The organism is Falsirhodobacter xinxiangensis (assembly GCF_004959935.1).
GTDB lineage: Bacteria > Pseudomonadota > Alphaproteobacteria > Rhodobacterales > Rhodobacteraceae > Falsirhodobacter > Falsirhodobacter xinxiangensis.
In genome coordinates this window covers 1-56,076 of the sequence record NZ_SMYN01000016.1, presented here as the reverse complement: position 1 = coordinate 56,076, position 56,076 = coordinate 1, and the positions used below count along the sequence as shown (strand labels likewise).

Here is a 56,076-nt window from a genome sequence, read left to right as displayed (position 1 = left end):
AGGACCAGCCAAATCGCTCGGTCCAGACCTCGATAGAGGCCCTGCGCGTCTTGGACGGGTGGTGGCAAAAAGTTGACGGACCTGCGTTCCAGAATGCCATAAATGTCTGCATCGCGGCCATCCGGAATGAAACCAGCGACGAGAATGCGCGTGCGGCCTTCGTGTCCGCGCTTTCCGAAGGCGGCGTAGTCCTGCTTCCGGTCGAATAGCCGGCGACATCCCTTGGCGGGCAAAACACGGCAAGCCTTCGTCCCAGCGTCATAAAACCGCGCTACAAGGGGACAAGGAAACAAGAGCAGCCGTCGGACATGATCAGCATCGCGTTCCCTCAGGGATCCGTCGCCGCCCGCCTGCCACAGGGCTTTCGAACCGAACTGCCGCCCCGCCCCCGGGCCGCGCCCCGCCTCGCCCCCGCGCGACATTATCGCGCGCTGTTCCTGTCGGATCTGCACCTGGGCGCAAGAGCCTGCCAAGTCGACATGTTGCTCGACTTCCTGCGTTCGGTGACGGCGGAACGGGTCTATCTGGTGGGGGATGCCTTCGACTTCTGCCGCTATCGTCAGCCGCACTGGACGCCGACACATGACGCGGTGGTCGATGCTCTGTTGCAGCTTGGCACGCGGCTGACCCGGCTGCCGGGCAATCACGACCGTCAAAGCGCCGAAACCGGCCCGGCAAGGCAGATCGCCATCGGCCCGGATATGCTGGTCCACCGGACCGCGACGGGGCATCGCTATCTTGTCCTGCATGGCGATTGCGCGGAATCGCGGATCGGGCGTTCCACCGTCGTCGCACGGATGGGCAGCTACATCGATTATCGCGCGCAGACGTTGGACGAAGCATTGCTGCGGCGCGGCCTGTCGGGCCGCGCGCATCGGGCGATCCGCTGGGGCGACACATTGATCAGCCGCAACGTGACCATGCGCGGGCGGCTGGCCCGGATGGCCCGCGCGGGTGGCTTCGACGGCATCATTTGCGGCCACCTGCACGAACCTTTGCTGCAACGCGACCACGGGCTGACCTATGCCAACTGTGGAGACTGGATGCAAAGCATGACCGCCGTGGCCGAAGAAAGCGACGGCGCGCTGGCGCTGATCGACTGGCGGGGGCGCAGCGTCTCGCGTTTGACGGTCTCGCCGATGGCAGAGCTGCTGCCCGCATGACCATTCTGGTGCTGATCCTGTTCGCGGTGCATCTGCTGTCGCTTGGTCTGGCGGGATGGCGGCTGACGCGCCGCCCCGCCCCATTGACAGAGGTGCAGCCCGTCTGCCTTCTGGTGCCCGTTCGGGGGCTGGACGCCACCGCCGACGAAACCCTCCCCGCCTTTCTGCGTCAGGATCACCCGCATCACCGCGTCCTGTTCTGCGTCGAGGATGCGGATGATCCGGTGATCCCGCTGATCCACGCGCTGCTGGACGCCCATCCGGGCCGGGGCGCGTTGCTTGTCGGTCGCGATCCGATCTCACACAACCCCAAGCTCAACAATCTGGTCAAAGGCTGGGGGGCGGATGACAGCGACTGGGTTGCGATGGTGGACAGCAACGCCTTGGTGCCGGACGATTACCTGTCGCAGCTTCTTGCGGTCTGGGATGGCCGCACGGGGCTGGTGACCTCTCCGGCGGTGGGGATCATGCCGGCCGGGGTCTGGGGCCGGGTGGAGGCTGCGTTTCTGAACACGCATCAGGCGCGCTGGCAATTCGCGGCCGATCTGTTCGGTGCGGGTTTTGCCCAAGGCAAGACGCTGTTCTGGAACCGCAGCCTGCTGGACCGCGCCGGGGGCCTTCCTGCGCTGGGCCGCGAACTGGCCGAGGATGTGGCTTCGACGAAGCTGGTGCGGGCGCGGGGGCTATCGGTGCGGCTGGTCGCGCGGCCGGTGTTCCAGCCGATGGGGCGCCGCGACTTCGCCGCCGTCTGGGACAGGCAACTGCGCTGGGCGCGCATCCGCAGGCTGGGCTTTCCGCTGCTGTTCGTGCCGGAACTGATCTTGGGCGGGCTGTTGCCGCTTGGCCTGCTAGGCGTCGTCGCGCCCGCGCTTTTGCCGCTGGGCGTCGCGCTATGGTATGGTGCGGAATGGGCATTGGCGCGGGCAAACGGCTGGCCGGCGGGTGGACGCGATGTGGGCGCGTTGATGCTGCGCGATGCGCTGATGCCCGCGCTCTGGCTCTGGTCCTGGAAAAGCCGGATCATCGCATGGCGCGGCAACGTTCTGGTGCAGGCCCCCGGCTGATGTTCGGCAGCGAAGAGGTTCTGGCACTGCTTCAGGCGCACGGCCTTGCGATCGTGGCGTTTCTGTCGCTGCTTGAAGGCCCCATCGTCAGCGTGATCGCGGGGTATCTGGGCAAGCTGGGCTATTTCACCTTCGGCACTCTGGTTCCGGTTCTGGTCGCGGGCGATCTGCTTGGGGATATCGGCTTCTATGCCATGGGCCGATACGGGTATCATCGGATTCCCGACTGGCTGCTGCGGCGTCTTGGGCTGCGCAAAGGGTCGATGCGCGCCCTGCGCGGGCAGTTCGCGCGCCGTGGCGGGCGCATTCTGACGTTGGGCAAGCTGACCCATGCCGCAGGCGCCGCCGTGCTGGTGTCCGCCGGGGCGGCGCGGATGCCGGTCCTGCCCTTCCTGTTCTACAATACCCTCGCCACCGTGCCCAAGGTCGCGGTCTTCGTTGCCATCGGCGCTTTCTTCGGTCAGGCGCACGAGGCGATTTCGGTCTGGATCGGACGCACGACGCTGGGCCTTCTGGCGATCCTTGTCATAGCAGTGGGAGCATGGGTTTGGCTGGCACGCAGGTCACGGTAAGCTGCATCATCCCGGCATTCAACGAGGCGGCGCGCATCGGGGGCGTCCTGTCGATCGCGCTCGGCCACCCCGCATTGGCCGAGGTGATCGTGGTCGACGATGGATCGCAGGACGGCACTGCGGACATTGCCGCGCAGGCCGGGGCGCGCGTCATCCGCATGACCGCGAACGGCGGCAAGGCGGCCGCCGTCTTCCGCGCGGCCGAGGAAGCGCGCGGAACCCATGTGCTGATGCTGGATGCGGACCTCTTGGGGCTTGCGGCGGACGACATATCCCGGCTGGTAGCTCCGGTCATGCGCGGCGAATGCGACGTCACGATCAGCCTGCGCGGCAACAGCCCCGCGATCTGGCGGGCGATGGGCGTCGACTACATCTCGGGCGAGCGTGTCATGCCGGTCGAGGACCTGCGCCGCCCCGCCCCCATCGCCGGTTTCGGGCTGGAGGTCTGGCTGAACCGGGGCTGGCGGCTGGCGCGGCGCAAGGTCCGCATCGTGTCCTGTCCGAACCTGTCCAGTCCGGCGAAGGCGGCGAAGAAGGGGCTGCTTCCGGGTCTTCTGGCCGATGTCGGGATGCTGCGCGACATCTTCCGCACCGCCAGCCTGCCAGAGGTGCTTCGCCAGCTTGCCTTCTTCATGCGGGCCAGCCGCGATTGACAGCGGGAAGGTCCGTTCGGATACTCGGGCGTCAGGGAGGATATCGCATGGACCTCGATCCGAAGACCGACCTCAAGCTTTCAAGAACCTTGGACGTGCCACGGACGATTGTCTGGGACTGCTGGACCAGGCCCGAACATATCCCGCATTTCTTCGTCCCCCGCCCACACTCCGTCACGGAATGCGAGATCGACCTGCGGGTTGGCGGCAGGTTCAACACGACCTTTCTGGTCGAAGGGGCCGAGATGCGGAACGAAGGCGTCTTCCTCGACATCGATGAGGGGCGCAGGCTGGTCTTCACCGACACCTATACCGAAGGGTGGAAGCCGAAGCCCGACCCGTTCATGACCGCGATCCTGCTGCTGGGCGATACGCCAGACGGGGGCACGGAATATACCGCCATCGCCCGCCACCGATCTGCCGAAGCGCGGAAAACGCACGAGGATATGGGCTTCCACGAGGGTTGGGGCACCGTGGTCAATCAGTTGGAGGCCTATGCCAAGCGCCTGGTTGCACCCAAGCGCGGGGCCGGATAGGAAGCGCCATACCGGTCGCAGCCTACCCGGTCATCAAAACAAGGGTTCCAGAATGAAGACTACACTCGTCTGCTCCGGCGGACTCGATTCCGTTTCGCTTGCCCATATCCTTGCGCAAGACGGCAAGCTGGCACGGCTCGTCACCTTCGATTACGGCCAGCGCCACCGCAAGGAAGTGGATTTCGCCGCCCGCACGGCAACGCGGCTTGGCGTTCCGCATCACATGGTCGATCTGATCCCCCTGGGCGCGGCCTTGCACGGATCGGCCCTGACCGATGCCGTGGACGTGCCCGACGGCCATTACGCAGAAGAAACGATGCGCGTCACCGTCGTGCCCAACCGCAACGCGATCATGCTGACCATCGCCTTCGGCATCGCGGCGGCCAATGGCGATGATACGGTTGCGGCAGCGGTGCATGGCGGCGATCACTTCATCTATCCCGATTGCCGCCCCGCCTTCACTGATGCCTTCCAGATGATGCAGAACGCCGCGCTGGACGGATACGCCGATATCGCGCTGCATGTTCCCTTCGTGCACCTGACCAAGGCGGATATCGTGCGTCAGGGCGCGCGCGCGGGCACGCCGTTCGCGGAAACGTGGTCCTGCTACAAAGGCGATGCGGCGCATTGCGGTCGCTGCGGCACCTGCGTCGAACGGCAGGAGGCTTTCGATCTTGCAGGCGTCGCCGACCCCACCCCCTATGCCGATCCGACCTTCTGGCGCGAGGCCGTGGCAAATGTATAGGATCACCAAGGAATTCCATTTCTCCGCCTCGCATCGGCTGGATCACCTGCCATCCGACCACCAATGCGCGCGTCTGCATGGGCATAACTACATCGTCATCGTGGAACTGGCGGCAGCGGATCTCAACGCCGACGGCTTCGTGCGCGACTATCACGAGCTTGCGGAGTTGAAACATTACATCGACACCGAATTCGACCACCGCCACCTGAACGACCATATCGCCCTGCCGACTGCCGAAAGCCTGGCACGGCATTTCCACGACTGGCGCCGCGCGCGCTGGCCGGAAACCTCGGCGGTTCGGGTGTCGGAGACGCCGAAGACATGGGCGGAGTATCGGCCATGACCCTGCGCATCGCGGAAATCTTCGGCCCCACCATTCAGGGCGAAGGCGCGCTGATCGGCCAGCCCACCGTTTTCATCCGCGCGGGCGGCTGCGATTACAGGTGCAGCTGGTGCGACAGCCTGCATGCGGTGGACAGCGCCCACCGTCATGAATGGGCCGTCATGACGCCAGACGCGATCATGGCCGAGGTGTCGCGCCTGTCGGGCGGCGAGCCACTGACGGTTTCGATCTCGGGCGGAAATCCGGCGATTCAGGATTTCGCACCGATCATCGCGCTGGGCCATGCTGCGGGCTTCACCTTCGCCTGCGAGACCCAAGGGTCGATCCCGCGCGACTGGTTCGCGGATCTGTCGCTGCTGGTCCTGTCGCCGAAGCCCCCCTCCAGCGGGCAGAGGGTGGACTGGGACGCCTTCGATGCCTGCGTCGCAGCGGCCCGGAACGCCGTGATGAAGATCGTGATCTTCGACGAGGTCGATCTTGCCTGGGCGCGCGAGGCCGCGGCCCGTCATCCGCAGCTCCCGCTCTACCTTCAGCCGGGGAACCCGGAGACCGATCCGTCCCTGCCGGTCGATCCGCAACGTCTGGCCGACAGGATGCTGTGGCTGGTGGACCGGACCGTCGGCGCGGGCTGGCTCGTCCCGCGCATTCTGCCCCAGCTTCACGTGCTGATCTGGGGCAACAGGCGCGGGGTCTAGGGCATCACCTTGTCCGGGGTCGCGGGCAGATCGCGCACCCGCACCCCGCAGGCGTTGTAGATCGCGTTCAGAACCGCCCCGCCCGCGCCGCAGATGCCAAGCTCGCCGATGCCCTTGGCCTGCATGGGTCCGGCGAAGCCGTCGCGGTCGGGCAGGAACACCACGTCCTGCTCCGGCACGTCGGCATGGCTGGGAAGGTGATAGCCGGCAAGGTCGCGGTTCACGATATGCCCGGTGCGAGGGTCATGCTCCACTCCCTCGGTCAGGGCCATACCGATGCCGAAGGTCATGCCGCCAAGGCATTGCGACCGCGCGGTCTTTTCGTTCAGGATGCGCCCGCAGGCGAAAACGCCCAGCATCCGCCGCACCCGCACCTCGCCGGTATGGCGGCTGACGGCGACCTCGGCGAAATGCGCGCCCCAGGTGGCCTGCCGCGCCTGTTTCTCGGCATCGCCCGGCTCCACATGACCTTCGGCCACCAGCACCTCGCCCGCCAGCAGTTCGCGCAGTTCGCGCGTGTCGTTGCGGAAACTGGCGCGCCCGTCCTGCAGCCGCAATTCCGCGTCGGTGCAGCCCATGCGTTCGGCGATCCGGGCGCGAATATCCTCGCAGGCCAGATAGACCGAGGTGCCCGAGGATGCCGCGCCGAACGATCCGCCCGACCCCGCAGCGGGGGGGAAGTCGGTATCGCCCAGATGCACCTCGACCAAATCGACGGGCAGGCCCAGCATCTCGGCGGCAATCTGGCGAAGGATGGTATAGGTGCCAGTGCCAATGTCCGTCATGTCGGTTTCGACCTTGGCGCCATCTTCGGTCAGCGTGACGCGGGCGCGGCTTTCGATCAGCATGTTGACGCGAACCGCGGCGGCCATGCCCATGCCGATGAACCATTCGCCCTCGAGCCGTTCCTTCGGCGCCCGGCGCTGGTTCCATCCGAACCGATGCGCCCCTTCGCGAAGGCAATCGCCAAGGCGGTTCACCGAATAGGGGCGGCCCGTTCCCGGTTCGCGGTCGGGGATGTTCCGCAGGCGCAACTCCACCGGGTCGATCCCGGCGGCTTCGGCCAGCTCGTCCAGCGCCGCCTCGAATACCGTGACGCCGATCGCCTCGCCCGGTGCGCGGACCGATCCGGCACAGGACCGATGCACCCGCGCGATCCGATGCGCGATCCGCCGATGCGCTGCCTGATAGGTGAAGGGCGTTGCCTGCGTGACGGGTTCCGAAAACGGGCTGTCCGGCAGGTTCGACACCAGCGCCTCATGCCCGATCCCGGTCAGAACCCCATCGGCGCCCGCCGCCAGAAGCACGCGCTGGCGGCTTTCGGACCGGCGATGGGTGATGTCGAATTCCTGCATCCGGGTCAGCGCGACGGATACCGGCACTCCCAACTCCTTGGCCGCGATTGCCGCTGCCACGGCCTCGGGCGCGATGCCAAGCTTCGATCCGAACCCGCCGCCGACATAGGGCGCCAGAAGCCGCACCTGCTCCGGCCCGACCCCAAGCGCGTCGGCCAACTGCTTGCGGTCGCTGGCCAGCATCTGAAGCGCGGCGCGGACCGTCACGCGGTCCCCGTCCCATTCGGCAATCGCGGCGTGGGGTTCCATCGCCACCGCCATCAGCGTCGGCGTGGTATAGGTGCAGTCGACGCTGAACGCGGCATCGCGGATCGCCGCATCCAGATCGCCCTGCGCCTTCTGTTTCGCATCAGGCACCTCGGGGGTGACCGTATCGGGATCGGTGGGGGCAGGTTCTTCCTCATAGGTGATCCGCAGCGCCTTTGCGGCGTGGCGCGCCTGCTCGAACCCTTCGGCGACCACCAGCGCGATGGGCTGGCCGTGGTAATCCACGACATCCGGCCCCGCCTTCGGCCCCTTTCCCGCCATGCCCTGCGCCGGGTATCGCACCATGCGCGGATCGGTGATGACGGTCATCACCCCCGGCAGAGCCAGCGCTGCCTGACGGTCGATACCCACAACGCGCCCCTTGGTGATCGTCGCGCGCACGAGGACGCCATGCGCCATCCCAGAAGGCCGCGCCTCGGACGCATAGGTCGCAAGGCCCGAAACCTTCAGCGGCCCCTCCAGCCGATCCACCGGCTTGCCCAGAACGCCCTGCGCCATGCTGTCGAGGCGGTTGTCATTGTCCGGGTGGTCGATCTTGCGGTGACGGGTCATTGCGGGTCCTCCATCCGGCAGGCATCGGCAAGTGTGGCGGCCAGCACGCGCCGTGCCATCGGCAGCTTGAAGGCGTTGTCCTCTTGCGGCTGTGCGCCCGAGAGGACCAGATCGGCCGCGCGGTCGAAAAGCGCAGGCGATGGGGGCTGACCTTGCAGCGCGTCTTCGGCGGCTGAAACGCGCCATGGCATCGGGGCAAGACCGCCGAAGGCCAGCGCGGCATCGGCGATCACCCCGCCCTCCATACGCACCACCGCCGCGACCGAGACCAGCGCGAAGGCATATGAGGCACGGTCGCGCACCTTGCGATACCGATGCTCGCCCCCTTTGGGCGCGGGCAGCAGGACCGCGGTGATCAGATCGCCTCGGTCCAGCGCCGTCTCCATATGCGGCGTGTCGCCCGGCAGGCGATAGAATTCGGTGATCGGAATACGGCGGGTGCCGCTCGCGCCCTCGACTTCGACCACCGCGTCCAGCGCCATCATTGCCACCGCCATGTCGCTCGGATGCGCGGCGATGCACTGGTCGCTGACCCCAAGAACGGCGTTCATCCTGTTCACCCCGCCGATGGCAGAGCAGCCCGCCCCCGGCTCGCGTTTGTTGCAGGGCATCGCGGTGTCATAGAAATACGGGCAGCGCGTGCGTTGCAGCAGGTTGCCGCCCGTGGTCGCCATGTTGCGAAGCTGCCCGCTGGCCCCTGCCAGAAGCGCTCGCGACAATACGGGATAGCTTTGGCGCACGCGGTGATCGGCAGCCAGATCGCTGTTGCGCACCAGCGCCCCGATCCGCAGCCCCTCGCCCTCCGGCTCGATCCGGTCCAGATCGAGGCGCGAGATATCGACCACACGCCCCGGCACCGCGATCTCGTGCTTCATCAGGTCCAGAAGGTTCGTGCCGCCCGCGATGAAGGTCGCGCCGCTGGCCACCGCATCGGCGACCGAGGTGGCGCGGGAATACTGGAACTCCCTCATCCCTGAACCTCCATGATCGCATCGACGATGTTGGGATAGCAGGCGCAGCGGCACAGGTTGCCGGACATGCGCTCGCGGATCTCCTCGGGGCTGGGGCGCACGGGGGCGTTCAGGTCCTCGGTCGCGTGCGAGGGCCAGCCCGCCGCGATCTCGTCCATCATGGCGGTGGCGGAACAGATCTGGCCAGGGGTGCAATATCCGCATTGGAACCCGTCATGCGCGATGAAGGCCGATTGCAGCGGCGACAATGCGCCCGGCTCGCCCAGCCCTTCGATCGTGGTGATCTCGGCCCCGTCGCACATGCAGGCCAGCGTCAGGCAAGCGTTCACCCGCCGCCCGTCCACCAGCACGGTGCAGGCGCCGCATTGGCCGTGATCGCACCCCTTCTTGGTGCCTGTCAGCCCCAGATGATGCCGCAACGCGTCCAGAAGCGTCACGCGCGCATCGGCGTCCAGCCGGTGGACACGCCCGTTGATGAAAAGCTCGGTTTGCATGGGAACTCCGCGATGGCTTGCGTTGGGCTTGCTGCGGGGTGAACGTGCAAGATGGCTGAGGCGTTCCAGCGAAAGGCGGACAAGCGATGCTGACGGCGGGGATACTTCTGGCGGCGGGGCACGGGAAACGGTTCGGCGCGGACAAGCTGTCGGCGCCGCTTTTCGGACATCCGCTGGCGGAATACGCGGCATCGGCCTTGCGCATGGCGCAGGTAGGGCGGCGGTTCTGCGTCGGGCGCGCGATGGACGGGTTCGATCATGTCCATGCGCAGGGCGCGCAATCCGAAAGCCTTCGCGCCGGTATCCGCGCCGCACGTCAGGCGAGCGCGGCACGGGCGGTGATCGTGCTGGCGGACATGCCGCTCGTGACGGCGGGGCTGATCGACAGCATCGTCGTAGCCTGCCCGGCAGGCGGCGCGGCGGCGGCAATCGACGGCCGCCCGATGCCCCCGGCCTGTTTCGACGCCGCGCTTTTTTCGCAGCTGGAGGCGGCGCGGGGCGACGAGGGCGCACGCGGGCTGCTTGCCGGATTGCCCCCCGAATGCCGCATCCCCGCCCCCGGCCTTTTGCTGGACATCGACACCCGCGAAGACCTGCTGCGTCTGGCGCAGACGCACCGACTTGCGGGCGATGGATCGGTCAGGCTGGAACGAGTGCCCTGAACCGCGCGGTTGCCGGGTCGGCGTCATATTGCGCCGCAAGCGCCGGAGCCCGCGCCGCCAGATCGGTCACAGCGGCGATGATCGCATCCGCCTGCGCGTCGCTGTGAAGATAGCTGAAGTTCAGCCGCACCCAGCCGGGTTTCGCCAACTCCTCGCCCGCCGCGATCCGCGCTGCCAGCGTCGCGGATTGCGCGGCATCGATCCCCATCAGCCGGTGCGCATAGGGGCCGGCACAAGCGCAACCGCCCCGCGCCTGCACGCCGTGAACATCGCTGAGCATCCGGGTGAACAACTGCTGATGGACCAGCCCGCCTTTCCCATCCTGCACCTGGAACGAAAAGATCGGCAGCGCCTCCATCTGCGGCTTCTGCCCCAGAAGCCGCAAGCCCGGCACGCCGGACCAAGCTGCCAGCGCGCGATCCCGCAGCGCAGCCTCGCGCGCCATGATCGCCGGCGCGCCGACGGCATCCTTGACCAGCATCACCAGCGCCGCGCGGATGTCGCCGACGACATTGGGCGTTCCGGCCTCCTCGCGCGCCGTGATGCGGCTGCTATATCGGTGACCCTGCGGCGACACGAACGCGACCGACCCGCCCCCCGGCAGGGTCGGCGTGTCACGCCGCACGATGCTGTCGCGCACGATCATGACGCCCGACGCGCCCGGCCCGCCCGGAAACTTGTGCGCCGAAAAGACCACTGCATCCTTGGCCGCATCGCCCCGGCCCATATCGATCTCGATATAGGGTGCGCCGCCCGCATAGTCCCAGACCGCAAGCGCCCCCGCTGCCTTCAGCCGCCGCGTGACGGTATCCGCGTCGCTCAGGATGCCGGTGACGTTGGACGCGGCAGAGAACGTGCCGACAATCGTATCTGCCCCCTTCGCGCATGCCAGCGAGCGGTCCAGATCTTCCAGATCGACCCCGCCCGAGGGCGCTTCGGCAATCTCCACCACCTCGGCCCCCGTCTCGCGCCAGGGCAGGATGTTCGAGTGATGCTCGTATGGGCCGCAGAGCACGACGACCTTGCGCCCCTCCCGCACATTCTCGGCCAGCCGCAGAAGGCCGACGATGCGGTTGATCCCTGCGGTCGCGCCCGACCCGGTAAAGACGGTATGGCAATCGGTTCCCGCACCCGCAAGCCGCGCGATGGTGGCGCGTGCCTCCTCGCGCATCCGGGTCATGGTCATGCCGCAAAAGGACGCTTCGGTGTGGCTGTTGGCATAGAAGGGCAGCACCTGCTCGGCCACGAACCCCTCCACCTGCCGCAACGCACGGCCGGACGCGACGTAGTCGGCATAAAGCAACTGGCGCGGCCCGAAAGGCGTCTCGAACCGGAGACCTTCGCCGATCAGCCCGGCACGCAGATGATCTAGGATGTCGCGGCGTTCCAGCCCCGTTCTGAAATCCGAAATCGCGCTCATCATTGCCTCCTGCTGGTTCAGGCGATCATAGCCTGCGCCGAGTGGCAAATTTTCCCATCTTTGACCCGTGGGCGGGCAATTTACGTGTCTTTGATAGGGGAATGGTGAGATTTTGCGATCAAAACTCTATCGGGCGGTTCTCGGCGATCGTTTCCATCGAAAAGTAGGAGGTCACGGCATCCAGCTCCAGCTTCTCGATCAGCCTTTGATAGATGCGGTCATAGCTTTTCATGTCGGTCGTCACGATCTTCAGCATGTAATCGTAATCGCCGCCGATCCGGTGGAACTCGGTTATGTCCGGGATCGAAAGCACATGCGCGCGGAACAGCTTCAGCCAGTCGGCGGAGTGCTTGCGCGTGCGGATCATCGCGAACACGACAAGGCCGTGGTTCAATGCCTCTCGGTCGATCCGCACGGTCTGACCAATCAGGATGCCACGTTCCTGAAGATTGCGGATGCGCCGCCAGCAGGCGTTCTGCGACAGGCCGACCTTTTCGGCCAGGTCGCGCTGCGTCTGGGCCGCGTCGCGCTGCAATTCCATCAGGATGCGGGCGTCGATCCGGTCCAGCATGGTCAGAACAGGTTCGCAGGCAATTTGAAATAGCTTTTGCCGTCCGCATCGGGTTCCAGCCGACCGCCACGCAGATTGAACTGCAACGCATGCAGCATGCGCGCGGGCAGTTTCAGCGTGGCATCGCGCGCCTCGCGCCGGGCGATGAAATCCTCGCGCGGGGTGCCGCCGCCAAGGTGCAGGTTCCCGGCCCGCTGCTGTGCGACGGTGCTTTCCCATGCCGGTTCCGCGCGGTCCTTGGTGCCGTAATCATGGCCGATGAACAGCCGCGTTTCGTCGGGCAGCGCAAGGATCGCCGTCAGGCTGTCGTAAAGATCCGAAGCCGAACCGCCCGGAAAATCGGCGCGCGACGTGCCCGCATCCGGCTGCATGAACGTGTCGTGCACGAAGGCGGCGTCCCCCATGACGAAGCTGATCGACCCCAGCGTATGGCCCGGCGACAGCATGACCCGCACCTCCAGATCGCCCAGCGCGAAGGTCTCGCCATCCTCCAGCAGCCGGTCGAAATCGGCGGCCGGATCGAAGGCGCCGGGCAGGTTGTAGAACCCTTCCCACAGATCGGCGATTTGTCGCAGCTTGGCGCCCGACCACAGTGGCGCGCCCGTCCGTTCGCGCAGCCATGACCCCGCCGAAAGATGGTCTGCATGGGGATGCGTGTCGAGGATCAGCTTGAGGTCCACATCATGCTCTTGCACCAGCCGCAGCGCCCATTCCGCCGATGCGGTCGTCGTGCGGCAGGAGGCGGTGTCGAAATCCAGCACGATGTCGATCAGCGCCGCCGCCCTCGTGGCCGGATCGATGGCCAGATACTGGCACGACCCCGTCGCGGGGTCGTGGAAGCCCACCACTTCGGGCGATCCCGCCCCCCGCGACGCGCTCAGCTTCGTCAACATCCCGCTTCTCCTGTCGATCCATCGGCAAAAGCGGCGTAGCATGGCACGGGCAGCCGGTTCAACCGACGTCATATGTCCGGAGAAACCTTCCATTCCCGCAGCTTGTAGACGGTGCCGGGACGCGGGCGCGGCTTGTCGGCCCCTTCGCGCATCCGGCGTTTGAAGGAATGGATCGGGGTCGCGCGGTCGTCGATCCGCACCTCGACCACGGATGGGCCGTCATGGGCGAAGGCGGCATCCAGCGCGGGGCCGATCTGGTCGGGCGTATCGACGGTGAAGCCCTTCAGGCCAAGCGCCTCGGCGGCGGCAGCGAAACCGGGGCGGGTCGTGTCGGTTTCCAGCATGGCCGATTGCACGTTCTTGAAGAAAATCTCTTGCCACAGCTGAATCCAGCCAAGCCGCCCGTTGTTCAGCACCACGTTCACGACGCGCTGACGGAACTGCGCCTGAGTGGCCAATTCCCCCACGGTGTAGGAGAATGCGCCGTCCCCCGCCACGGTCACGATCCGCGTGCCGGGCCGCGTTTCTGCCGCGCCGATGGCACCGGGCACGGAATATCCCAATCCCCCTTGCCCGCGCGCGAACAAAAACTGCCGCCCCGGCACCTTCGCAGGGATATATCCCGCGATCCATCCGGCCGAGAAGGAAGCGTCGGACACCACGATATCATCCTCGCCCAAGCGGCGTGCCAGTTCCGCCATGACGCGCGGAGGCTGGATCGGCACGCTTTCGGACGCGACCTCCTCGGCCTTCTGCCGCTCGCCCGTCGCCTTCACCTCGGCGATGCGGGCGGCCCAGTCCGGGCGTTCCGGCTGGGGCCCAAGCGCCTTGTGCAACGCCAGGACGATCTCGCGCACATCGCCCAGAAGCGGGACGGTCGGGCGGAAGGTGCGGCCATGTTCCAGCGGGTCGCAGTCGATGGTGATGCTCGCCTGATCCGGTTTCGGCAAGGTCCAGTTCATGCCGGTGTTCTGGCTGACCTTGGACCCGCACCAGATGATCAGGTCCGCCTCCTGCACCAGCTCGATCGCGGCCCATGACCCCAGCGGATTCAGCACCCCGGCGGCATAGTCGCGGGTTTCCGGCACTGACCCCTTGCCCGACAGCGAGGTGACGACCAGCCCGCCAAGCCGGTCCGCGAAATCCGTGACCACCTGCGCCGCGTCCGATCCGTGAACGCCGCCGCCGCAGACCAGAGCGGGCCGCTTCGCCCGCCGGATCAACGCCGCCGCCTGTGCAATGCCGTCCGCAGGCGCGGTCGAACGCAGATAGGGCATCCGCACCGTGCGGTCATCGACCAAAGGCGGGGGACTGATCCCGTCCCAATCCGCGTCGAAGATGTCATGCGGGATGATGACCGCGACAGGGCCGGGGCGGGGCGAGGTCGCCACCCGGAACGCCGTCCGCAGGATATCCGGCAGGGCAGTCACCGACGGCACCAGCCACGACTCCTTGGTGCAGGTCTTGAAGAAGGAAAGCTGGTCGAACCCCTGGCTGGCGATGCCCTTGTCGCGCAGTTGCAGCCAGTCCAGCGGCACCTCGCCCACGATGCCGATCATCGGGATCGACGCGTTCATCGCCTCCAGAAATCCGGCGGGCAGCAGGTTCGCCCCCGGCCCCACGGTCACGTCGCAGACGCCTGGCTTGCCCGTCAGCCGCGCATAGGCGTCGGCAGCATAGGCGGCGTTCCTTTCATCCCGCATCAGCACATGCCGGATGCGGTTCGACCGGCGCGAGATACCGTCATGCAGGGCCGTCGTCTGCCCCCCCGGCATACCGAACACCGCGTCCACTCCCGATTGCGCCAGCATCTCGGCCACCAGATCGCCCATGTGAGGCATCGTCATCTCCTTGGAAATCGGGCCGGGCGCGTCCCCGGCCCTTCTTGGTCAGGGTTTCACTTTGCCCGCCGCCCATGCGGCCAGCAGATCCTCGTAAACGACCGTCTCGCCCTGCGGCTTCTCGTTCTCCAGCTTGCGTTGGGGGGCGAGGTTGCCGTCGGCTTCGGCGCGGGCATACCATTCCTCGGCCGAGGTCTTGGGGTTCATCTTCGGCCCGCAGACCTTCTGCACATCGGCCCGCTCCAGCCGCTCCATCACGCGGTCCTGCGCTTCGGCAAGGTTGTCCAGCGCCTGCTGCACCGTGGTTTCCCCCGAAATCGCGGTCGAAATGTTGGACCACCACAGTTGCGACAGTTTCGGATAATCCGGCACGTTCACCCCCGTCGGCGTCCATGCCACGCGGGCGGGCGAGCGGTAGAACTCGATCAGCCCGCCCAACTGCGGCGCGCGTTCGGTGAAGCTTTCATGCCGCACGGTGCTGTCGCGGATGAAGGTCAGCCCGACATGGGATTTCTTCACGTCCACGGTCTTGGAGGTGACGAACTGCGCATAGAGCCACGCCGCCTTGCGCCGATCCTCGGGAGTGTTCTGAAGCAGCAGCCACGAACCGGCATCCTGATAGCCCAGCTTCATCCCGTCATGCCAATAGGCACCGTGGGGGGACGGAGCGACGCGCCATTTGGGCGACCCGTCCTCGTTCACGACCGGCACACCTTCCTTGGCGAAGTCGGCCACGAATGCGGTATACCAGAAGGCCTGCTGCGCGATCACGCCGCTGGCCGTCACGGGGCTGTATTCATAGAAGGTCATGCCCTGCGCCTCGGGCGGGGCGTAATCCTTCAGCCAGCGGATCGAGGTGTCCAAGGCATAGACCGCCGCCGGCCCGTTGATATCGCCGCCCCGGTCCACAGACGATCCGGTCGGATGGCAGTTTTCGACCCGGATGCCCCATTCATCGACCGGCAACCCGTTCGGCAGCCCCCGGTCGCCCGACCCGGCCATCGAAAACCACGCATCCGTGTATCGCCAGCCCAGCGAGGCATCCTTCTTGCCGTAATCCATGTGGCCCCAGACCTTCTGGCCGTCGATCTCGCCCGCATGGTTGGTGAAGAAGTCCGAGATATCCTCATAGGCCGACCAGTTCACCGGCACGCCAAGGTCATAGCCATAGCGTTCCTTGAACGCCGCCTTCAGGTCCTCGCGGCTGAACAGATCGTGCCGGAACCAATACAGGTTCGCGAATTGCTGATCGGGCAGCATATAAAGCTTGCCGTCCGGTGCGGTGGTGAAGGACTTGCCCATGAAATCGTCGATATCCAGCGTGGGCGAAGTCACATCCGCCCCCTCGCCCGCCATGTATCCGGTCAGATCCACCGTCCAGCCATAGCGGTAATGCGTGCCGATCAGGTCGCTGTCGTTGACATAGGCGTCATAGACGTTCTGCCCGGATTGAAGCTGGGTCTGCAGCTTCTCGATCACGTCGCCTTCCTGCAGCAGATCATGGGTGACGGTGATGCCGGTGATTTCCTGAAACGCCTTGGTCAAGGTCTGGGATTCATAGCTGTGGGTCGGGATCGCCTCGGACACCACGTTGATGGTCATGCCCGCGAAAGGCTTCGCGGCGTTCTGGAACCACGTCATCTCCTCGACCTGCTGATCGCGGGTCAGGGTGGATGGCTGGAATTCGCTGTCCACCCATTTGTCGATGGCGGCAGCGTCCTGCGCATGGGCCATGAAGGCGAACAGGCTGGCGCTTGCCGCAAGAAGGGCGAGCTTGGTCGGTCTCATCTTCTTCTCCTCCCGTTGATGGCCAGCCCCTCCCAAGGCATGACCTTTCCTTGCCCGGTCCCTTGGGGGGGCCGGGAAAATCCACCGCGATGGGTCGCGTCAGCCGAACCGCAGGATCAGCGCACCAAGGGCCACCGACAAAGCCAGCGGCAGCCAGAACGTCTCGATATCCGTGGCCCAGACGAAGCCCAGATGCAGGAACGCGGCCATCAGCAGCGACAGGAACAGCCGGTCCCCCCGCGTCGTCGGCATCGGCAGCAGCCCTTTGCGTTCCACCGTCGGCCAAAGGATCTGCAACGCGGTCATCACCACCAGCATCGCCGCGATCACGGCAAAGAAGATCGCGGTCGGCGTCGTCCAGGCCATCCATTCCAGATCGATCATCACACCCGTCCCAGGGCAAAGCCCTTTGCGATATAGTTGCGCACGAACCAGATTACCGCGACGCCCGGCAGGATCGTCAGCACCCCCGCCGCCGCCAGCAGCCCCCAATCCATCCCGGACGAGGATGCCGTCCGCGTCATCGTCGCCACCAGCGGCCGCGCATCGACCGAGGTGAGCGTGCGCGCCAGCAGCAGCTCGATCCACGAGAACATGAAGCAGAAGAACGCCGTCACCCCGATCCCCGATGCGATCAGCGGCATGAAGATCGTCACGAAGAACCGCGGCAAGGAATAGCCGTCGATCAGCGCCGTCTCGTCGATCTCGCGCGGGATGCCGGACATGAAGCCCTCCAAGATCCACACCGCCAGCGGCACGACGAACAGCGTATGCGCCAGCGCCACGGCCCAGGGCGTGTCGAACAGCCCGACCGCCGAATACAGCTGAAAGAACGGCAGCAGGAACACCGCGGGCGGGGCCATGCGGTTGCTGAACAGCCAGAAGAACACGTGCTTGTCGCCCAGAAAGCGATAACGCGAGAAGGCATAGGCCGCAGGCAGCGCCACCGCGAGCGAGATCGCGGTGTTCAGGCAGACATAGGCAAGCTGGTTCAGAAAGCTCATATACCACGTCGGATCGGTGAAGATCGTGCGATAGTTGTCGAAGGTCGGCTCCACCGGCAGGAAGTCGGACCGGCCCATGACGTTGCCCGGCGTCATCAGCGACATCCGCACGATCCAGTAAACCGGCAGCGCCTGAAAGATCAGATAAGCGCCCAGTACGCAGGCGGCGACGAGGCGGCGCGTCGGAAAGGCGGCGCGGGCCGGAGCGTCCGTGGCCAGACGGGTCTCGATCACGGTCATGGCTCCCCCTCGTTCATCTTGAGGATCGTGTAGAAGACATAGGAAAACAGCAGGATCGCAAGGAAGTAGATCAGCGAGAACGCCGCCGCCGGGCCAAGGTCGAACTGCCCCACCGCCATGTTCACCAGCCGCACGGAAAGGAATGTCGTGCTGGACCCCGGCCCACCGCCGGTGACGACGAACGGCTCGGTATAGATCATGAAGCTGTCCATGAACCGCAGCAGGATCGCGATGGTCAGAACGCCGCGCAGCTTTGGCAGTTCGATATGCCGGAACACGGCCCAGCGCGACGCGCCGTCGATGCGAGCGGCCTGATAATAGGGTTCGGGGATCGAGCACAGGCCCGCAAAGGCCAGCAGGATCACCAGCGGCGTCCAGTGCCACGTGTCCATCAAAAGCAGCGTGATCCACGCCGAAACCGCACTGGAGGTATAGTTGTAGTCGATCCCGATCGCGTTGATGCCACGTCCCAGAAGCCCGATGTCGGGGCGGGCATAGACCTGCCAAATCGTGCCGACGACGTTGAACGGCACCAGAAGCGGAATCGCGATCAGGATGATCGCCAGCGACGATTTCCAGCCCACCCGAGGCAGCAGAAGCGCGATGGCGATGCCCAGCGGGATCTGGATCGCCAGCACCAGCGCCGAAAACGCGACCTGCCGCAGGAACGAGGCCTGGATCGTCGGATCGCGCAGCACCTCGCGGAACCATTCGACGCCGATGAACACCCGCTGCCCCGGCCCGAAGATGTCCTGAAGCGAATAATTCACCACCGTCATCAGCGGGATCACCGCGTTGAAGGCGACCAGTGCAAAGACCGGCACCACCAGAAGCCATGCGCGGTTGTCGTCAAGCTTGTGCATCGGCCAGATCCCCCACAAGGCGGTCGCCCGCGAAAACCAGCGTCGAGCCGGGGCGGAACGCCACCGGAAAACGCCCCTGCGGCGCGGGCACCCCTTCGGCCAGCCGCATCTTCAGCCGCGCACCGCCCAAGGCCACATCGGCGATGCGGTAATGGCCGCGATCCTCCAACCCGACCATCTCGCCCTCCACCCCGGTTGCGGCATCGGCGGGCTGCAATGCCTGCGGACGCAGGCCAAGGCTCAGGCCCTCCTGCCCTGCCAGCCGCCGCAGCCCCGGCGCGGAAAGGCGGCCCCCGTCGAAACGGATCTCGCCCTCCTCGATGCGGCAGGGCAGGAAGTTCATGCCGGGCGATCCGATGAAACGCCCGACGAAAGCATGGGCCGGTCGCTCATACAGCTCCTCCGGCGTTCCGGCCTGCACGACCTCGCCATCGGACATGACCACCACCTGATCGGCGAAGGTCAGCGCCTCGGACTGGTCATGCGTGACATAGACCAAGGTCAGCTTCAGCGTCTCGTGCACCAGTTTCAGCTTGCGGCGCAGGTCGAACTTCACCTGCGGGTCGATCACCGTCAGCGGCTCGTCGAACAGGATCGCGGCGACGTCCTCGCGCACCAGCCCCCGGCCAAGCGAGATTTTCTGCTTTTCCGCCGCGCCAAGCCGCGAGGCGCGACGTTTGAGCAGCGGGCCAAGGTCCAGCATCTCGGCCACTTCCGCCACGCGGCGGGTGATGGCGGCAGGCGCGACCTTTCGGTTGCGCAGCGGAAAGGCAAGGTTTTCCTGCACCGTCATCGTGTCATACAGCACGGGAAACTGGAACACCTGGGCAATGTTGCGCTCCTCGGGGCGCAGGTCGGTCACGTCGCGCCCGTCGAACAGGATGCGCCCCGCCGTGGGCCGGATCAGCCCCGATATGATGTTCAGCATCGACGACTTGCCGCAGCCCGAGGGGCCAAGCAGCGCATAGGCGCCTCCGTCCCGCCAGACGTGGTCGATCCCCTTCAGTGCCAGCCTGGATGGGTCCGACAGATCGCCGTCATAGGAATGGCGCAGGCCGGAAATGGTGATCTCAGCCATGCCGCGCCCCCTGTGCAGGGGCCAGAAGCGTGCCATCCTCGGCAAAGAAATAAAGGTCCGCCGGATCGGCGAAACCGGTGAAGGGCGCACCGATCGGCAGGCCATGCACCCCGTCCAGCCGCGCGATCCACGGCTGCCCGCCCGCGCGGAAATGGGCGAAGGTGGATGATCCGTCCACCTCGGCCAGCAGCGTCTCGCCCTCCAGCCGGATGGGGCCGGGGGTGCGGGTGATCCGGTGGGGTTGCAGCCCGACGCGGCAGCCGGCAAGCCCCGCAGGCGCATGATCCGGCAGCGGCATGGACAGATCGCCCAAGTGCAGCCGTCCCTGTTCGACATGGCCCGCGACAACGTTCATCGGCGGCTCGGAGAAAATCTCGGCCACCGTCACCGAGGCGGGATTGCGGTAGACCTCGTGCGCGGGGCCGGTCTGGAGCACACGGCCTTCATGCAGGACGATGGTGGTGCCGCCCATCTGCAGCGCCTCCTCGGGTTCGGTCGTGGCATAGACGACCGTCTGCCCGTCATGGAACAGCCCGCGCAATTCCTCGCGCAGCCCTTCGCGCAGCTTGTAGTCGAGGTTCACCAGCGGCTCGTCGAACAGCATCAGCGCGGCATCTTTGGCCAGCGCGCGGGCGATGGCCAGCCGCTGCTGCTGCCCGCCCGAAAGCTGCGCCGGAAGACGGTCCAGCAGCGGCTCGATCCGCACGCGCCGGGCGACGTCGGCCACGCGGCGTGCGATCTCGTCCCGCGCCAGCCCCTTGCGGCGCAACGGGGCGGCGATGTTGTCGCGCACCGAAAACGCCGGATAATTGACGAACTGCTGATAGACGAAGGCCACGCTGCGCTTGGACAGCGGCAGTTGCGTCAGATCCTGCCCGTCCTGCGTCAGCGCCCCGGTCGTGGGCCGATCCAGCCCCGCCAGAACCCGCAGAAGCGAGGTCTTGCCCGCATGAGTCCGGCCCAGCAGCACGTTGATGCCCGGCGACAGGGTCAGCTCGATCCCCTCCAGATGCATCGCGCCATCGACGCTGCGGCCAAGGTTCTCCAGCCGGATCATGCCTGCGCTCCCGCAAAACAGGACGGCGTCGCCTCGCTCGCGGGCATCCATGCCGCCGACAATTCGCGCGACATGCGCAGGTATCGGCCATATTGCCGTTCAAGCCGGGGGGTGCGTTCGGCTTTCGGATGATAGGCGCGGCAGGGGCGCGTCATCGCCGCGACCGCCGCCGGAATGTCATCGGCCATGCCCGCCGCCACCGCGCCGCAGATCGCCGCGCCCTTGGCCCCGAACTCCGACCCTTCGGCCACGGTCAAAGGCAGGCCGACCGCGTCGCAGAACATCTGCGACCAAACATCGCTTTTCGACGGTCCGCCCGCCAGCAACGCCGTGCGCGGATGCGCCGAATCCCGCCCGCCCAGCAGGGTGTCGATATCGGCGCGATGGGCGAAGACGATCCCCTCGAACACCGCGCGCAGCACGTCGCCAAGGTTCGATCCCGCCGTCAGCCCGAACAACGCACCGGGCGCCCCTTCCGGCCCGCCGAACAGATATGGCAGGAACATCGCATCGCTCTCGCGTCCCTCGCCCGCCGCGACCAGTTCGCTGCACACCTCATAGATCGACCGCCCCGCCGCCTGCGCCCTGTCCGCCTCGGCCGCGAGCATCGTCCGGCACAACCATTCAAGGTTCGAAGCCGAGGTCGGCGTCGCGATGGTCGAAAGGTAATGCCCCGGCGCACCGGGATAGGGGCATTGCAGCGTCGGTATCGGGTCGAGGCAGGGCGCGGGATGCAGCGTCGAATTGATGCTGAACGTCCCCGCCACAATGCCAAGCTGGTCACTGCGCGTCATCCCCGAGGCGAGCGAGCAGCCGACCACGTCATAGACGCCGCGCGCCACCGGCGTTCCCCGTCGCAGCCCCGTCAGCCGCGCAGCCTCGGCGGTCAGGTGGCCCACCACCTCGCCCGCCGGGCCGATGGGTGACAGCTTGGGCAGCCACGCGCCCAGACCCGCCGCTCGCAGCGCGTCGCTGGCATAGGTCCCGCGTTCCAGATCCATCAGCCCCGCGCAGCCCGCATCGGTCAGGTCGGTCGATATCTCGCCGCTCAGCTTCCAGGTCAGGTAATCCTTGCAGTTCATCACATGCGCGGTGCGGGCCAGCACCTCTGGCTCGTGCTGCTGGAACCATGCCAGCAGGACCGAGGTCTGCCCCGGCCAGACGCCCTGGCTGACGGCCAGTGACAATTCCTCGGCCACACCCGTCCGCTGCCATTCCGCGATCAGCGGCAGCGCGCGGCTGTCGGTGGAGCCGAGCGCGGGCCGCGCGGGACGGCCATCGCCGCCCAGAAGGAAAGCACCTGCGCCATAGCCCGAGGCGGTCACCGCCGCCACATCGGCCGGATTGATCCCGGTGCGGTCCAGCATGGTGCGGATCGCCTGTGCCGCGATGGCCCAAAGCCGGTCCGGGTCGCGTTCGGTCCAGCCGGGTTCTGGGAATGACATGGGGTTGGGCTGGTGTTCGCATCCGATCTCGCGCCCGGCGGCGTCGAAGGCGGCAACCTTCACCATTGTGCCGCCGGCATCCACGCCGATAAGCAACTTGGCCATCGTATTCTCCTCCCTTGCAGGTCGGACCGCCCTCCCAAGCGGTTGCTCCGACCTGTAATGACATGAAGATGAACCCGCAAAGGTATCGGGCTGTCAACAGCTTTCTCAGGCGCAGCTCATGTAGTAGTCATCACTACAATACAGTAGTTGTAATTATATGTTCATGGGCGTAGCCTGCCGCAAAACCAGAGGGGGAACGGGATGAGACAGCGAAGCGAACTGATCGCCGCCATCCGCGAGGGCCGCATGGATGGCCGCGTCCTGATCATCGGCGGTGGAATCAACGGCGTAGGCGTTCTGCGGGATCTGGCGGCACAGGGTGTGCCCGCGCTTTTGGCCGAACGCGCGGATTTCGCTTCTGGCACAAGTTCGGCACCCTCGCGCCTGATACATGGCGGGCTGCGCTATCTGGAGACCGGCGAATTCGCCCTGGTGCGCGAATCGGTCGAGGAGCGAAACCACCTTCTTCTGAACGCGCCGCATCAGGTTCGCCCCATCCCGGTCTGGATTCCGGTGCTGAGCCATACCGGTGGCGCCTTCGCCGCGCTGCTGCGCTTTTTGCACCTGAAACGCACGCCGGGGGCCAAGGGGGCGCTGGCGGTTCGGCTGGGCCTGTGGGTGTTCGACCGCTTCGGCAAGGTCCAGCGCACGATGCCGCTCCATCGCCCGATCCCGATGACCGAGGCGCGGCGGCGCTTTCCGCTGCTGGCCCCGCGGGTCAAGGCGGTGCTGGAATATTACGACGCCCGCATCTCCTCGCCCGAACGGCTGGTGATGGAGATTGCCGCCGATGCCGAAGCCGATTGCCCGGACACCGCCGCCGTCACCTATCTGGAGGTGACAGGCCGCGACGGCGCGCATCTGCTTCTGACCGACCGGATGAGCGGCGAGGTGCTGCGCGTTGCGCCGTCGTTGGTGGTGAACTGCGCCGGGGCATGGATCGACCCCGCCCATCGCAGCATCGGCATCGACCAGCGGCTGACGGGCGGCACCAAGGGATCGCATCTGGTGCTGGACCGTCCCGACCTGGCCGCCCAGCTGGGCGATGCGATGCTGTATTTCGAGACGTCGGATTTCCGCGCCTGCCTCGCCTATCGGCTGGATGGCGGCAAGGTCATCCTCGGCACGACAGACCTGCGCTGCGACATCCCCGACGCCGCCACCTGCGACGAGGGCGAGATCGACTATCTGTTCCGCGTGCTGGAGGAAGTGCTGCCCGGCGCGGCGCCGAGGCGCGAGGACATCGTCTTCACCTTCGCCGGCGTGCGCCCCCTGCCCTACAGCCCGGACGGCGTCACGGGCGCGATCAGCCGCGACCACAGCCTGCGCACGTTCGAGGCCGAGGGCGACCGCCCCTTCGCCGTCATCGCGCTGATCGGTGGCAAATGGACGACCTATCGCGCCTGCGCCGCGCAGATCGCGGATCAGGTATTGGCCCGCATCGGCATCGCCCGCCAAAGCGGCACGCTTGGTCTGCGGATCGGCGGCGGCAAGGACTTCCCGCCATCCGGCAACATCCCGCAGCACCTTCTGCACCGCTATGGCACGACGGCGCAGGCGATGCTGGAAAGCTTCGACGGACCACCCCGACCGATCCCCGAAGCCCCGGGGTACGCCGAGCAGGAGATCCTGTGGCTGTGCCGGAACGAACGGGTCATGCGCCTTGACGATCTGGTGCTGCGCCGTACACTCCTTGCCTTCGAAGGGCTTGCAAGTGCCGATGCCGTCAAGGCTTTCGCCCGGCTGGCCGCCATGGCGCTGGACTGGTCTGAGGAACGCGAGGCGGACGAGGTGGCGCGCACGCTGTCGCTGCTGCATCGGCGCCACCACGTCGCGGTCGCGCCGCAGGAATTGAGGGACGATGAAGACCGACGCGCAGGATGAGGATCAGGGGGAACAGACCCTCGTCCGCGAAGGACCGCCCCTCTGGTCGCAACTGCGCGACGCGCTGATCCGGCGCATCGCGGATGGCGGGATGGCCCCGCACAGCCGCCTGCCGTCAGAGGCGGAGCTTTGCACCACCTTCGGCGTGTCCCGCACCGTGGTGCGCGAGGCGCTGAACCAGCTTGTGATGGACGGGCGCGTCTACAAGGCCCAAGGCAAGGGATCGTTCGTCGCCGACCTGCGCGAGACGCAGGATTTCGTCGGCAGCAACATTTCGTTCAGCCGGGACTTTCTGGGCCGCGACGATGCGGTGATGCGCATCGTTCTGTCGCAGCGCCTGCGCGCCCCGTCGGAACGCGAGGCGGAACTGCTGCGCCTTGCCCCCGAGGATCGGGTGGTGGAATTCGACCGGCTGCTTCTGGTGAACGGATTGCCGCGCATGGTCGTCCACACCCAGCTTCGCGCCACCGACGTGCCGGGGTTCGAAGAGCTTCACATGCACAACAAATCGCTTTACGAAACGCTCGGCCAGCATTTCAACCTTCAGATCCGCGAATCCGAACGCTGGATCGAAGCGACCTCGGCCAAGGGCGAGATCGCGGCCTTGCTGCGCGTGCCGGAGGGAACCCCGATCCTTGGGATCGAATCCCTGTCGCGGGATGCGGCGGACCAGCCGATCGAACGATACATGGCCTATTTTCGTTCAGACCAGTCGCGGCTGCACTTCCGCATTAGCTAGGCTGGCCCCGCAGCCATGCCGCATCAGATTGTCCTGCATCCCTGATGCAAGGAGCGGGAATGGGCATTGCAACCGGGCTTGGGCTTCTGCGGTCGCTGGCCATCTATCACGGCAACCCGTTCCGGGCGGCGGCGCAGCGGCGGTTCCTGTCGCAATTCGTGCGGCCCGGCGATCTTGCCTTCGACATCGGTGCCCATGTCGGCAGCCGCAGCCGCCTTTTGTCGCGGCTGGGCGCGCGGGTGGTCGCGCTGGAGCCGCAGCCCCATTGCGCCGCCGTCATTGCGCGACTCCTGCCGCAGGTGGCGTTGGTGGAAAAGGCGGCGGGGCGGGCCGAAGGGCGCACGACCCTGCATATCTCGCGCCGCCATCCGACGGTGTCGAGCGTAAGCGCCGGCTGGATCGACGATGTGGCGCAGACCGACGGCTTTCGCCATGTCCGGTGGGATCAGCGGATCGAGGTAGATGTGACCACTCTGGACAGATTGATCGCCGAACACGGCATCCCCGCCTTTTGCAAGATCGACGTCGAGGGGGCCGAGGTCGACATTCTTGCCGGGCTGAGCCACCCGATCCCCACGCTTTCGCTGGAATACCTGCCCGAGACGCCGGACCGGGCCCGCGCCGCGCTGGCCGAGCTGATGCGCAACGGCGACTATTGCTTCAACTTCGTCCAAGGCGAAGGGCATGGTTTAGCCGGCCCCTGGATGGACGCGCCGAGCCTTTTGTCCGGGCTTCGGCGACAGGGCGACATCTATGCCCGGCTTGTCTGACCGTCGAATGCCTCTCGCGCCGCTTCGATCCGCTCAAGATTGGTTTCGGCCCAAAGCCAGACGCCACAGAACGCCTCGGCCAGCGTCCCGCCCAGATCGGTCAGCCGATAATCCACGCGAGGCGGAATGACGGGATGCACCGTCCGCACCATCAAGCCGTCGCGTTCCATCTGGCGCAGGGTCTGGGTCAGCATCTTCTGGCTGATCCCCTCGACCGCGCGACCGATGGCGGAAAAGCGCATCTCGCCCTGTTCGGTCAACGTCTCAAGGATGAGCATCGTCCATTTGTCGGCCACCCGCCCGATCAGTTCGCTGACCAGACGGTTCACTCGCGGATCGATCTCCGACAACAGGGGTGAGTCCATGACACTCTCCAAACGGTGCGTATAAATCTTTCTGGTGCCTTCTTTCCCGAAGAAAGCACATCGTCAATATGTGCGAGACCCAACGGAAAAGGAACAGCCCATGAAGACCTCTGGAAACACGATCCTGCTGACGGGCGGCACCTCGGGCATCGGGCGGGCGCTGGCGGAACGCTTTCACGCGGATGGCAATACAGTCATCGTGACGGGCCGCCGCCAGCCGCTTCTGGACCAGATGGCGGCGCAGGGGATGATTGCCCACGCGCTGGACATGACCGATGCCGCCGCGATCCGGGACTTTGCCGCGCGGATCACGACAGAACATCCCGCGTTGAACGTCGTGCTGCACAATGCCGGCATCATGCTGGCAGAGGATGTCGCCGCCGACTTCCTGCAAACCGCCGAAGATACGGTCGCAACGAACCTGCTGGGCCCGATCCGCCTGACCGCCGCGCTGATGCCGCATCTGCTGGCACAGCCCGCCGCGACGCTTCTGACCGTATCCTCGGGTCTGGCCTTCGTGCCGCTGACCCGGACGCCGACCTATTCCGCGACCAAGGCGGCGATCCATTCGTGGTCCCAATCTCTGCGGCACCAGCTTCGCGACACCTCGGTCGAGGTGCTGGAGATCGCGCCCCCCGCCGTCCAGACCGATCTGATGCCGGGCCACGCAACCGATCCGAATGCAATGCCGCTGGCAGAATTCATCGACGAGGTGATACAGATCCTGTCGCAAGACCCCATCCCGCCGCTGGTCGGGGTCGAGCGGCTTGGCTTCCTGTCGCAGGCCGAGGCGGAGGGGCGTTACGACGCGGCCTTCGCGGCGCTGAACCCATAACTGTTCAGAAACATCGCCACCGCGCCATCCACGCAGGCGTCGATCTCGGCAGGGCGCGGCACCGTCCGCGCCTTGCCGAACAGCCGCTTGCGCCACAGCCCTGCGGTGCAAAGCTCGGCGAACTGATGCGCGGCCAGCGCCACATCCGGCACCCGCATCCGCCCTGCCGTCACCTCGCGCTCCAGAAACCTCCGGACCGCGCCATGCGCCCGCTCGGCCCCGCTGTCATAGAACCGCGCGCCAAGCTCGGGCATCCGTTCGGTCGTCGCGATGATGATGCGCTGCGCGCGGATCACCTGATCGGAGCAGATGATCTCGGCAATCCGCCGTCCATACCGCGCCAGCTTCTCCGCAGTCGGGCCTTCGGCCTCCAGGATCGCTTCGATTCCAAGGAACAGACGGTCGCGTTCCTGCTCGATCAGCGCTTCGAACAGATCCTCCTTGCCCGCAAAATAGACATAGACCGTGCCTTTCGACACGCCCGCCGCGCGGCAGATGTCGTTCATGCTGGCGGCGTCGAACCCACGCTCCATGAAGACGCGCATCGCACCGTCTAGTATCTGGTCGCGTTTCGCCGGGTCCTGCCCAGCCTTGTGCCGTTTCTTTTCCATACCACCCAGATAATCGAACCGATGGGTTCGATGAAGTCTTGTTCTTCGCCGGGCAAGGGACTATTTGTCGCACCGAACCGATCGGTTCGATCCAAAGGATTCCCGCCGTGAAAAAGATCGTCCTCGCCGCCCTCGCCATCGTCATCCTCGGCGCCGCCGCATACGAAGGGACGCAGTATTGGCGCATCGGCCGTTTCATGGTGAAGACCGACGACGCCTATGTGCAAGCCGACATCACCATGATCAGCAGCCGCGTGCAGGGCTATGCCGCCGAGGTTCCGGCCCGCACGAACGACCATGTGAAAGCGGGCGATCTGCTAGTGCGGCTGGACGACGGTGATTACCGCATCGCGCTGGACACGGCGCAAAGCCGGTTCGACACCGCGGGTCAGACGCTGGCCCGGATCGACGCGCAGATCGCCGCCGGACAGGCCGCCATCGCCAGCGCCGAAGCCGATCGCGACGCCGCCGAAGCGACCCTGCGCGCCGCCCGGTCGAACGCCGACCGTGTCCGCAGCCTTGCCGCCAGCCGGGTCGCGGCGCAAAGCCAGCTGGATACCGCGACCGAAAGCCTCGACACCGCGACCGCCAATGTCGCCAAGGCCCGCGCCGCCGTCGCCAGTGCCGAGGCGCAGCTTGGCGTGCTGCATGCCCAGCGCGCGGAAACCGAAGGTTCGCGCCACGAATTGGAACTGGCGGTGAAACAGGCGCAGCGCGATCTGGACCTGACTGTCCTGCGCGCCCCTGCCGATGGCATCGTCGCCAACATGACGCTGGAGCCGGGCGATCTGGTCAGCCCCGGCGGCCGTCTTGCCGCGCTGGTGCCCGATGCCGGGCTTTATATCGAGGCGAACTTCAAGGAAACGCAGATGCCGGAGATCGCCCCCGGCGCGCGTGTCCACATCACGTTCGACGCCATCCCGGACCGCGAATTCGAAGGCACCGTCGCCTCTGCCGCACCTGCTACCGGGGCCGTCTTTTCGCTGCTGCCCGCCGAAAACGCGACCGGCAACTTCACCAAGATCGTCCAGCGCGTGCCCGTCCGCATCGCCATCCCGCCCGAGGTTGCGCAGACGGGCCATCTGCGCGCGGGCCTGTCCGCCATCGTCTCCGTCGACAGCCGGGGCTGACGCCATGGAAGCCGAGCTGACGCCCCGCCGCGTCTTCGCCTTCCTGATCATGGTGTTCGGGATGTTCATGGCCATCCTCGACATCCAGATCGTATCGGCATCGCTGCCCGACATTCAGGCGGGCCTCGGTGCCAGCCCGGACGAGATCAGCTGGGTCCAGACTTCCTATCTGATCGCCGAGGTCATCATGATCCCGCTGTCGGGCTTCCTTGCGCGGGTCATGTCCACGCGGTTCCTGTTCGCCGCCTCCGCCGCCGGGTTCACGGCCGCCAGCCTTCTGTGCGCCACCGCCACCAATATCGAACAGATGATCCTGTGGCGGGCGCTGCAAGGGTTCCTTGGCGGTGGGATGATCCCTTCGGTCTTCGCCGCCGCTTTCACGATCTTTCCGCCGTCGAAACGGGCGGTCGTCTCGCCCATGATCGGGCTTGTCGCGACGCTGGCCCCCACGGTCGGCCCCACGGTGGGCGGGTATCTCAGCCACGCCTTCTCGTGGCACTGGCTGTTTTTGGTGAACGTCATCCCCGGCATCGGCGTCGCCATCGGCGCATGGATGCTGATCGACTTCGACAAGCCCGACTGGAAACTGTTCCGCCGTTTCGACTGGTGGGGGCTTCTGGCGCTTGCGGCGTTTCTTGGCGGCATGGAATTCGTGTTCGAGGAAGGCCCGTCGAACGACTGGTTTCAGGATCAGCTCGTTGCGTGGATGTGTGCCGTGATGGTCGCGGGCGGCATCGTCACCTTCTGGCGCGCCCTGACCCGGGACGAGCCGATCGTGGATCTGACCGCGTTCCTGAACGCCAACTTCTCTATCGGGTCGGTGTTCAGCTTCGTCATGGGCATCGGGCTTTACGGGCTGACATACCTTTATCCGCTCTATCTGGCGCAGATCCGGGGCTATGACAGCCTGATGATCGGCGAGACGGTGTTCGTGTCGGGCCTTGCGATGTTCTGCACCGCCCCGCTCGCGGGTTTTCTGTCGGGACGGATGGATCTGCGGGTGATGCTGCTGATCGGTTTCATGGGCTTTGCCACCTCGACATGGATGCTGACCGGGCTGACCGCCGATTGGGATTTTTCCGAACTGCTGGTGCCGCAGATCCTGCGGGGCATGTCCCTGATGCTGTGCATGGTGCCGATCAACAACCTTGCCCTTGGCACCTTGCCGCCCGCCAAGATGAAGGGGGCGTCGGGCCTCTACAACCTGATGCGGAACCTTGGCGGGGCGATGGGGCTGGCGATCATCAACACCGTTCTGTCCGACCGGCAGGACCTGCACTATGCCCGCCTTGCCGAAAGGGTCAGCTGGACGCGGGACGAGGCGCTCCGCCAACTGGACCTGATGGCGCAGAACCTTTCGGCGGCAGGGCTGGACGGCCCGACCGCCGCGCTGGCACAGATGGCCCTGCGATTGCGCGGTCAGGCGGCGGTCATGTCCTTCATCGACGTGTTCGTGCTGATTTCCTGCCTGTTCGGAGGCCTTGCCCTGACCGCGCTGCTGATGAAGAAACCGAAATCCGCACCGCCCGCCGACGCCCATTGACGCTGCGCGGAGGATCGTTGCAGTCCTCGCGCAGACGCGCGATGACATATTGACGCACCCTGCCCTTCTGGGTGAAATGGCCGCCAGAGTGACGCGCCGCTTGAACACCGAACCCGATCGCGAATAAGGCGAGAAGGTCTGAAACACCAAATCCCATTGCATATGGGAAGGAATTTCGGACGCAATCGTCAGATCCGGGTTCAATTTCACCCGCAGGTGGCGCCGTTGGCGGACCTGTATGTTTACAGGATTGCACGGCTCCTTACAAATCCGCGAAACCAAGGATGGACCGAGACCGGGTGAGAGCCTTGTCTCGCCAATATCCTGTGTTCAACGGCGATGCAGGCGGGCCGGCACGAACAGCCGGAACGACAAAGTGTCAGCAACTGCCGTCACGATGGATTCTTTCGCCGACAGGACGCGACCGAATCCGAAACGCATTGTCATGGTCTGTCACAGCCACAGCATTGGCGGCATAGAACGGCACGTCCTCTCCTTGTCCGCCGGATTGACGGCGGCAGGCCATCGGATTGCGTTTGCCGGGCCGAAGGACGGCTGGCTTGGCCGCGCAATGGAGGCCGAAGGTCACGAAGGCATCGACATCCCGATGCATGGGATGCTCGATCCGATTTCGGCGTGGCGGCTTCGCCGGTTTGCACGAAGGTGGAATGCCGACATCCTGCATGGTCACGCCCAGCGTGGCGCGCGATATGCGCATTGGGCAGCGGACGGACGGCTTGCGATGATCGCAACCGCCCATTCCACGAATGCGTGGGTCCGGTTCAAACACGACCATCAGATCATTGCCGTATCGAACGCCGTCCGGCATTTTCTGCTGACCAAGGGCTTTGAGCAGGAAAACGTCACGGCAATTCATCTGGGTGTCCCCGACCTCGGATTGGCCGCAGCGCCGGCGCCGGGGCCGATCGCCTTGGCTCGTCCGCTGATGCTGGGTATGCTGGCAAGGCTGGAGCCAGTGAAGGGGCATGATCTGGCGTTGAAGGCGATCAATATTCTGCGGCACGTCCTGCCGGTGCGGTTGACCTTCATCGGACCGACCGACACCGAATGGGCGCGGAAGATGAAAGCGCTCACAAACGAAATGGGCCTCATGGACCACGTGATCTTTCAGGGAGAGACCGCCGATATCAAAGGCGTATTCGACCGGCTGGACGTCATGCTGGCCCCTTCGCGCCGCGAGGCGTTGAGCTTGTCGCTGATCGAGGCTGCAGCTTCGGGACGACCCAGCATCGGCACGAATGTCGGGGGCATACCCGAAGTGGTGGAGGACGACATCTCCGGCATTCTCGTCCCTGCGGAAGATCCGGAGGCCTTGGCTGCGGCCATCCTGAAGATAGGCCGCGACGATGCGATGCGCCTGCGGATGGGCCGCGCCGCACGAGAGGTTTTCGAAGGGCGCTTCACGCCCGAACGCATGATCACCGAAACCGAGCGCGCCTATGATCGCGCGATCCGGCAATGGCAAGAAAGACGATGAGCGGCATCTCCATCCTCATGTATCATCAGGTCGGCAGCTTTTCCGACATAAGGACCCACCGCGCGTCCTATTGCGACATCGGGCGCTTTCGCGCGCAAATGCGGGCGCTGCACCTTTTGCGCATTCCGGTGATCTCCATGTCCGACGCGGCCCGTGCGCTTCGGGGCGAAAGCCCCATGCCGCATCGGGCCGTGGTCCTGACCTTCGACGACGGGTGTCGGAATTTCCGCGACAACGCATTGCCCGTGCTTGAGCAATACGGATTCCCGTCGATCGTCTATGCCATTGCCGGTCTGGTCGGCGGGACCGCGGATTGGCTCGCCGAATCCGGCCACGAGACGCCGCCGCTGATGACTTGGGACGAATTGCGCGACATCAGCCGAAGGGGCGTCGAAATCGGCAGCCATTCGCTCCACCACATCCATCTGGCCGAGCATGACGCAAACGTGCAGGCCGAGCAGATGGTGCAGAGCAAGGCGCTTCTGGAACACGAACTGGGCCTACCCGTGCCGCACATGTGCTATCCCTATGGATCGCATGATCTTTTGACACTCGAAGCCGCGGAAACTGCGGGGTATTCGACAGGCGTGACATGCCAGCGCGGTGCGGCGACTGCCAAATTCGATCGCCTTGCCCTGCCGCGCAAGGCAATATCTTTCGGCGACGATACATTCGGCTTTCTGTGGAAGCTGTTCATGAAGGACGCCGCGAAGGGACAACCGGTCGCCCGGCCCCGAGGCAACGTGTCGCTGTCTTGAAACATCGCCTCGGAGCGCGAGCCGCAGTCGCGACCGAACACCCGTGACGGCAGCGACGTCGATTGCGCGCCGCGGTGTTTTTGATGGCGTCCAGCAGAACAAGAAACGCTGACCCCCTTGGCATGCGGCCCGGCCATAGGTCGGCTGGCGTTTGGAAGTCGAGGACGAAGGCGCCGGATTTCGTCTTTCAGACGAGCTGGAAGCCCTTCCAAAGTGGATCGGCATGATCCACGAAGATGGTGTTGTGCCCGATGATCCGCGCCCAGGCACCGATGCTGGGCCGGATGCCGGTGAATGGCCCGACCTTGACGATCTCCTCGACCCTGCCATCGAAATCGGTACCGATCATGCTTTCGTTGCGATAGGCGTCGCCAAGACCGAGCCGCCCTTTGCCGAACAACTGTGCCATCCGCGCCGAGGTTCCGGTCCCACCGGGAGAGCGGTCGATCGCCCTTTCGCCATAGAAGACCGCCCCGCGGCCGTCGCCACCCGATCGCGGCGCATCGCACCAGATTGCATGATGCACGCCCCGGATCGCGACGTCCTCGGGGTGGACCGGATCGATCGCTTCGGCCAATGCCCGGCGCAGACGCTGGCTCAGCGAGATGATCTCGGACACGCCCACGTCCAGCCCGCGCCAGTTCTCCTGCGGCTCCACCACGGCATAGAAGTTGCCGCCATAGGCGATGTCGACGGTCAGTGGCCCAAGCCCCTCCACCTCGACCGTCACGTCCGAAGCGTGAAGGTAGCTTGCGACGTTGAACAGCCGCACGGATTTCACGCGCCCGCCCTCCATGTCATAGGTGACGTCAACCCGACCGGCAGGCGTTTCAAGCGACAGCCGCCCGGGCACCTTCGGCACGACCAGCCCTTCCTCCAGCAGCACGGTGGAAAGGCCGATGGTGCCCGCGCCGCACATGGGAAGACAGCCGCTGACCTCGATGAACAGGATCGCCGCGTCGCAATCGTCGCGATGGGGCGGATAGATGATCGCCCCCGACATCACGTCATGGCCACGCGGCTCGAACATCAGGGCGGTGCGCATCCAGTCGTGATCGCGCATGAAGATCGCGCGGCGCTCGGCAATGGGCAGATGCGGCAGGATCGGCCCGCCACCTGCCACGACGCGCACGGGATTGCCGCAGGCGTGGCTGTCGATGCAGAAGAAAGTCTTTCTCATGTCCGTTTCCTTTGCAGGATGCCCCGTGTCACCCGGTCCAGCAGCAGCGCGACCGCGACGATGGCCAGCCCGGCGCGCAGGCCAAGGCCCATTTCCATCCGCGTCAGCCCGCGCGTCACCTCGGCCCCAAGGCCGCCCGCGCCGACAAGGCCCGCCAGAACCACCATCGCCAGCGACAGAAGGATGCACTGGTTCAGCCCCACCAGCAGCGTGGGCGTCGCCGCCGGAATCTCGATCTTGGTCAGGATCGCGCGGGGCGGCGCGCCGATGGCCGCGCCCAGTTCCTTCAGATCTTTTGGCACACCCTTGAAGGCCATCGTTGTCAGCCGCAGCATCGGTGGCACGCCATAGACGATGGTGGCGATGATGGCAGGCACGCGGCCAAGGCTGAAGATCATCACCGCCGGGATCAGATAGACCCATGGCGGCACCGTCTGCATGATGTCGAGGATCGGGCGCAGCACAGCCTCGATCCGTGGGCGGCGCGCGGCGAGGATGCCCAGCGGAAAGGCGATCAGCACCGCGACGAAGACCGCGACCGTGACAAGCGCAACGGTTTGCATCTGCGCGGGGTCGAACTTCCTGCCCGAAGAACACGTCTATCTGTATGAAACCTGCGTCGTGAACGGCGACTTCGTCAAAGGCCGCCGCATCATGTCGGCGATGCTGCCGCTGATGACCGTGCTGGAACAGGGCGGCAAGTTCATCCAATGCATCAAGCATGGCACCACGATGGCCGGCGTTCCCACCGGACCGATGCGCCCCCCGCTGAAGGGGCTGAACAAGGATGAAAAGCGCGAACTGGAACAGGTGATCGCCGTCCTGAAAACCACCATCGCGGCCATCAAGGCGGGGAACTGACATGACCGATCTTCTGACCCAATCCGAATACGAAGCCTTGGCCGCATCCATCTCGCTGCCCTCCAGCGCTTATATCGACGGCGGCTTCCGGCCCGCGAAGTCGGGCAAGACCTTCACGACGGCGAACCCCGCCACGGGCGCGCCACTGACCGAGATCGCCGCCTGCGGTGCCGAAGATGTCGATTTCGCCGTGCAAAAGGCGCGCGACGCGTTCGAGGATGGCCGTTGGTCGCGTCTTTCCCCCGGTGCGCGCAAGGAGGTGCTGCTGAAGCTGGCCAAGCTGATGGAGCGCAACGCGCATGAGCTTGCGGTTCTGGAAAGCATCGACAGCGGCAAGCCGATCTTCGACGTCGCCACGATCGACCTGCCCGAGACGATCCACACCCTGAAATGGCACGCGGAACTGATCGACAAGATCTATGATCAGGTTGCACCTTCGTCCGACGATCACATCGCGCTGGTCGTGCGCGAGGCGGTGGGCGTCGTCGGGCTGGTGCTGCCGTGGAACTTCCCGTTGCTGATGCTGGCATGGAAAATTGCACCGGCGCTGGCGGCAGGCAATTCCATCGTGCTCAAACCGGCCGCCGAGACGACGCTGACCGCGCTGCGCGTGGCCGAGCTTGCCACCGAGGCGGGCCTGCCGGCGGGCGTTCTGAACATCGTCACCGGATCGGGCGCCAATGTCGGCGAGCCGCTGGGCCGTCATCCCGACGTGGACATGGTCTCCTTCACCGGATCGACGGCGACGGGCCGGAGGTTCCTGACCTATTCCGCCGAATCCAACCTCAAGGAAGTCGTGCTTGAGCTGGGCGGCAAGAACCCCTGCATCGTGCTGGACGATGCCGAGGATCTGGACACCGTCGCCGCCCATGTCGTCCAGGGCGCGTTCTGGAACATGGGCGAGAACTGTTCGGCCGCATCGCGCCTGATCGTCCAGAAAGGCATCAAGGACAAGCTTCTGGACCGCGTGAAGGCCCATGCCCGCGAATGGAACATGGGCGAGCCGCTGGACCCTTCGGTCCGCGTCGGCGCGCTGGTGTCGAAATCGCATTACGACAAGGTCGCCTCCTATCTGGAGATCGCGAAGACCGCGACCGTCCATATGGGCGGCACCGCCAATGGCACCCATGTGGAGCCGACCATCGTCGAGGTTCCATCGAACGATCACCAACTGGCGCGCGAGGAAATCTTCGGCCCCGTCCTGACCGTGATCGAGGTCGCCAGCTTCGAGGAAGCGATCCGCACCGCCAACGACACCGAATACGGCCTTGCCGCGTCGATCTTCACCGCGAATGCCAAACGCGCCATCCGCGGCGCGCGGATGCTGCGGGCGGGCACTGTCACGGTGAACTCGTTCGGGGAAGGCGACATCTCCACGCCCTTCGGCGGCTACAAACAGTCGGGCTTCGGCGGGCGGGACAATTCGATCCACGCGCATGATCAATATACGCAGCTCAAGACCATCTGGATCGACCTGAACGATTCCGAACCGGCCAGCATCGACTGACGATCCGGGCCGGGCGAACCCCGGCCCTTTTCCCACCTGAGGTTACGATGTCCCGGACCATCCGCGCGAAACGCCTGCAGAAGCTTGCCGGCCCCGCCGCGTGGGAGGCGATCCTGCCCCCCCGCACCGCCATGCCCCCGCTTGAAACCGCCACCCGCGCCGACTTCGCCATCATCGGCGGCGGCTTCGCCGGGCTTTCCGCAGCCCGCCGCTTGTTGGAGCTGGCACCCCACGCCAGGATCGCGGTCATCGATGCGGGCCAGATCGCCCAAGGTTCGGCGGGCCGAAACTCGGGCTTCATGATCGATCTGCCGCACGAGTTGACCTCCGAGGATTACGCGGGCGAAAATTCCAGTTCGGACAGCGAACTGATCCGCATGAACCGCCACGCCATCGCCTTCGCAGCAGCGGCGGTTGACGAATACGGCATCCCGTCCGGCTATTTCCGCCGCGACGGCAAGGTGAACGGCGCCGCCAGCACCGCGGCGCATGACCGCAATACCGCCTATGCCAAGCATTTGGACAAGCTTGGCGAGGGTAACGAGATTCTCGATGCGCAAGGCATGAAGGAATTGACCGGGTCGTCGCATTACCGTTCGGGGCTGTTCACCCCCGGCACGGTGATGATCCAGCCCGCCGGATATATCCGCGGGCTGCTGGCAGGTCTGTCCCCGCGCATCGCCGTCCATGAGAACAGCCCGGTCACCGAACTGGTCCGGCTGGATGACGGCTGGTCCGTCCGCACGGCCAAGGGCCGGATCGACGCGGGTACGGTCATCCTTGCCAATAACGGGCATCTGGAAAGCTTCGGCTTCGGCGCGGGCCGGTTGCTGCACATCTTCCTGTTCGCCACCATGACCGAGGAACTGGACCCTGCCCGCATCGGCGGCACGGGCAACTGGGGCGTCACCCCGTCCGACCCGATGGGCACGACGATGCGCCGCATCTCGACCCCGCAGGGCGGCAACCGCATCGTGACCCGCACTATGGCCAAGATGCTGCCGGAAATGGTCACGACCCCCGGCCACATGCGCCGCGCCACCGCCATGATGCGCGAGAAGTTCGACACCCGCTTTCCGCAGCTTGCCGGAGCGGCGATGCAATATGCCTGGGCGGGGCATCTGTGCCTGTCGAACAACAACGTCTCCATCGCCGGACGGCTGGACGACGGGCTTTACGCCGCTGCCGTCTGCAACGGCCTTGGCACCACGCGCAGCACGCTGGCAGGCATCGCCGCCGCCGAGGCAGCGCTGGGCCATGCAACCGACGTCACCCACTTCTTCGCCGCACAGGCCCCGCCGACCAAGCTTCCTCCCGCACCCCTTGCCAAACTTGGCGCGAACATATTCATTCGGTGGAAGGAATGGCGCGCACATAACGAATGACAGCCAAGGGCAAGGACATCTTCAAGGACCGCATACGTCCCCGGTCGGTCGACATGGTCAACCGCCCCCCCAAACGGCGGCACCTGCCCTCGCTCGGGTCCTTCGCCACATTCGAGGTGGCCGCCAAACATCTGAGCTTCACGCTTGCGGCAAGCGAGCTTCATGTCACCCAAGCCGCGATCAGCCAGCATATCCGCGGCCTTGAGAAATCGCTGAACTGCCAGCTTTTCCTGCGCAAGCACAACAGCATGGAGTTGACCGCCGAAGGGCGGCTTCTGCTTCAGGCCGTCACCCACGGGCTCGACCGGCTCAGCGATGCGATCGCGCAGGTCGGACAAGGCGGGGACGAACGGACGATCACCCTGTCGGGGACCTATGCCGGGATGTCGAACTTCGTGAAGCCGCTGGTCGATGCGTATCGCGCCGACCATCCGCACATCCAGTTCACGCTTCTCGCCTCGGACGAAAACGACCACCTTCAGGATTTCGAGGAGGTCGACATCGCCATCGTCTGCGGGAACGAGCGGTCCGAGATCGGCGACCATCTGACGCCCCTGTTCTCGGAAATCGTCGATCCCGTCTGCTCGCCAGACTATCTGGCCGCCCATGGCCCTTTCGACGGCCCCAAGGATCTGCTGCGCGCCGATATCATGGAACTGCACCGCTTCCACTGGAGCTCCGAAGCCATCGGCTGGTATCCCCTGCGCTGGTCGGACTGGTTCCACCACCATGCCGGAGAGATCGATGCCCCGGTACCCGCCTTCATGACCAACAGCTATGGCATGCTGGTGCAATCGGCGATTGCCGGGCAAGGGGTGATCCTTGGCTGGCGGCACCACGTCTACAAGCCGCTGGAAGACGGGCAGCTTGTCAGGATCTTCGATCTGCCGTTGAATTCAGGCCGCAACTATTACCTGAAGCTGAAGCCCCGCGCGCGGCAGAAGCCGCATATCACGGCCTTCGTCGATTATCTGAAGGCCGCGATCGACGCCATCCCGATGCTGCACGACTAGCGCAGCACCTTGTTCTTGGTTTCCGGCGCAAGCAGGATCGACAGAACCAACCCCAAAGCCGGCAGCACCGACATGATGATCATCGCCGCCGAGGCCCCCATCGTCTCCAGCAGCAGCGGCAGGGCATAGACCGCGGCCGCCGCCGAAATCCGCGAAACCGCCGCCGAGAAACCGACCCCCGTCGCACGAAGCCGCGTGTCGAAAATCTCGGGGGGATAGACAAACTGGATGTTGTTGGCCGCAGGCGCGACGAACATGTAGGTGCCGAACAGCGCGACCACCACCCAAAGCGGCGCGGTGGGGAACAGCCCGATGGCCAGCAGCACCGCGAACATTACCGCAAATGTCCAGATCACGAAGCCGCGCCGCGACAGGATGGCCAGAAGCACGACGCCGAAGACGGCGCCCAGAATCTGCACCACGTTCAGCGATAGATCCACCATCAGCCCATCCTCGATCCCCAGCCCGACGAAGACCGGGGTGATGAAGGTGAAGATGGCGAAGAACGGTCCGACCTGACAGAACCAGAACAGCCCGGAATAGATGTGCTGCCAGCGATCCTTGTGGCTGAAGACCTCGCGCAGCGTTGCGTTGCTTTGCTGCGTCGCCATCGAGGGCAGATCGAACTCCGGCCCGAAATGGCGGTCGACGATCTCGCGCGCCTCGGCGATGCGGCCCTGCGCCTTCAGCCACATCGGGCTTTCCGGCAAGCGCAGGCGGATCAGGAACACGGCAAGCGCGGGGATCGCGCTGCTGGCCAGCAGGAGCCGCCAGTCCGATCCGTCATAGATCGACCCGACAAGGAAGGCGATCGTGAACCCCGCCTGCCACGCGACCGAGATCATGCCCAGCAGCATCCCCCTGCCCTTGCGACGCGAAAACTCGGCCAGGACCGAGCTGCCGACGGCATATTCGACGCCGATGGCAAGGCCCAGCGCAAGGCGTAACGCGACCAGCTGCCAGACCCCGGTGACGAAAAGCTGCAGGATCGACAGGATGACGAAGGAAAACAGGTTCCACGCAAAGACAGGCCTGCGCCCGTAACGGTCGGCAAGGTTGCCGAAGATCAACCCGCCCACGAACACCCCGATCAAGGCGCTGGATGCGATGAGCCCTTGGCTCAGCGCCGAAAGCGCAACTCCCCCTGCGCGATGGCCAGGGCCGGGCCGACGATGCCCAACACATAGCCATCCAGCGCCGCCCCACCCAGGACAGCAGCGGCGGCCAGCAGATGAATCGCCCGGAACGGCGCCCCGTCCAGGCTGTTCCCATCCTGACTGGCGAATGAAACCATGAACCCCTCCCCGTGATTCCCGCTTCAGCATTCCGGCAGGTTCACCGCGATGCCGCCTTGCGACGTTTCCTTGTATTTCAGGCTCATGTCGCGCCCGGTCTCCAGCATCACGCGGATGCAGTTGTCCAGCGGCATGAAATGCGTGCCGTCCCCCCGCAGCGCGAGACTGGCCGCCGACACCGCCTTGATCGCGCCAAGCGCGTTGCGTTCGATGCACGGCACCTGCACCAGCCCTGCCGCCGGGTCGCAGGTCATTCCCAGATGATGTTCCAGCGCGATTTCGGCGGCATTCTCGACCTGTTCGTTCGTGCCGCCCAGCGCGGCACAAAGCCCCGCCGCCGCCATCGCCGCGGCCGATCCGACCTCGCCCTGACAGCCGACCTCGGCCCCCGAGATCGAGGCGTTGTGCTTGATGATCCCGCCCACGGCGGCGGACACGAGGATCAGATCGCGCAGCCCCTCGCGGCTGGCACCGACGCAATGGTCAAGGTAATATCGGATGACCGCAGGCACCACGCCCGCCGCCCCGTTCGTCGGCGCGGTCACGACGCGCCCGCCAGCCGCGTTTTCCTCGTTGACGGCCATGGCATAGACGCTCATCCAGTCGTTGGCCTGATGCGGCTGGGCAAGATTGCGGCCCCGTTCGGCGACAAGCTGTTCGTGGATCGCCCGCGCACGGCGGCGCACCTTCAACCCGCCGGGCAGGATGCCGTCTTGCGACAGCCCGCGATCCATGCAGCCTTCCATCACCGACCACAGCCGGTCCAGCCCCGCATCCAGATCCGCGCGCCCTTCGTTCGCGCTTTTCATCTGGGCGACGGTCTTGCCCGACGCCGCGCCCATCGCCAGCATCTCGCGGGCCGAAGCGAAGGGATACGGCACCTCGCGCATCCCCTTGAGCGCGGTCCCGGCCTGCATTTCGGCCTCGGTCAGAACGAAACCGCCACCGACCGAATAATAAGTCTGGCGGTGATAGGTGTTCCCCGCCGCGTCGAAGGCCCGCAGCACCATGCCATTGGCGTGCAAGGGAAGCGGGGCGTCATAGTCGAAGACCAGATCGGTCGCGGGGTCGAAACGCAGCGCATCCAGCCCCTCGGGGCGGACGATCCCGCTGTCACGCACCTCCGCCTCGATGCTTTCGGCGCGGTCCGGGTCCAGCGTTTCCGGCATCAGACCGCAAAAGCCAAGGATCACCGCCCGATCCGTCGCATGGCCCTTGCCGGTGAAGGCCAGAGAGCCATGCAGTGTCGCGCCAAGGGCGTGCAGCTTGCCCGCCCCCGGGATCTTCTCCACCCCTCCGCGCAGATCGTCCAGGAATCGCGCGGCAGCGACCATCGGCCCCATCGTATGCGATGACGAAGGGCCGATGCCGATCTTGTAGATGTCGAAGACCGACAGGAACATTTCAGGCCCCGTAGATCGGGAATGCGTCGCACAGCTTGCGAACCTCGGCCCGGACTTCGGCTTCGACCGCCTCGTCGCCATTCGCGTCGATCACACGCAGGATCAGCTCGCCGATCTTGCGGAACTCGGCCTCGCCGAAGCCGCGCGTCGTGCCGGCCGAGGTGCCAAGCCGGATGCCGGAGGTCACGAACGGCTTCTCGGGATCGTTGGGGATCGAGTTCTTGTTGCAGGTCAGCCGCGCCCGTTCCAGCGCGATTTCCGTGGCCTTGCCCGTCACGCCCTTCGGCCGCAGATCGACCAGAACCATGTGGCAGTCCGTCCCGCCCGACACGATGCCCAGACCGCCCGCGATCAGCACTTCGGACAAGGCGCGGGCGTTGGCGATGACCTGCCGGCCGTAATCCTTGAACTCGGGCTGAAGCGCCTCGCCGAAGGCCACGGCTTTGGCGGCGATCACATGCATCAGCGGGCCACCCTGATTGCCGGGGAACACGGCGCTGTTGATCTTTTTCGCCAGCGCCTCGTCATTGGTCAGGATCACGCCGCCGCGCGGGCCGCGCAGGGTCTTGTGCGTGGTCGAGGTGGTCACATGCGCGTGGGGCACAGGGTTCGGGTAATGCCCGCCCGCGACCAGGCCCGCGTAATGGGCCATGTCCACCATCAGAAAGGCGCCCACCTCGTCCGCGATCCTGCGGAAACCGGCAAAGTCGATCTGGCGCGGATAGGCCGAAGCGCCCGCGACGATCAGCTTCGGCTTCGTTTCCAGCGCCTTTTGCCGCACCTTTTCCATGTCGATCAGGTGGGTTTCGGCGTCCACCTCATAGGAGACCACGTCGAACCATTTCCCCGACATGGTAACGGGCGATCCATGCGTCAGATGCCCGCCATGCGCGAGGCTCAGCCCCATGATCCGGTCGCCCGGTTGCAGCAGCGCAAGGAACACCGCCTGATTGGCTTGCGCGCCCGAATGCGGCTGGACGTTGGCATATTCCGCGCCGAACAGCTTCTTGAGCCGATCGATCGCCACCTCCTCGACCTTGTCCACGAATTCGCAGCCGCCGTAATAGCGTTTGCCGGGATAGCCTTCGGCGTATTTGTTGGTCAGCACCGACCCCTGCGCCGCCATCACGCTGGCCGAGACGATGTTCTCGGATGCGATCAGTTCGATCTGGTTCTTCTGGCGGTGCAGCTCCTCGGCGATGGCATTCGCGATCACGGCATCCGAGATGCCGGCTTTGGGCAGACGGTCGAACATGTATATCCCTTTCAGGCGGCTTCGGCCGCAAGCTCGCGGCAGCCGGTTTCGAACAGGTGCAGAAGATGCGGGGCAAAGCTGTGCCAGACGTCCATACGGAAACGGTCCGGCGCATCGCGCCACAGGATGACGGTCGCACCGTCGCAGACGGTCCGGCGGCCCTCGCCCACCGGGATGCTGTCGATGTCGCGCGCGCAGCCCAAGGTCAGCAGTTCCGCGGCGCGCGGCCCTTCGATCAGCAGCGTGATCTCGCGCCCCGACACATCGGTCAGACTGTGCGGATGACCCTCATAGATGGCGGCGCAGGCGGCGACGATGGGCACGATATCGTCCGCGTGCAGCATCCATTCATCGGGACCAAGGCAGATCGCGCCCGCATTGCGCTGGCCAATCCGCGTCGGCAGCGTCATGCCGAGCGCCGCGTCCAGCGCCGACAGATCACCCCGGGCGCGCAGGGAAAGCCGGCCCATCGGTGCGGCCAGACTGACCGTGGCCGCCGTGCTCGTCGCAAGGACGCCAGGCACGAAAGAGGAAACAGCTTTGTTCATCTCATCCTCACAGCTTCAAGCGGGCGTTTTCGGGATCGACGAAGACGGCCCCGGTAATCTTGGCGGCGATGGTGCGGTCGGGCATGGGGATGTGGACGGTCTGGCCCATCCGGTCATGCCCGCCTTCGACCAGCGCCAGCGCGATGGGCTGGCCCACGGCGTCCGACAGATACGAGGACGTCACATGCCCCACCATCTTCATAGGGATCGGCTGGTCCGGATCGAAGACGATCTGCGCCCCCTCCTCCAGCCGCGAGCGGTCCTCGGTCAGCAGGCCGACCAATTGCTTGCGCCCCTTGGCCACCAGATCGGGACGGGCCATGCCGCGCTTGCCGACGAAATCGGGTTTCTTCGCGCCGATGGCCCAGGACATGCCCGCATCATGCGGCGTGACCGTGCCGTCCGTATCCTGACCGACGATGATATAGCCCTTTTCCGCGCGCAGAACGTGCATGGTTTCCGTGCCATAGGCGGTGATGCCGTATTGCTGGCCCGCCTTCCACAGCACCTCCCACAATGCGCGGCCCATCGGCGCGGGGACATTGACTTCGAACCCGATCTCACCGGTGAAGCTGACGCGGAACAGGCGCGCGGGCATTCCGGCCACGGTGCATTCCACGCAGGACATATGCGGGAACGCCTCGTCCGTCAGGTCCACGCCCTCGACCAACGGGGCCAGCAGCTTGGCCGCGTGCGGCCCGTTCAGCGCGATGGTGGACCATTGTTCCGTCACCGAGGTCAGCCAGACGTTCAGGTCCGGCCATTCGGTCTGGAGGTAATCCTCCATCATGTTCAGAACCCGCGCCGCGCCGCCCGTGGTGGTGGTCACGTGGAAACGGTCCTGCGACATGCGCCCGATCACGCCGTCGTCGCGGATATACCCATCCTCGCCCAGCAGCAGACCGTAGCGGCAGCGGCCCGGCTTCAGACCCGCCCAGGGGTTGGTATACATGCGGTTCATGAACTCGGTCGCGTCCGGCCCCACGACTTCGATCTTGCCGAGGGTCGAGGCGTCGAAGATCCCCACCCCCGCGCGCACCGACCTGCATTCGCGCAGGACGGCGGCGTCCATCGTCTCGCCTGTTTTCGGGAAATACCACGCGCGGCGCCACTGGCCGACCGGCTCGAACACCGCGCCATTCTCGGCGGCCCAGCTGTCGATCTGCGTCTTGCGCGTCACCTCGAAATGCGTCCCGCGATGGTACCCGGCGAATGCCCCGAAGCTGGTCGGCGTATAGGGCGGGCGGAAGGTCGTCAGCCCCACCTCGGGCTGGCGGCGGTTCAGCGCGTCGGCGGCGATGTTCAGCCCGTTGATGTTGGACAGTTTGCCCTGATCGGTCGCCATGCCGTTGGTGGTATAGCGTTTGACATGCTCGATGGACGACATCCCCTCGCGCACGGCAAGCCGCAGATCCTTGGCGGTGACGTCGTTCTGGTAATCGACGAAGGCTTTGGCACGTCCGGCGTTCAGGTCGGTGGGCAGTTCCACCTGCGACACACCGCTGCCCGTGCGGTCATGCTCGACCGTCGGCGCGGTGCCGCCAAACGCCGCAGCGCCCGCGCGCAGCGCGGCCTCGATCCCCCAAGCGCCCGCACTCGCGCCGACGATCACGCAATCCTCGGGCGTCGCGGCGGGCAGGAACGTCGTTCGGCCCGCATCCCATGTCAGCTTGCCTTGGGTGTGGGAAAACAGATGCAGCGACGGCGTCCAACCGCCCGACATCAGCAGCGCGTCGCAGGCGATCTCGACCCTCGCGCCGACCTTTCCGGGACTGGTCGGGTTCACGCGCACCGACCTGATCCGCAGCCGCCCCGAGGTCGCCGTGACGGTGTGCGACAGCTTCACCGGAATGCCCAGCAACTTCGCCTCGGCCAGCAGATCGTCCCGCACCGTGCCGCGCAGATCGACGATGGCCTGCACCTTCGCGCCCGCCTTTTGCAGATCGAAGGCCGCATACCACGCGCTGTCATGGCTGGTGACGACGACAGGCATCTTGCCGACCAGCACACCGTAACGGTTCAAATAGGTCTGCGCCGAACCCGCCAGCATGACGCCCGGACGGTCGTTGCCGTTGAACACCAGCGGCTTTTCCAGCGCGCCTTGCGCCAAAATCACCTGCTTCGCCCGCACCCGCCACAGCCGTTCGCGAGGCGTATCGGCGGGCAGCGTCGGCAGGTGGTCCGTCAAGCGCTCGCACAGCCCGACCATGTTCTGGTGGTAATAGGCGATGGCGGTCGTCCGCGTCATCACCTTGACGCCCGCCGCCTTCAATGCCGCCAGTTCCGATGCCAGCCAGTCCCACGCGGGCACACCGTCGATCACCGCCTGCGGTTCCGACAAAAGCGTCCCGCCCGCCTCGGCATTCTCGTCCACCAGCACGACGCGTTGGCCCGCAGCCGCCTTTGCCGCCGCGATGCCCGCAGGCCCTGCCCCCACGATCAGCACATCGCAATGCAGGTTGCGCGAGGCATAGGTGTCGGGGTCTTCCTCGGTCGGGGAAACGCCCAGACCTGCCGCCGCGCGGATGAACGGCTCATAGACCTTGTGCCAGAAATTCTTCGGCCACATGAAGGTCTTGTAGTAGAACCCCGCCGAAAACATCATGTAGGCGGCATCGTTCACCGCGCCGATGTCGAATTTCAGGCTGGGATACTTGTTCTGCGAATTGGTCTGCAGGCCCTGCCAGATTTCCTGCACGGTGGCGCGGGTGTTCGGCTCGTAACGTCCCGGTCCGCGGCGGGTGCCGATCAGCGCGTTCGGCTCCTCGGACCCCGCGGCGACGGGGCCGCGCGGACGGTGATACTTGAACGAACGGCCCATCAGATGCACGCCATTCGCCAGCAGCGCGGAGGCAACGGTATCGCCCTTTCCGCCACGAAACGTCTTGCCGTCGAAGGTGAATTCGACCGGCTGCGACAGGTCCACCCGACCTTTTCCCGGAACGCGCGTCATTTCAGGCTCTCCAGATCCGGGCGTGGCTCGCCCGCCTTGTAGGTGGTCAGGAACTTGTCGGTCACGGTGTCGCGCACGGCGTTGAAATACCGCGCGCAGCCATGCAGGTGGCGCCAGCGTTCATAATGCGGCCCCTTGGGGTTCCGGCGGATGAACATGAAGGTTTCCCACTGCTCATCGGTCTGGGCCGAAGGGTCCAAGGGACGCACGATATGCGCCTCTCCGGCATAGGTGAATTCGGCCTCGGGCAGGGTCTCGTCGCAATAGGGACAATGGATCAGCAGCATGGGAACCTCAATGCGCGACGGCGGCGGCGGCGGCTTCGTCGATCAGGCGGCCCGTGCGGAACCGCTCCATCGTGAAGGGGGCGTTGATGGGGTGCGGTTCGTCCTTGGCGATGGTCCAAGCGAATGTGTGGGCAGCACCCGGCGTCGCCTTGAACCCGCCCGTGCCCCAACCGCAGTTGACATACAGACCGCCGACGGGAGTTTTGGAGATGATGGCCGAACGGTCCGGCGTCACGTCCACGATCCCGCCCCATTTGCGCAGCATCCGCATGCGGTTGAAAATCGGGAACACCTCGGTGATCGCCGCGATGGTATGCTCGATCAGCGGCAGGCCCCCGCGCTGGCTGTAGCTGGTGTATTGGTCGGTGCCCGAACCGATCACCAATTCGCCCTTGTCGGACTGGCTGATATAGGCATGGACCGCATTCGACATCACGACGCAGGGGAAGATCGGCTTCACCGGTTCGGACACCAGCGCCTGCAGCGGATAGCTTTCAAGCGGCAGGTTGACCCCCGCCGTCTGCATCACGACCGAAGTGTGGCCGGCGGCGGACACCCCGACCTTCCTGGCCTTGATGAACCCCTTCGAAGTCTCCACCCCCGCGACCGACCCGTCGGGATTGCGGCGAATGGCAGTGACGGCGCAGTTCTGGATGATGTCGACGCCCCGAGCCGCCGCGCCGCGGGCATAGCCCCACGCCACAGCATCGTGCCGCGCCGTCCCCGCGCGTTCCTGAAGCGCACCGCCCATGACGGGATACCGCGCATCGCGAGAGGTGTTCAGGCAGGGAACGAATTCCTTGCATTCCTCGGTCGTCAGCCAGCGATTGTCGACGCCGTTCAGCCGGTTGGAATGGATATGCCGCTTGAAGCTCTGGACGTCATGCACCGTATGGGCCAGCATCAGGCAGCCCCGGCGCGAATACATGACGTTGTAGTTCAGCTCCTGGCTCAGGTTCTCCCACAGATCGACCGAGTGATCGAACAGCCGCGCGCTTTCGTCGTAAAGATAGTTCGACCGGATGATGGTCGTGTTCCGGCCCGTGTTCCCACCGCCCAGCCAGCCCTTGTCGATCACCGCGACATTGGTGATGCCATGCTGGCTGGAAAGGTAGTAGGCCGCACCCAGACCATGCCCGCCCGCGCCAACGATGATCACATCATACTCAGCTTTCGGCTGGCTGTCGGGCCATTGCTTCGACCAGTTCTTATGGCCGCTAAGGCTATGTTTCAAAAGCGATAATGCGCTGAATCTGGACATGTGCAACCGCCGGTTCGAGAGGACTGGACGGAAATGTAAAAGTTTGATGTTATGCCTGAAGGGACTTTTGCGCCACGTCGTTTGAAAGTTTGCGTCATGACGATCTCATCGCCCAACACCAGAAAACGCCTGCGCGTCGGCTTCCTTCTGGCCGACCGCTTCACCCTTTCCGCCTTTGCCAACTTCGTCGACGTGCTGCGGCTGGCGGCGGACGATGCCGACAAATCGCGCCCCATCCTGTGCGACTGGGCCGTGCTGTCGGACGACATGGCGCCCATCCGGTCAAGCTGCGGGGTCAAGGTGCAGCCCGACACGCGCCTGCGCCACGCAGGCGATTACGACTACCTCGTCGTCGTCGGAGGGCTGATCGACGATCAGGTCGCGCTCAGCGCCGAGATGCTGGCCTATCTACGCGCTTCGGCGCTTCGGGGCATGTCGCTGGTTGGTCTTTGCACAGGGGTGTTCATCCTTCAGCAGGCGGACCTGCTCCGGGGCTATCGCTGCTGCGTAAGCTGGTTCCACCATCAGGATTTCGTTGACAGGTTCGAAAACGAGATGCCGGTGGGCGATCAGCTTTTCGTGGTGGATCGCAACCGGCTGACCTGTTCGGGCAGCCACGGGGCCGCGCATTTGTCGGCCTATCTGATCCAGAAGCATATCGGCCGCCCTGCCGCGATCAAGAGCCTGAACATCATGATGATCGACGACGCACTCAGCGGCGAGCGTCCGCAGCCCGGTGCCCAGATCACCGCGACAATCACGGATGCCGTCGTGAAACGCGCGATCCTTCGGATGCAGCAGAATATCGAGGCCCCGAAATCCATCGACGAACTGGCGAATGAGCTTGGCATCGGTCGCCGCACCCTGGAGCGTCGTTTCGACGCGGCGTTGAAGCAATCGCCCCTGCGCATCTATACCGGGCTGCGGATCGACCGGGCGATGCAGCGCCTGCGCTCGACGACCGATTCGACGACGGACATCGCCCTCGCCTGCGGCTTCTGCGACGCGGGGCATCTGGCGCGGACCATGAAAACGGAACGGGGCGTCACGCCCACCGCGTATCGTCAGGCCTATTTGCGCCCCGACTTGGCTATGGCCTGACTTTCATGCGAAAGACGCTTTGACCACCGGCATCGCCCGGCGAACCAAGAGGCACCATGACCGCGACGATAACCATGCTGGCTGGAATGCCTGTCCTGTTCGTGATGGCCGCAGAGGCGGAATACGGCCCTGCACTGCGTGCGCGGATCACCCCGCTCATGACCGGCGTCGGCCCGGTCGAAGGGGCGGTGGCCTTGGCGGCAGCTTTGGCCGGGATGCCGAAACGCCCGCGATTGGTGGTTTCCTTGGGATCTGCCGGCTCGCGCACCCTGATGCAGGCGGAAGTCTATCAGGTCTCCGGCGTCGCCTACCGGGACATGGATGCCTCGCCCTTGGGATTCGCGCGGGGGCACACGCCGTTTCTGGATCTGCCGGCCCGCATCGATCTGCCATACCGCATACCCGGGCTGCCGACCGCCAGCCTCTCCACCGGTGCCAATATCGTCAGCGGTGCGGCCTATGACCAGATCACCGAGGACATGGTGGATATGGAGACCTTCGCCCACCTGCGCGCTGCCGCGCTGTTCGGCGTTCCGCTGATCGGGCTGCGCGGCATCTCGGACGGCGCCGACGATTTGCGCCAGCTGACGGATTGGACGCAATACCTGCACGTGATCGACGAGCGGCTTGCCACGGCAGTCGATGCGCTGGGCACCGCGATCGAAAGCGACGCGCTCGATCTCCAAGACGCGTGACTTCCCACGCCGCCGCGACCGCCGCTTCCAATGATGGCAACAGGCGGGTGGTCATTCTGCCCACTTGCCCACACATCCCGTTTTGCCCACATTCCGTTCAGGCAAATGACGAGCGGCACGATGGCACATCCCACAGAAGAAGATCAGACCCCGCCCAAATCGCTGCGGCAACGGGCCGTCTGGTTGGCGATCTTCTGTTTCGTCGGCCTCTCGGTGCTCGCCTCGATCATCATGGCACTCAGGATGATGTCACTGTAAACAATGGTCGCCATGACTTGCAAAGGTGATCTTGAACTGAAGCTTATTCCGGGCATCTGAGCCGATAAGCCAAGATAGTCGCAGCCGGCAAATTGCAGGGAACATAACCCCCATACTGCTCCCCCGTAAGGAACCTGCACCGGTTCCGTTCGCGTCAGACGGTCATGTTGGGCGGCCTTCTGTTCGAAGGCTTAGGGTGATTTCCATCCGACTGCCGAGTGTTTCAGAAGCCGTTGATGTATTGGAATCTGGCGATCTCGACGTCACGCCGGACGTGCCAGTCGCGGCGCCAGACCACTTCAGCCTTCAGCGATTTCAAGAAGCTTTCGACGGCGGAATTATCAGAGCAATTGTGGGTGAGCAGTCTTTTCTGGTCGAGCGACGAGCAGATGAAGCGACTCGAGCCGTTCTTGACGATTTTCAACGTCAACGTCCCGGTGCCGGCGAAATACTGGAACAGGAAGGCCAACCCCGCCGGACCGATCAAACAGGACAATACGCGGCTGGTCTCCATCCGCTCGGCCGGGGTGGTGCCGGTTGCTTCGGGCGGTTCGGGTTCGACCAGCAGTTCGGGATCGACGAAAACCTCCTCGCCCTTCTTCGGCATCATCATGCGATTGACCAGCGGCACGGCGATGAACAGGTTGTAGGCCGCGAAGATCGTCCGGTCCGTCGGGATGATGCCGATGATCTGCTTGAACGGATGCCCCGACGTTGCGATGGCCAGCGGCACCGACCCGGCAAGGCCGCCATGCCAGACGATGAACCCGGAATATGCAGAGGTGACCAGCAACCGGTAATCCACCCGCACCTTGCGGGCGATCGCCTTGTCGAACAGCACGCCCACCACCAGCCCGAAGCCCCAGTTGATCCAGCTTGCCGTCAGCGACACTAAGCTGACCAGAAGGATCGCGGAACCCGGCGATTCCGCCAAACGCTCCAGCACGCGGCGCACCAGCGGGGTCGCGGCATCATGTAGCCCGTCACCAACACCAGCAGCATCTGCATCGCAAAGGGCAGAAGCTCCCAGAACCCCGCACCCCGCATCCCGACCACGGCCACGGGGCTGTGCCCTTAGATGCCCATTGCCGCCGCCATGATGACGAGCGTCAGGATGACGACGAAGATATAGGGGTCGGGCAGCCAGCATCGACCAGCCGCACAAGCGGGCGCGAGATGAAGTTGAGCATGTATCCTCCTCGATATCCTAGGAAACCACGGTGCTGCCAAAGACCGGACATATCTGGAAAAAACGCCCACCATCCCTTGCCGGGTTGAGGGTGGGCGGCATCTCCTGTAGGCAGTGCCGCTTCATCCGCGCTTTCGTCACCGGCCCGCTTTTGCGGGATCGATGCCTCGCGCGCCAAAAAAAGGACGGATTTTTGACCGATAAACCCGCGGTCCCGATCGACCCCGCTTCGCCCGATGCGATCCCTGCACCGGAAGGGGCGACCCAGATCATCGACACCGAATACGAGATCGGGCAGGACAATATCAGCTATCGCCGCCGCTTCGTGTTTGAGCTGGACATCCACAACGTCGTCTTCAGCGTCTCGGCGATCGGTGTGGTCGCCTTCACCCTGCTGACGCTGATGTTCCAGAACACGCTGGGACCGTTGTTCGCGGACCTGCGCGACTTCATGACCGGAAGCCTCGACTGGTTCTTCATGATCACCGCCAACATCTTCGTGCTGCTTTGCCTTGCGCTGATCGTGCTGCCGCTGGGCCGCATTCGTCTGGGCGGGCCGGATGCGACGCCGGATTACAGCTTCCTGTCGTGGCTTTCGATGCTGTTCGCGGCGGGGATGGGCATCGGGCTGATGTTCTATGGCGTGGCCGAGCCGATGGGCAATTACACGGCCGCTTTCGACGGGCCGGTGATCGGCGCGGACGGTGTGCGGACCGACTGGGCACCGCTGGACGGATTTGCGGGTGATGCCGAGGGCGCGCGGCGGCTGGCCATGGCGGCCACCATCTTCCACTGGGCGCTGCACCCGTGGTCGATCTATGCCATCGTCGCGCTTTCGCTGGCGCTGTTCGCCTTCAACAAGGGGCTGCCGCTGACCCTGCGCTCGGTCTTCTATCCGATCTTCGGCGAAAAGGTCTGGGGCTGGCCGGGGCATGTCATCGACATCCTTGCCGTCTTCGCGACGATCTTCGGCCTTTCCACATCGCTCGGCTTCGGCGCGCAGCAAGCGAGCGCGGGCCTGCATTTCCTGTTCGGCTTTTCGGACAGCCTTGGCGCGATGATATTCCTGATCATCGTCATCACGGGGATCGCAACGGCTTCGGTCGTTGCAGGCATGGACAAGGGCGTGAAGCTGCTGTCCGAGATCAACATGGCGCTGGCGGTTCTGCTGCTGGTGTTCATCATCGCAGTCGGCCCGACGCTCCAGATCGCTACCGGCTTCTTCAAGAACCTGCTTGCCTATGCCGAATATCTGCCGGCGCTGTCCAATCCCTTCGGGCGTGACGACGACAACTTCCGTCAGGGCTGGACGGCCTTCTACTGGGCGTGGTGGATCAGCTGGTCGCCTTTCGTCGGCATGTTCATCGCCCGCGTCAGCCGCGGTCGCACGGTGCGGCAATTCCTGATCGCCGTCCTGCTGATCCCGTCGGTCGTGTCGACCCTGTGGATGACATCGCTGGGCGGCACTGCGATCAGCCAGGTCGTGAACGAGGGTCTGACTTCGGTGCAGGATGCCGCGCTGGAGCTGCAACTGTTCGAGATGCTCGCCCATCTGCCGCTGTCGTGGCTGACCTCGTTGATCGGGATCGTGCTGGTGATCGTGTTCTTCGTCACCTCGTCCGACTCCGGCTCGCTGGTGATCGACACGATCAGCGCGGGCGGCAAGATGAACGCCCCGGTGCCGCAACGGGTCTTCTGGGCGACGTTCGAGGGATTGGTCGCCATCGCGCTTCTGCTGGGCGGGGGATTGGCGGCGCTTCAGGCGATGGCCGTCTCGACGGGCTTTCCATTCGCGCTCGTGCTGCTCGTCTCCTGCTTTGCGCTGGTGAAGGGATTGGTGGCCGAGCCGCGGTGACCGCCCTACCTTGACATTCCCCGCTCGCGCCGCCGTGATGCGCCGCAATCATAGGCAACAGCGGGGACAGTCATGGACAATCTTGAAGCGTTTCTGGGAACCATAGGGGGGATCGTCTGGGGTCCCTTCATGCTGATCCCGCTTTTGCTCGGCACCGGCATCTACCTGACGGCGCGGCTGGGCGGGATCCAGTTCCTGCGGCTAGGCGCGGCGCTGCGGCTTGGCCTCATCAAGCGCAAGGATGACGATGCCGAGGGTGACATCTCGCAGTTCCAGGCGCTGACGACGGCGATGGCGGCGACGGTCGGCACCGGCAACATCGTCGGCGTCGCGACTGCAATCGGTATCGGTGGGCCGGGTGCGCTGTTCTGGATGTGGGTGACCGCGCTGCTGGGCATGGCGTCCAAATATTCCGAAGCCTTCCTCGGCGTGCGCTTTCGCACCACCGACACGGCGGGCGAAAAATCGGGCGGGCCGCAGTATTATCTGGAGCGCGGCATTCCCGGCGCCTTTGGTAACTTCCTTGCGCTGGCCTTCGCGATCTTCGCCTTCTGCGCGTCCTTCGGCATCGGCAACATGACGCAGGGCAACTCCATCGCGTCGAACCTCGAACGCAGCTTTGCGGTGCCCACATGGGCCACGGGCGCGGTTCTGGCGGGGATGACGCTGCTGGTGCTGGTCGGCGGGATCAAATCCATCGGAAAGGTCACGGCGGGCTTCGTTCCGGCGATGATCCTGTTCTATGTGCTGGGCGCACTGTATATCCTTGGCGCCAACATCACCGCGGTTCCCGCCGCCCTTGCCGAGGTGTTCGGGCAAGCCTTCACCGGCACCTCCGCCGCAGGGGGCTTCGTCGGGTCCACCATCATGATCGCGGTGCAGTTCGGCGTGGCGCGGGGCATCTTCTCCAACGAATCCGGCATGGGGTCCGCGGCCATCGCCGCCGCCTCGGCGCAGACGACGCATCCGGTGCGGCAGGGTCTGGTGTCGATGACGCAGACCTTCATCGACACGATCATCGTGGTCAGCTGCACCGGCCTCGTGATCGTCACCACCGGCGTCTGGAAGCAAACCGATCCCGCAACGGGCGAGCAGATCTCGGCCGCGATCATGACGGGCGAGGCGTTCACCCACGGGCTGCCCGGTCAGTGGGGCCACTGGATCGTGACCGTCGGGCTGGTGCTGTTCGCCTATTCCACCATCCTCGGCTGGGCCTATTACGGCGAGCGGAACGTGGAGCGGCTGTTCGGCCGCAGCCTTGTGATGCCGTTCCGCGTCCTGTTCTCGCTGGTCGTGTTCTTCGGCTGCACCGTGCAGCTTGGCGTCGTGTGGAACTTCTCGGACGTGATGAACGGGCTGATGGCGATCCCGAACCTGATCGGCCTGCTGATCCTGTCGGGACTGATCGCGCGGGAAACCCGCCACTATCTTCGCCACGATCCGAAGCTGGAAGCCAGCCGGGCCGAGATCGAGGCCTTCATGCAGGGCCAGCCGGGATGGCAGGAGTGGAAGGACAGCGAGCGTTCGATCCACCACTGAACACGAAGGGCCCCCGAGGGGCCCTTTTTTATTGACCCTCCGGCCCGTGTCGCTACTTTCAGGCCCGAGGCGTGTGCTGCGTGCGCCCAGGGCTTTTTCCTGATTACGGAGACCGAACCAACCTTTTTCGAAGGGAACGCAGAGCCATGTCCAACGCCAAACGGGGCAATCCCACCTTTCGCCGCTTTCTGGACAGCGAGGCGTCGGGCGGCCTCCTCCTGATGGGGGTCGCCGCGCTGGCGATCCTGACGGCAAATTCGCCGCTGGCACCGTCCTATTTTTCGGCGCTTCACGCCTATATCGGGCCGCTCAGCCTGTCGCACGGGATCAACGACGCGCTGATGGCGGTGTTCTTCCTGATGGTAGGGCTGGAGATCAAGCGCGAGATGACGGACGGGCAATTGTCCACATGGCCGCGCCGCATCTTGCCGGGGGTCGCGGCCATCGGCGGCATGGCGATCCCTGCGCTGATCTATGTGGCGTTCAACATGGGCAATCCGGCGGCGCTGCGCGGTTGGGCGATTCCGTCGGCGACAGACATCGCTTTTGCGCTCGGGGTCTTGTCGCTCTTGGGGCCTCGGGTTCCGGCCTCGCTCAAGGTGTTTCTGGCAGCGCTTGCGATCATCGACGATCTGGGCGCGGTCATCGTGATCGCGCTGTTCTAAACTGCCGATCTGTCGCTGCCCGATCTCATGGGCGCCGTGGTCGTGATCCTTCTGCTTGTGGCGCTGAACCTGCGGCGGGTGGGAAATCTTTCACCCTATCTTCTGCTGGGCCTCGTCCTGTGGGTGCTGGTGCTGCGTTCGGGCATCCATGCGACGCTGGCCGGAGTGATCCTTGCGCTGACCATTCCGATCAAGCTTACGCCCTCGGCCCCCGAGGCATCGCCGAAGGAGTCGCCCCTGCACCGGCTGGAGCACGCGCTGCACAAGCCGGTCGCCTTTCTGGTCGTGCCGATTTTCGGCTTCGCCAATGCAGGCGTATCCTTTGCCGGCGTGACCCTCGCTGTGCTGACCGAGCCGTTGACGCTGGGCGTCGCGGCGGGCCTCGTGCTGGGCAAGCTGGTCGGCGTCTTTGGCGCTGTGGTTCTGATGGTTCGGACCGGGCTGGCCGACCTGCCGGCGGCGGCAAGCTGGGCGCAGGTGCTCGGCGTGTCGCTGCTCTGCGGGATCGGCTTCACCATGAGCCTGTTCATCGGCCTTCTGGCCTTCGACGATCCCGCGATGCAGGACCGCGTGAAGTTCGGCATCCTTGCCGGGTCGCTGATCGCCGGAACCGCCGGATACGCCATCCTGCGCGCCAGCCGCCGGGAGCGGCTGCCGGGCGCGCAGAGCCGCGCTTGACAGGTGAACGGTTCGAGGTCGATACGTCATTAGCGCCGCTCTGGATGACGATCTTGCCCACACCGCACTAACGCCGGTCGCAAAGTTGGATAGGACATTTTCGACGTTCGCTGAAGCGCCGCGGCAACCCTCACTTCGACGAATTTGCGGGACTCGGGGTGGGGCCTTCCGTCGTCATGAATCGCTTCGGATTGCCTTTCGCGGGCAATCGTCATGTCGATCTTTGCGGAGATAGGTTGTGTGCCGCAGCTGCTGAATGGCTAGGTCGAGCGGGGAGGTAGACAGCGACGTCCCGGCCGATCTGCCGAGCAGATGAATGCGCCCGAGCGGGGGAACCGCCAACTGCGCCCCCACCTCAGATCAAGCGCGAAGGCGCGCTGCCGCTTCGCGTCAATAAAGAGATACTCGCGTGAACGCCGTGGGGAAGCTTTTTGGGACAGCGCATCACCGATGATGGGCGTCGCTGCACGTCGCAATGTAAGGCGCGGTCCGTTGAGGGAAGCCGAACAATCGCTGGAAGAAGCCGGAATCCTCCGGGAGAAGCGCGAGGTTGAGGTGTTCGTTCGGATGGTCGGCCGTAGGGAGGCCGCCGAAATCCATGAAGTCAGTGAGCTACTCCCCGATCCTTGGACAGATTT

General features: G+C 65.2%; 52 protein-coding genes and 4 pseudogenes (1 of these 56 only partly in view). 28 read left to right on the top strand and 28 right to left on the bottom strand.

Features of this window, described 5'->3' with window-relative positions; all coding sequences use genetic code 11:
- The 9 genes from E2K76_RS15940 to queE all read left to right on the top strand — a co-directional run.
- Positions 1-209: the 3' portion of a DUF982 domain-containing protein gene (locus E2K76_RS15940; RefSeq protein WP_169053341.1), read on the top strand. It extends 34 nt beyond the left edge of the window; only the last 209 of its 243 coding nucleotides appear in the window; its start codon lies off the left edge, out of view; the stop codon is at positions 207-209.
- A gap of 165 nt (positions 210-374) precedes the next feature.
- Positions 375-1,163 carry a UDP-2,3-diacylglucosamine diphosphatase gene (locus E2K76_RS15935; RefSeq protein ID WP_281280743.1) on the top strand — a complete coding sequence of 263 codons (789 nt, stop codon included), beginning with the start codon at positions 375-377 and terminating at the stop codon, positions 1,161-1,163.
- Entirely contained in the window at positions 1,160-2,227 is a 1,068-nt protein-coding gene (locus tag E2K76_RS15930; RefSeq protein WP_136685440.1) for a glycosyltransferase, read from the top strand. The genes E2K76_RS15935 and E2K76_RS15930 overlap by 4 nt, the downstream gene beginning before the upstream one ends.
- Positions 2,227-2,799, top strand: a complete 573-nt coding sequence (locus E2K76_RS15925; protein WP_136685470.1) for a DedA family protein — start codon at positions 2,227-2,229, stop codon at positions 2,797-2,799. The genes E2K76_RS15930 and E2K76_RS15925 overlap by 1 nt, the downstream gene beginning before the upstream one ends.
- Positions 2,769-3,452, top strand: coding sequence for a glycosyltransferase family 2 protein (locus tag E2K76_RS15920; RefSeq protein WP_136685439.1), 684 nt, complete (start codon positions 2,769-2,771; stop codon positions 3,450-3,452). Before E2K76_RS15925 ends, E2K76_RS15920 begins: the two co-directional genes overlap by 31 nt.
- Positions 3,453-3,499: 47 nt before the next feature.
- The gene (locus E2K76_RS15915) at positions 3,500-3,988 is read left to right on the top strand and encodes an SRPBCC family protein (RefSeq protein WP_136685438.1); all 489 of its coding nucleotides are present in this window, start codon (positions 3,500-3,502) and stop codon (positions 3,986-3,988) included.
- A 52-nt stretch (positions 3,989-4,040) separates the two neighbouring features.
- Positions 4,041-4,733 carry a 7-cyano-7-deazaguanine synthase QueC gene (gene queC / locus E2K76_RS15910; protein WP_136685437.1) on the top strand — a complete coding sequence of 231 codons (693 nt, stop codon included), beginning with the start codon at positions 4,041-4,043 and terminating at the stop codon, positions 4,731-4,733.
- Positions 4,726-5,076 (top strand): 6-pyruvoyl trahydropterin synthase family protein, encoded by a 351-nt coding sequence (locus E2K76_RS15905; protein ID WP_136685436.1) that lies wholly within the window; start codon positions 4,726-4,728, stop codon positions 5,074-5,076. The genes queC and E2K76_RS15905 overlap by 8 nt, the downstream gene beginning before the upstream one ends.
- The gene (queE, locus tag E2K76_RS15900; protein ID WP_136685435.1) at positions 5,073-5,771 is read left to right on the top strand and encodes a 7-carboxy-7-deazaguanine synthase QueE; all 699 of its coding nucleotides are present in this window, start codon (positions 5,073-5,075) and stop codon (positions 5,769-5,771) included. The genes E2K76_RS15905 and queE overlap by 4 nt, the downstream gene beginning before the upstream one ends.
- On the opposite strand, the gene E2K76_RS15895 is transcribed toward queE, so the two are convergent.
- The 3 genes from E2K76_RS15895 to E2K76_RS15885 are packed head-to-tail and all read right to left on the bottom strand — an operon-like array spanning position 5,768 to position 9,410.
- Positions 5,768-7,945: a xanthine dehydrogenase family protein molybdopterin-binding subunit gene (locus E2K76_RS15895; protein WP_136685434.1), complete on the bottom strand. Its 2,178-nt coding sequence runs from the start codon at positions 7,943-7,945 to the stop codon at positions 5,768-5,770. The two genes, queE and E2K76_RS15895, sit on opposite strands and share 4 nt — an antisense overlap.
- On the bottom strand, positions 7,942-8,916 hold the full coding sequence (locus E2K76_RS15890; protein WP_136685433.1) for an FAD binding domain-containing protein: 975 nt from the start codon (positions 8,914-8,916) through the stop codon (positions 7,942-7,944). Before E2K76_RS15890 ends, E2K76_RS15895 begins: the two co-directional genes overlap by 4 nt.
- Positions 8,913-9,410: a 2Fe-2S iron-sulfur cluster-binding protein gene (locus tag E2K76_RS15885; protein ID WP_136685432.1), complete on the bottom strand. Its 498-nt coding sequence runs from the start codon at positions 9,408-9,410 to the stop codon at positions 8,913-8,915. Before E2K76_RS15885 ends, E2K76_RS15890 begins: the two co-directional genes overlap by 4 nt.
- Before the next feature lie 86 nt (positions 9,411-9,496).
- Here E2K76_RS15885 and E2K76_RS15880 point away from each other — a divergent pair, with 86 nt between their 5' ends.
- Entirely contained in the window at positions 9,497-10,072 is a 576-nt protein-coding gene (locus E2K76_RS15880; RefSeq protein ID WP_136685431.1) for a nucleotidyltransferase family protein, read from the top strand.
- On the opposite strand, the gene E2K76_RS15875 is transcribed toward E2K76_RS15880, so the two are convergent.
- The 11 genes from E2K76_RS15875 to E2K76_RS15825 all read right to left on the bottom strand — a co-directional run bounded on the left by E2K76_RS15875 (position 10,050) and on the right by E2K76_RS15825 (position 22,377).
- The gene (locus tag E2K76_RS15875) at positions 10,050-11,492 is read right to left on the bottom strand and encodes an aminotransferase class V-fold PLP-dependent enzyme (RefSeq protein WP_136685430.1); all 1,443 of its coding nucleotides are present in this window, start codon (positions 11,490-11,492) and stop codon (positions 10,050-10,052) included. The genes E2K76_RS15880 and E2K76_RS15875 overlap by 23 nt on opposite strands.
- Before the next feature lie 118 nt (positions 11,493-11,610).
- Entirely contained in the window at positions 11,611-12,063 is a 453-nt protein-coding gene (locus tag E2K76_RS15870) for an Lrp/AsnC family transcriptional regulator (protein ID WP_136685429.1), read from the bottom strand.
- Positions 12,064-12,065: 2 nt separating this feature from the next.
- The gene (locus tag E2K76_RS15865; protein ID WP_136685428.1) at positions 12,066-12,956 is read right to left on the bottom strand and encodes an MBL fold metallo-hydrolase; all 891 of its coding nucleotides are present in this window, start codon (positions 12,954-12,956) and stop codon (positions 12,066-12,068) included.
- A gap of 68 nt (positions 12,957-13,024) precedes the next feature.
- The gene (locus tag E2K76_RS15860) at positions 13,025-14,803 is read right to left on the bottom strand and encodes a thiamine pyrophosphate-binding protein (protein WP_246032989.1); all 1,779 of its coding nucleotides are present in this window, start codon (positions 14,801-14,803) and stop codon (positions 13,025-13,027) included.
- A 42-nt stretch (positions 14,804-14,845) separates the two neighbouring features.
- Positions 14,846-16,585, bottom strand: coding sequence for an ABC transporter substrate-binding protein (locus E2K76_RS15855; protein WP_136685427.1), 1,740 nt, complete (start codon positions 16,583-16,585; stop codon positions 14,846-14,848).
- Between the two features lie 99 nt (positions 16,586-16,684).
- Positions 16,685-16,969, bottom strand: coding sequence for a DUF2160 domain-containing protein (locus E2K76_RS15850; protein WP_246032988.1), 285 nt, complete (start codon positions 16,967-16,969; stop codon positions 16,685-16,687).
- Positions 16,969-17,694, bottom strand: coding sequence for a carbohydrate ABC transporter permease (locus E2K76_RS15845; protein ID WP_394343937.1), 726 nt, complete (start codon positions 17,692-17,694; stop codon positions 16,969-16,971). The genes E2K76_RS15850 and E2K76_RS15845 overlap by 1 nt, the downstream gene beginning before the upstream one ends.
- 131 nt (positions 17,695-17,825) lie before the next feature.
- A complete protein-coding gene (locus tag E2K76_RS15840) occupies positions 17,826-18,692 on the bottom strand; it encodes a carbohydrate ABC transporter permease (protein ID WP_136685425.1) in 867 nt (288 codons plus the stop codon).
- Entirely contained in the window at positions 18,679-19,770 is a 1,092-nt protein-coding gene (locus E2K76_RS15835) for an ABC transporter ATP-binding protein (protein ID WP_136685424.1), read from the bottom strand. Before E2K76_RS15835 ends, E2K76_RS15840 begins: the two co-directional genes overlap by 14 nt.
- The gene (locus E2K76_RS15830; RefSeq protein WP_136685423.1) at positions 19,763-20,827 is read right to left on the bottom strand and encodes an ABC transporter ATP-binding protein; all 1,065 of its coding nucleotides are present in this window, start codon (positions 20,825-20,827) and stop codon (positions 19,763-19,765) included. Before E2K76_RS15830 ends, E2K76_RS15835 begins: the two co-directional genes overlap by 8 nt.
- A complete protein-coding gene (locus tag E2K76_RS15825) occupies positions 20,824-22,377 on the bottom strand; it encodes an FGGY-family carbohydrate kinase (protein WP_136685422.1) in 1,554 nt (517 codons plus the stop codon). The genes E2K76_RS15830 and E2K76_RS15825 overlap by 4 nt, the downstream gene beginning before the upstream one ends.
- Positions 22,378-22,578: 201 nt before the next feature.
- On the opposite strand from E2K76_RS15825, the gene E2K76_RS15820 reads away from it, so the two are divergent.
- Genes E2K76_RS15820 through E2K76_RS15810 form a run of 3 tightly spaced genes read left to right on the top strand, consistent with a single transcriptional unit; the run spans position 22,579 to position 25,770 of the window.
- On the top strand, positions 22,579-24,261 hold the full coding sequence (locus tag E2K76_RS15820) for a glycerol-3-phosphate dehydrogenase/oxidase (RefSeq protein ID WP_136685421.1): 1,683 nt from the start codon (positions 22,579-22,581) through the stop codon (positions 24,259-24,261).
- Positions 24,239-25,000 carry a GntR family transcriptional regulator gene (locus E2K76_RS15815; protein WP_136685420.1) on the top strand — a complete coding sequence of 254 codons (762 nt, stop codon included), beginning with the start codon at positions 24,239-24,241 and terminating at the stop codon, positions 24,998-25,000. Before E2K76_RS15820 ends, E2K76_RS15815 begins: the two co-directional genes overlap by 23 nt.
- 59 nt (positions 25,001-25,059) lie before the next feature.
- Positions 25,060-25,770: an FkbM family methyltransferase gene (locus E2K76_RS15810; RefSeq protein ID WP_136685419.1), complete on the top strand. Its 711-nt coding sequence runs from the start codon at positions 25,060-25,062 to the stop codon at positions 25,768-25,770.
- Here the strand turns inward: E2K76_RS15810 and E2K76_RS15805 are convergent.
- On the bottom strand, positions 25,752-26,135 hold the full coding sequence (locus tag E2K76_RS15805; RefSeq protein ID WP_136685418.1) for a winged helix-turn-helix transcriptional regulator: 384 nt from the start codon (positions 26,133-26,135) through the stop codon (positions 25,752-25,754). The two genes, E2K76_RS15810 and E2K76_RS15805, sit on opposite strands and share 19 nt — an antisense overlap.
- Positions 26,136-26,235: 100 nt before the next feature.
- On the opposite strand from E2K76_RS15805, the gene E2K76_RS15800 reads away from it, so the two are divergent.
- Entirely contained in the window at positions 26,236-26,970 is a 735-nt protein-coding gene (locus E2K76_RS15800) for an SDR family oxidoreductase (RefSeq protein WP_136685417.1), read from the top strand.
- Here the strand turns inward: E2K76_RS15800 and E2K76_RS15795 are convergent.
- The gene (locus E2K76_RS15795) at positions 26,937-27,581 is read right to left on the bottom strand and encodes a TetR/AcrR family transcriptional regulator (protein WP_136685416.1); all 645 of its coding nucleotides are present in this window, start codon (positions 27,579-27,581) and stop codon (positions 26,937-26,939) included. The genes E2K76_RS15800 and E2K76_RS15795 overlap by 34 nt on opposite strands.
- 107 nt (positions 27,582-27,688) lie before the next feature.
- Here E2K76_RS15795 and E2K76_RS15790 point away from each other — a divergent pair, with 107 nt between their 5' ends.
- From E2K76_RS15790 to E2K76_RS15775, 4 genes are all read left to right on the top strand, one after another.
- Positions 27,689-28,711: an HlyD family secretion protein gene (locus E2K76_RS15790; protein WP_246032987.1), complete on the top strand. Its 1,023-nt coding sequence runs from the start codon at positions 27,689-27,691 to the stop codon at positions 28,709-28,711.
- 4 nt (positions 28,712-28,715) lie between these two features.
- Positions 28,716-30,254, top strand: coding sequence for a DHA2 family efflux MFS transporter permease subunit (locus E2K76_RS15785; protein ID WP_136685415.1), 1,539 nt, complete (start codon positions 28,716-28,718; stop codon positions 30,252-30,254).
- 238 nt (positions 30,255-30,492) lie between these two features.
- Positions 30,493-31,752, top strand: a complete 1,260-nt coding sequence (locus E2K76_RS15780) for a glycosyltransferase family 4 protein (RefSeq protein ID WP_136685414.1) — start codon at positions 30,493-30,495, stop codon at positions 31,750-31,752.
- Entirely contained in the window at positions 31,749-32,510 is a 762-nt protein-coding gene (locus E2K76_RS15775) for a polysaccharide deacetylase family protein (RefSeq protein ID WP_136685413.1), read from the top strand. Before E2K76_RS15780 ends, E2K76_RS15775 begins: the two co-directional genes overlap by 4 nt.
- Positions 32,511-32,697: 187 nt before the next feature.
- On the opposite strand, the gene E2K76_RS15770 is transcribed toward E2K76_RS15775, so the two are convergent.
- Together E2K76_RS15770 and E2K76_RS15765 are read right to left on the bottom strand one after the other, a co-directional pair.
- Positions 32,698-33,690 (bottom strand): 4-hydroxyproline epimerase, encoded by a 993-nt coding sequence (locus E2K76_RS15770; RefSeq protein ID WP_136685412.1) that lies wholly within the window; start codon positions 33,688-33,690, stop codon positions 32,698-32,700.
- Positions 33,687-34,253: an ABC transporter permease gene (locus E2K76_RS15765; RefSeq protein ID WP_246032986.1), complete on the bottom strand. Its 567-nt coding sequence runs from the start codon at positions 34,251-34,253 to the stop codon at positions 33,687-33,689. The genes E2K76_RS15770 and E2K76_RS15765 overlap by 4 nt, the downstream gene beginning before the upstream one ends.
- On the opposite strand from E2K76_RS15765, the pseudogene E2K76_RS15760 reads away from it, so the two are divergent.
- From E2K76_RS15760 to E2K76_RS15745, 4 genes and pseudogenes are all read left to right on the top strand, one after another.
- Positions 34,252-34,551: pseudogene (locus E2K76_RS15760) on the top strand (dihydrodipicolinate synthase family protein); the annotation flags it as partial. The gene E2K76_RS15765 and the pseudogene E2K76_RS15760 sit on opposite strands and share 2 nt — an antisense overlap.
- A 1-nt stretch (position 34,552) precedes the next feature.
- Positions 34,553-36,058, top strand: a complete 1,506-nt coding sequence (locus E2K76_RS15755; RefSeq protein WP_136685410.1) for an aldehyde dehydrogenase — start codon at positions 34,553-34,555, stop codon at positions 36,056-36,058.
- 47 nt (positions 36,059-36,105) lie between these two features.
- Positions 36,106-37,443: an NAD(P)/FAD-dependent oxidoreductase gene (locus E2K76_RS15750; RefSeq protein WP_136685409.1), complete on the top strand. Its 1,338-nt coding sequence runs from the start codon at positions 36,106-36,108 to the stop codon at positions 37,441-37,443.
- Complete coding sequence (locus E2K76_RS15745) at positions 37,440-38,456, top strand: LysR substrate-binding domain-containing protein (RefSeq protein ID WP_220432268.1); 1,017 nt, start codon at positions 37,440-37,442, stop codon at positions 38,454-38,456. Before E2K76_RS15750 ends, E2K76_RS15745 begins: the two co-directional genes overlap by 4 nt.
- Here the strand turns inward: E2K76_RS15745 and E2K76_RS15740 are convergent.
- From E2K76_RS15740 to E2K76_RS15710, 8 genes are read right to left on the bottom strand one after another with little or no spacing between them, the layout of a single operon-like run.
- Entirely contained in the window at positions 38,453-39,580 is a 1,128-nt protein-coding gene (locus E2K76_RS15740) for an MFS transporter (protein ID WP_342773649.1), read from the bottom strand. The two genes, E2K76_RS15745 and E2K76_RS15740, sit on opposite strands and share 4 nt — an antisense overlap.
- Entirely contained in the window at positions 39,577-39,750 is a 174-nt protein-coding gene (locus E2K76_RS20875) for a hypothetical protein (protein WP_246032993.1), read from the bottom strand. The genes E2K76_RS15740 and E2K76_RS20875 overlap by 4 nt, the downstream gene beginning before the upstream one ends.
- 24 nt (positions 39,751-39,774) lie before the next feature.
- On the bottom strand, positions 39,775-41,154 hold the full coding sequence (locus E2K76_RS15735) for an L-serine ammonia-lyase (protein ID WP_136685408.1): 1,380 nt from the start codon (positions 41,152-41,154) through the stop codon (positions 39,775-39,777).
- A gap of 1 nt (position 41,155) precedes the next feature.
- Positions 41,156-42,409, bottom strand: coding sequence for a serine hydroxymethyltransferase (gene glyA, locus E2K76_RS15730; protein ID WP_136685407.1), 1,254 nt, complete (start codon positions 42,407-42,409; stop codon positions 41,156-41,158).
- An 11-nt stretch (positions 42,410-42,420) separates the two neighbouring features.
- Complete coding sequence (locus E2K76_RS15725; RefSeq protein WP_136685406.1) at positions 42,421-42,957, bottom strand: sarcosine oxidase subunit gamma; 537 nt, start codon at positions 42,955-42,957, stop codon at positions 42,421-42,423.
- Between the two features lie 7 nt (positions 42,958-42,964).
- On the bottom strand, positions 42,965-45,910 hold the full coding sequence (locus tag E2K76_RS15720; protein ID WP_136685405.1) for a sarcosine oxidase subunit alpha: 2,946 nt from the start codon (positions 45,908-45,910) through the stop codon (positions 42,965-42,967).
- Positions 45,907-46,197: a sarcosine oxidase subunit delta gene (locus E2K76_RS15715; RefSeq protein WP_136685404.1), complete on the bottom strand. Its 291-nt coding sequence runs from the start codon at positions 46,195-46,197 to the stop codon at positions 45,907-45,909. The genes E2K76_RS15720 and E2K76_RS15715 overlap by 4 nt, the downstream gene beginning before the upstream one ends.
- A gap of 7 nt (positions 46,198-46,204) precedes the next feature.
- Entirely contained in the window at positions 46,205-47,458 is a 1,254-nt protein-coding gene (locus tag E2K76_RS15710) for a sarcosine oxidase subunit beta family protein (RefSeq protein WP_136685403.1), read from the bottom strand.
- A 96-nt stretch (positions 47,459-47,554) separates the two neighbouring features.
- Here E2K76_RS15710 and E2K76_RS15705 point away from each other — a divergent pair, with 96 nt between their 5' ends.
- The 3 genes from E2K76_RS15705 (at position 47,555) to E2K76_RS20405 (ending at position 49,512) form a co-directional block, all read left to right on the top strand.
- Complete coding sequence (locus E2K76_RS15705; RefSeq protein WP_136685402.1) at positions 47,555-48,559, top strand: GlxA family transcriptional regulator; 1,005 nt, start codon at positions 47,555-47,557, stop codon at positions 48,557-48,559.
- Positions 48,560-48,615: 56 nt separating this feature from the next.
- Entirely contained in the window at positions 48,616-49,254 is a 639-nt protein-coding gene (locus E2K76_RS15700; protein ID WP_136685401.1) for a 5'-methylthioadenosine/S-adenosylhomocysteine nucleosidase, read from the top strand.
- Between the two features lie 120 nt (positions 49,255-49,374).
- Positions 49,375-49,512: a hypothetical protein gene (locus E2K76_RS20405; protein WP_169053338.1), complete on the top strand. Its 138-nt coding sequence runs from the start codon at positions 49,375-49,377 to the stop codon at positions 49,510-49,512.
- A 191-nt stretch (positions 49,513-49,703) separates the two neighbouring features.
- Here E2K76_RS20405 and E2K76_RS15695 read toward each other — a convergent pair.
- Both E2K76_RS15695 and E2K76_RS15690 read right to left on the bottom strand, forming a co-directional pair.
- Positions 49,704-49,900: pseudogene (locus E2K76_RS15695) on the bottom strand (IS3-like element IS1133 family transposase); the annotation flags it as partial.
- A gap of 84 nt (positions 49,901-49,984) precedes the next feature.
- A pseudogene (locus tag E2K76_RS15690) lies at positions 49,985-50,662 on the bottom strand (TIGR00366 family protein); the annotation flags it as partial.
- Positions 50,663-50,894: 232 nt separating this feature from the next.
- On the opposite strand from E2K76_RS15690, the gene E2K76_RS15685 reads away from it, so the two are divergent.
- The 3 genes and pseudogenes from E2K76_RS15685 (at position 50,895) to nhaA (ending at position 55,438) form a co-directional block, all read left to right on the top strand.
- Positions 50,895-52,556 carry a BCCT family transporter gene (locus E2K76_RS15685; RefSeq protein WP_136685400.1) on the top strand — a complete coding sequence of 554 codons (1,662 nt, stop codon included), beginning with the start codon at positions 50,895-50,897 and terminating at the stop codon, positions 52,554-52,556.
- 72 nt (positions 52,557-52,628) lie between these two features.
- A complete protein-coding gene (locus E2K76_RS15680; RefSeq protein WP_136685399.1) occupies positions 52,629-54,095 on the top strand; it encodes an alanine/glycine:cation symporter family protein in 1,467 nt (488 codons plus the stop codon).
- Positions 54,096-54,241: 146 nt separating this feature from the next.
- Positions 54,242-55,438: pseudogene (gene nhaA, locus E2K76_RS15675) on the top strand (Na+/H+ antiporter NhaA).
- Positions 55,439-56,076: the final 638 nt, after the last annotated feature.

Excerpts from the sequence above, each read along its gene's own strand:
- E2K76_RS15860 (WP_246032989.1), bottom strand. The coding sequence starts at position 14,803 with ATGACGATGCCTCACATGGGCGATCTGGTGGCCGAGATGCTGGCGCAA.
- E2K76_RS15780 (WP_136685414.1), top strand. The coding sequence starts at position 30,493 with ATGTTTACAGGATTGCACGGCTCCTTACAAATCCGCGAAACCAAGGAT.
- E2K76_RS15715 (WP_136685404.1), bottom strand. The coding sequence starts at position 46,197 with ATGCTGCTGATCCATTGTCCCTATTGCGACGAGACCCTGCCCGAGGCC.
- E2K76_RS15855 (WP_136685427.1), bottom strand. The coding sequence starts at position 16,585 with ATGAGACCGACCAAGCTCGCCCTTCTTGCGGCAAGCGCCAGCCTGTTC.
- E2K76_RS20875 (WP_246032993.1), bottom strand. The coding sequence starts at position 39,750 with ATGGTTTCATTCGCCAGTCAGGATGGGAACAGCCTGGACGGGGCGCCG.
- E2K76_RS15920 (WP_136685439.1), top strand. The coding sequence starts at position 2,769 with ATGGGTTTGGCTGGCACGCAGGTCACGGTAAGCTGCATCATCCCGGCA.
- E2K76_RS15735 (WP_136685408.1), bottom strand. The coding sequence starts at position 41,154 with ATGTTCCTGTCGGTCTTCGACATCTACAAGATCGGCATCGGCCCTTCG.
- queC (WP_136685437.1), top strand. The coding sequence starts at position 4,041 with ATGAAGACTACACTCGTCTGCTCCGGCGGACTCGATTCCGTTTCGCTT.
- E2K76_RS15850 (WP_246032988.1), bottom strand. The coding sequence starts at position 16,969 with ATGATCGATCTGGAATGGATGGCCTGGACGACGCCGACCGCGATCTTC.
- E2K76_RS15875 (WP_136685430.1), bottom strand. The coding sequence starts at position 11,492 with ATGAGCGCGATTTCGGATTTCAGAACGGGGCTGGAACGCCGCGACATC.
- E2K76_RS15765 (WP_246032986.1), bottom strand. The coding sequence starts at position 34,253 with ATGCAAACCGTTGCGCTTGTCACGGTCGCGGTCTTCGTCGCGGTGCTG.
- E2K76_RS15815 (WP_136685420.1), top strand. The coding sequence starts at position 24,239 with ATGAAGACCGACGCGCAGGATGAGGATCAGGGGGAACAGACCCTCGTC.
- E2K76_RS15745 (WP_220432268.1), top strand. The coding sequence starts at position 37,440 with ATGACAGCCAAGGGCAAGGACATCTTCAAGGACCGCATACGTCCCCGG.
- E2K76_RS15720 (WP_136685405.1), bottom strand. The coding sequence starts at position 45,910 with ATGACGCGCGTTCCGGGAAAAGGTCGGGTGGACCTGTCGCAGCCGGTC.
- E2K76_RS15750 (WP_136685409.1), top strand. The coding sequence starts at position 36,106 with ATGTCCCGGACCATCCGCGCGAAACGCCTGCAGAAGCTTGCCGGCCCC.
- E2K76_RS15795 (WP_136685416.1), bottom strand. The coding sequence starts at position 27,581 with ATGGAAAAGAAACGGCACAAGGCTGGGCAGGACCCGGCGAAACGCGAC.
- E2K76_RS15870 (WP_136685429.1), bottom strand. The coding sequence starts at position 12,063 with ATGCTGGACCGGATCGACGCCCGCATCCTGATGGAATTGCAGCGCGAC.
- E2K76_RS15885 (WP_136685432.1), bottom strand. The coding sequence starts at position 9,410 with ATGCAAACCGAGCTTTTCATCAACGGGCGTGTCCACCGGCTGGACGCC.
- E2K76_RS15725 (WP_136685406.1), bottom strand. The coding sequence starts at position 42,957 with ATGAACAAAGCTGTTTCCTCTTTCGTGCCTGGCGTCCTTGCGACGAGC.
- glyA (WP_136685407.1), bottom strand. The coding sequence starts at position 42,409 with ATGTTCGACCGTCTGCCCAAAGCCGGCATCTCGGATGCCGTGATCGCG.
- E2K76_RS15820 (WP_136685421.1), top strand. The coding sequence starts at position 22,579 with ATGAGACAGCGAAGCGAACTGATCGCCGCCATCCGCGAGGGCCGCATG.
- E2K76_RS15755 (WP_136685410.1), top strand. The coding sequence starts at position 34,553 with ATGACCGATCTTCTGACCCAATCCGAATACGAAGCCTTGGCCGCATCC.
- E2K76_RS15830 (WP_136685423.1), bottom strand. The coding sequence starts at position 20,827 with ATGATCCGGCTGGAGAACCTTGGCCGCAGCGTCGATGGCGCGATGCAT.
- E2K76_RS15680 (WP_136685399.1), top strand. The coding sequence starts at position 52,629 with ATGGACAATCTTGAAGCGTTTCTGGGAACCATAGGGGGGATCGTCTGG.
- E2K76_RS15785 (WP_136685415.1), top strand. The coding sequence starts at position 28,716 with ATGGAAGCCGAGCTGACGCCCCGCCGCGTCTTCGCCTTCCTGATCATG.
- E2K76_RS15705 (WP_136685402.1), top strand. The coding sequence starts at position 47,555 with ATGACGATCTCATCGCCCAACACCAGAAAACGCCTGCGCGTCGGCTTC.
- E2K76_RS15775 (WP_136685413.1), top strand. The coding sequence starts at position 31,749 with ATGAGCGGCATCTCCATCCTCATGTATCATCAGGTCGGCAGCTTTTCC.
- E2K76_RS15710 (WP_136685403.1), bottom strand. The coding sequence starts at position 47,458 with ATGTCCAGATTCAGCGCATTATCGCTTTTGAAACATAGCCTTAGCGGC.
- E2K76_RS15865 (WP_136685428.1), bottom strand. The coding sequence starts at position 12,956 with ATGTTGACGAAGCTGAGCGCGTCGCGGGGGGCGGGATCGCCCGAAGTG.
- E2K76_RS15915 (WP_136685438.1), top strand. The coding sequence starts at position 3,500 with ATGGACCTCGATCCGAAGACCGACCTCAAGCTTTCAAGAACCTTGGAC.
- queE (WP_136685435.1), top strand. The coding sequence starts at position 5,073 with ATGACCCTGCGCATCGCGGAAATCTTCGGCCCCACCATTCAGGGCGAA.
- E2K76_RS15700 (WP_136685401.1), top strand. The coding sequence starts at position 48,616 with ATGACCGCGACGATAACCATGCTGGCTGGAATGCCTGTCCTGTTCGTG.
- E2K76_RS20405 (WP_169053338.1), top strand. The coding sequence starts at position 49,375 with ATGGCACATCCCACAGAAGAAGATCAGACCCCGCCCAAATCGCTGCGG.
- E2K76_RS15770 (WP_136685412.1), bottom strand. The coding sequence starts at position 33,690 with ATGAGAAAGACTTTCTTCTGCATCGACAGCCACGCCTGCGGCAATCCC.
- E2K76_RS15840 (WP_136685425.1), bottom strand. The coding sequence starts at position 18,692 with ATGCACAAGCTTGACGACAACCGCGCATGGCTTCTGGTGGTGCCGGTC.
- E2K76_RS15925 (WP_136685470.1), top strand. The coding sequence starts at position 2,227 with ATGTTCGGCAGCGAAGAGGTTCTGGCACTGCTTCAGGCGCACGGCCTT.
- E2K76_RS15805 (WP_136685418.1), bottom strand. The coding sequence starts at position 26,135 with ATGGACTCACCCCTGTTGTCGGAGATCGATCCGCGAGTGAACCGTCTG.
- E2K76_RS15835 (WP_136685424.1), bottom strand. The coding sequence starts at position 19,770 with ATGGCTGAGATCACCATTTCCGGCCTGCGCCATTCCTATGACGGCGAT.
- E2K76_RS15825 (WP_136685422.1), bottom strand. The coding sequence starts at position 22,377 with ATGGCCAAGTTGCTTATCGGCGTGGATGCCGGCGGCACAATGGTGAAG.
- E2K76_RS15845 (WP_394343937.1), bottom strand. The coding sequence starts at position 17,694 with ATGTCGCTGATGACGCCGGGCAACGTCATGGGCCGGTCCGACTTCCTG.
- E2K76_RS15800 (WP_136685417.1), top strand. The coding sequence starts at position 26,236 with ATGAAGACCTCTGGAAACACGATCCTGCTGACGGGCGGCACCTCGGGC.
- E2K76_RS15905 (WP_136685436.1), top strand. The coding sequence starts at position 4,726 with ATGTATAGGATCACCAAGGAATTCCATTTCTCCGCCTCGCATCGGCTG.
- E2K76_RS15880 (WP_136685431.1), top strand. The coding sequence starts at position 9,497 with ATGCTGACGGCGGGGATACTTCTGGCGGCGGGGCACGGGAAACGGTTC.
- E2K76_RS15930 (WP_136685440.1), top strand. The coding sequence starts at position 1,160 with ATGACCATTCTGGTGCTGATCCTGTTCGCGGTGCATCTGCTGTCGCTT.
- E2K76_RS15890 (WP_136685433.1), bottom strand. The coding sequence starts at position 8,916 with ATGAGGGAGTTCCAGTATTCCCGCGCCACCTCGGTCGCCGATGCGGTG.
- E2K76_RS15810 (WP_136685419.1), top strand. The coding sequence starts at position 25,060 with ATGGGCATTGCAACCGGGCTTGGGCTTCTGCGGTCGCTGGCCATCTAT.
- E2K76_RS15895 (WP_136685434.1), bottom strand. The coding sequence starts at position 7,945 with ATGACCCGTCACCGCAAGATCGACCACCCGGACAATGACAACCGCCTC.